The organism is Streptomyces sp. NPDC054849, assembly GCF_053610945.1.
On record NZ_JBSGZI010000014.1, the window covers coordinates 1 to 57,671 of the forward strand.

At 71.3% G+C, this 57,671-nt stretch carries 45 protein-coding genes and 1 pseudogene (1 of these 46 running past the window's edge); 13 read left to right on the plus strand and 33 right to left on the minus strand.

Going from position 1 to position 57,671, the window contains the following annotated elements; all coding sequences use genetic code 11:
• Positions 1–36 precede the first annotated feature (36 nt).
• The 10 genes from ACWGIF_RS09030 to acnA form a co-directional block, all read right to left on the minus strand.
• On the minus strand, positions 37–1,521 hold the full coding sequence (locus ACWGIF_RS09030) for an amino acid permease (RefSeq protein WP_453493259.1): 1,485 nt from the start codon (positions 1,519–1,521) through the stop codon (positions 37–39).
• Positions 1,522–1,685: 164 nt separating this feature from the next.
• A complete protein-coding gene (gene dxs, locus ACWGIF_RS09035; protein ID WP_453493262.1) occupies positions 1,686–3,602 on the minus strand; it encodes a 1-deoxy-D-xylulose-5-phosphate synthase in 1,917 nt (638 codons plus the stop codon).
• Between the two features lie 263 nt (positions 3,603–3,865).
• On the minus strand, positions 3,866–5,155 hold the full coding sequence (locus ACWGIF_RS09040) for a sugar ABC transporter permease (protein WP_453493510.1): 1,290 nt from the start codon (positions 5,153–5,155) through the stop codon (positions 3,866–3,868).
• A 26-nt stretch (positions 5,156–5,181) separates the two neighbouring features.
• Positions 5,182–5,970 carry an ATP-binding cassette domain-containing protein gene (locus ACWGIF_RS09045; RefSeq protein ID WP_453493265.1) on the minus strand — a complete coding sequence of 263 codons (789 nt, stop codon included), beginning with the start codon at positions 5,968–5,970 and terminating at the stop codon, positions 5,182–5,184.
• Between the two features lie 158 nt (positions 5,971–6,128).
• Positions 6,129–7,244, minus strand: a complete 1,116-nt coding sequence (locus tag ACWGIF_RS09050) for a sugar ABC transporter substrate-binding protein (protein WP_453493268.1) — start codon at positions 7,242–7,244, stop codon at positions 6,129–6,131.
• A gap of 117 nt (positions 7,245–7,361) precedes the next feature.
• Positions 7,362–8,576: an ROK family transcriptional regulator gene (locus tag ACWGIF_RS09055; protein WP_453493271.1), complete on the minus strand. Its 1,215-nt coding sequence runs from the start codon at positions 8,574–8,576 to the stop codon at positions 7,362–7,364.
• Between the two features lie 358 nt (positions 8,577–8,934).
• Positions 8,935–9,861 (minus strand): carbohydrate ABC transporter permease, encoded by a 927-nt coding sequence (locus ACWGIF_RS09060; protein ID WP_453493274.1) that lies wholly within the window; start codon positions 9,859–9,861, stop codon positions 8,935–8,937.
• 14 nt (positions 9,862–9,875) lie between these two features.
• Complete coding sequence (locus tag ACWGIF_RS09065) at positions 9,876–10,820, minus strand: carbohydrate ABC transporter permease (RefSeq protein ID WP_453493277.1); 945 nt, start codon at positions 10,818–10,820, stop codon at positions 9,876–9,878.
• Positions 10,821–10,861: 41 nt separating this feature from the next.
• Positions 10,862–12,292 carry an N-acetylglucosamine/diacetylchitobiose ABC transporter substrate-binding protein gene (gene ngcE, locus ACWGIF_RS09070; RefSeq protein ID WP_453493280.1) on the minus strand — a complete coding sequence of 477 codons (1,431 nt, stop codon included), beginning with the start codon at positions 12,290–12,292 and terminating at the stop codon, positions 10,862–10,864.
• A gap of 314 nt (positions 12,293–12,606) precedes the next feature.
• The gene (acnA, locus tag ACWGIF_RS09075; RefSeq protein WP_453493283.1) at positions 12,607–15,324 is read right to left on the minus strand and encodes an aconitate hydratase AcnA; all 2,718 of its coding nucleotides are present in this window, start codon (positions 15,322–15,324) and stop codon (positions 12,607–12,609) included.
• A 585-nt stretch (positions 15,325–15,909) separates the two neighbouring features.
• On the opposite strand from acnA, the gene ACWGIF_RS09080 reads away from it, so the two are divergent.
• From ACWGIF_RS09080 to ACWGIF_RS09095, 4 genes are all read left to right on the plus strand, one after another.
• Positions 15,910–16,392: a MarR family winged helix-turn-helix transcriptional regulator gene (locus tag ACWGIF_RS09080; protein WP_453493286.1), complete on the plus strand. Its 483-nt coding sequence runs from the start codon at positions 15,910–15,912 to the stop codon at positions 16,390–16,392.
• 84 nt (positions 16,393–16,476) lie between these two features.
• Positions 16,477–18,006, plus strand: a complete 1,530-nt coding sequence (locus tag ACWGIF_RS09085) for a helix-turn-helix domain-containing protein (RefSeq protein WP_453493289.1) — start codon at positions 16,477–16,479, stop codon at positions 18,004–18,006.
• 971 nt (positions 18,007–18,977) lie between these two features.
• Entirely contained in the window at positions 18,978–19,730 is a 753-nt protein-coding gene (locus tag ACWGIF_RS09090) for a hypothetical protein (protein ID WP_453493292.1), read from the plus strand.
• A gap of 257 nt (positions 19,731–19,987) precedes the next feature.
• Positions 19,988–21,373, plus strand: coding sequence for a cytochrome P450 (locus tag ACWGIF_RS09095; RefSeq protein ID WP_453493295.1), 1,386 nt, complete (start codon positions 19,988–19,990; stop codon positions 21,371–21,373).
• 50 nt (positions 21,374–21,423) lie between these two features.
• On the opposite strand, the gene ACWGIF_RS09100 is transcribed toward ACWGIF_RS09095, so the two are convergent.
• Entirely contained in the window at positions 21,424–22,884 is a 1,461-nt protein-coding gene (locus tag ACWGIF_RS09100) for an MFS transporter (protein WP_453493513.1), read from the minus strand.
• Positions 22,885–23,066: 182 nt separating this feature from the next.
• On the opposite strand from ACWGIF_RS09100, the gene ACWGIF_RS09105 reads away from it, so the two are divergent.
• Together ACWGIF_RS09105 and ACWGIF_RS09110 are read left to right on the plus strand one after the other, a co-directional pair.
• Complete coding sequence (locus ACWGIF_RS09105; protein WP_453493298.1) at positions 23,067–25,289, plus strand: prolyl oligopeptidase family serine peptidase; 2,223 nt, start codon at positions 23,067–23,069, stop codon at positions 25,287–25,289.
• A 194-nt stretch (positions 25,290–25,483) separates the two neighbouring features.
• Entirely contained in the window at positions 25,484–25,954 is a 471-nt protein-coding gene (locus ACWGIF_RS09110; RefSeq protein ID WP_453493301.1) for a hypothetical protein, read from the plus strand.
• 107 nt (positions 25,955–26,061) lie between these two features.
• Here the strand turns inward: ACWGIF_RS09110 and ACWGIF_RS09115 are convergent, their stop codons facing one another.
• From ACWGIF_RS09115 to ACWGIF_RS09185, 15 genes are all read right to left on the minus strand, one after another.
• A complete protein-coding gene (locus ACWGIF_RS09115) occupies positions 26,062–27,042 on the minus strand; it encodes an ABC transporter ATP-binding protein (protein WP_453493304.1) in 981 nt (326 codons plus the stop codon).
• Positions 27,039–28,043 (minus strand): ABC transporter ATP-binding protein, encoded by a 1,005-nt coding sequence (locus ACWGIF_RS09120; RefSeq protein ID WP_453493307.1) that lies wholly within the window; start codon positions 28,041–28,043, stop codon positions 27,039–27,041. Before ACWGIF_RS09120 ends, ACWGIF_RS09115 begins: the two co-directional genes overlap by 4 nt.
• Positions 28,043–29,029, minus strand: a complete 987-nt coding sequence (locus tag ACWGIF_RS09125; protein WP_453493310.1) for an ABC transporter permease — start codon at positions 29,027–29,029, stop codon at positions 28,043–28,045. Before ACWGIF_RS09125 ends, ACWGIF_RS09120 begins: the two co-directional genes overlap by 1 nt.
• Positions 29,026–30,093: an ABC transporter permease gene (locus tag ACWGIF_RS09130; protein ID WP_453493313.1), complete on the minus strand. Its 1,068-nt coding sequence runs from the start codon at positions 30,091–30,093 to the stop codon at positions 29,026–29,028. The genes ACWGIF_RS09125 and ACWGIF_RS09130 overlap by 4 nt, the downstream gene beginning before the upstream one ends.
• Positions 30,094–30,116: 23 nt before the next feature.
• Complete coding sequence (locus tag ACWGIF_RS09135; protein WP_453493316.1) at positions 30,117–31,859, minus strand: ABC transporter substrate-binding protein; 1,743 nt, start codon at positions 31,857–31,859, stop codon at positions 30,117–30,119.
• A gap of 164 nt (positions 31,860–32,023) precedes the next feature.
• On the minus strand, positions 32,024–32,452 hold the full coding sequence (locus tag ACWGIF_RS09140) for a ribosomal maturation YjgA family protein (RefSeq protein WP_453493319.1): 429 nt from the start codon (positions 32,450–32,452) through the stop codon (positions 32,024–32,026).
• Between the two features lie 52 nt (positions 32,453–32,504).
• Entirely contained in the window at positions 32,505–33,215 is a 711-nt protein-coding gene (locus tag ACWGIF_RS09145; protein WP_453493322.1) for a GntR family transcriptional regulator, read from the minus strand.
• Between the two features lie 70 nt (positions 33,216–33,285).
• Complete coding sequence (locus ACWGIF_RS09150; RefSeq protein WP_453493325.1) at positions 33,286–34,218, minus strand: ornithine cyclodeaminase family protein; 933 nt, start codon at positions 34,216–34,218, stop codon at positions 33,286–33,288.
• Between the two features lie 86 nt (positions 34,219–34,304).
• Entirely contained in the window at positions 34,305–35,339 is a 1,035-nt protein-coding gene (locus ACWGIF_RS09155; protein WP_453493328.1) for a proline racemase family protein, read from the minus strand.
• Positions 35,336–36,340 (minus strand): proline racemase family protein, encoded by a 1,005-nt coding sequence (locus ACWGIF_RS09160; RefSeq protein ID WP_453493331.1) that lies wholly within the window; start codon positions 36,338–36,340, stop codon positions 35,336–35,338. The genes ACWGIF_RS09155 and ACWGIF_RS09160 overlap by 4 nt, the downstream gene beginning before the upstream one ends.
• Before the next feature lie 20 nt (positions 36,341–36,360).
• Complete coding sequence (locus tag ACWGIF_RS09165; RefSeq protein ID WP_453493334.1) at positions 36,361–37,275, minus strand: dihydrodipicolinate synthase family protein; 915 nt, start codon at positions 37,273–37,275, stop codon at positions 36,361–36,363.
• Between the two features lie 76 nt (positions 37,276–37,351).
• Positions 37,352–38,980 (minus strand): FAD/NAD(P)-dependent oxidoreductase, encoded by a 1,629-nt coding sequence (locus ACWGIF_RS09170; protein WP_453493337.1) that lies wholly within the window; start codon positions 38,978–38,980, stop codon positions 37,352–37,354.
• On the minus strand, positions 38,961–39,272 hold the full coding sequence (locus ACWGIF_RS09175; RefSeq protein ID WP_453493339.1) for a (2Fe-2S)-binding protein: 312 nt from the start codon (positions 39,270–39,272) through the stop codon (positions 38,961–38,963). The genes ACWGIF_RS09170 and ACWGIF_RS09175 overlap by 20 nt, the downstream gene beginning before the upstream one ends.
• The gene (locus tag ACWGIF_RS09180; protein WP_453493341.1) at positions 39,272–40,447 is read right to left on the minus strand and encodes an NAD(P)/FAD-dependent oxidoreductase; all 1,176 of its coding nucleotides are present in this window, start codon (positions 40,445–40,447) and stop codon (positions 39,272–39,274) included. The genes ACWGIF_RS09175 and ACWGIF_RS09180 overlap by 1 nt, the downstream gene beginning before the upstream one ends.
• An 81-nt stretch (positions 40,448–40,528) precedes the next feature.
• On the minus strand, positions 40,529–42,916 hold the full coding sequence (locus ACWGIF_RS09185) for a collagenase (RefSeq protein ID WP_453493343.1): 2,388 nt from the start codon (positions 42,914–42,916) through the stop codon (positions 40,529–40,531).
• 173 nt (positions 42,917–43,089) lie between these two features.
• On the opposite strand from ACWGIF_RS09185, the gene ACWGIF_RS09190 reads away from it, so the two are divergent.
• A complete protein-coding gene (locus ACWGIF_RS09190) occupies positions 43,090–44,490 on the plus strand; it encodes an aminopeptidase P family protein (RefSeq protein WP_453493345.1) in 1,401 nt (466 codons plus the stop codon).
• A 115-nt stretch (positions 44,491–44,605) separates the two neighbouring features.
• On the opposite strand, the gene ACWGIF_RS09195 is transcribed toward ACWGIF_RS09190, so the two are convergent.
• Both ACWGIF_RS09195 and ACWGIF_RS09200 read right to left on the minus strand, forming a co-directional pair.
• Positions 44,606–45,172 carry a hypothetical protein gene (locus ACWGIF_RS09195; protein WP_453493347.1) on the minus strand — a complete coding sequence of 189 codons (567 nt, stop codon included), beginning with the start codon at positions 45,170–45,172 and terminating at the stop codon, positions 44,606–44,608.
• A gap of 99 nt (positions 45,173–45,271) precedes the next feature.
• Entirely contained in the window at positions 45,272–46,213 is a 942-nt protein-coding gene (locus ACWGIF_RS09200) for a LysR family transcriptional regulator (protein WP_453493349.1), read from the minus strand.
• Between the two features lie 112 nt (positions 46,214–46,325).
• Here ACWGIF_RS09200 and ACWGIF_RS09205 point away from each other — a divergent pair, with 112 nt between their 5' ends.
• The gene (locus tag ACWGIF_RS09205; RefSeq protein WP_453493351.1) at positions 46,326–47,093 is read left to right on the plus strand and encodes an SDR family NAD(P)-dependent oxidoreductase; all 768 of its coding nucleotides are present in this window, start codon (positions 46,326–46,328) and stop codon (positions 47,091–47,093) included.
• 82 nt (positions 47,094–47,175) lie between these two features.
• On the opposite strand, the gene ACWGIF_RS09210 is transcribed toward ACWGIF_RS09205, so the two are convergent.
• Positions 47,176–47,883, minus strand: a complete 708-nt coding sequence (locus ACWGIF_RS09210) for a hypothetical protein (protein WP_453493353.1) — start codon at positions 47,881–47,883, stop codon at positions 47,176–47,178.
• Positions 47,884–48,056: 173 nt separating this feature from the next.
• Here ACWGIF_RS09210 and ACWGIF_RS09215 point away from each other — a divergent pair.
• Positions 48,057–48,221 (plus strand): annotated as a pseudogene (locus ACWGIF_RS09215) (FAD-dependent oxidoreductase); the annotation flags it as partial.
• Between the two features lie 162 nt (positions 48,222–48,383).
• On the plus strand, positions 48,384–49,280 hold the full coding sequence (locus ACWGIF_RS09220; protein ID WP_453493355.1) for an RNA polymerase sigma-70 factor: 897 nt from the start codon (positions 48,384–48,386) through the stop codon (positions 49,278–49,280).
• Positions 49,281–49,462: 182 nt separating this feature from the next.
• Here the strand turns inward: ACWGIF_RS09220 and ACWGIF_RS09225 are convergent, their stop codons facing one another.
• Positions 49,463–49,861, minus strand: a complete 399-nt coding sequence (locus ACWGIF_RS09225) for a RidA family protein (protein WP_453493358.1) — start codon at positions 49,859–49,861, stop codon at positions 49,463–49,465.
• Positions 49,858–51,081, minus strand: a complete 1,224-nt coding sequence (locus ACWGIF_RS09230) for an acyl-CoA dehydrogenase family protein (protein ID WP_453493360.1) — start codon at positions 51,079–51,081, stop codon at positions 49,858–49,860. Before ACWGIF_RS09230 ends, ACWGIF_RS09225 begins: the two co-directional genes overlap by 4 nt.
• Before the next feature lie 118 nt (positions 51,082–51,199).
• Between ACWGIF_RS09230 and ACWGIF_RS09235 the strand changes: the two genes are divergently transcribed.
• The 3 genes from ACWGIF_RS09235 (at position 51,200) to ACWGIF_RS09245 (ending at position 54,614) form a co-directional block, all read left to right on the plus strand.
• The gene (locus ACWGIF_RS09235; protein ID WP_453493362.1) at positions 51,200–52,864 is read left to right on the plus strand and encodes an AMP-binding protein; all 1,665 of its coding nucleotides are present in this window, start codon (positions 51,200–51,202) and stop codon (positions 52,862–52,864) included.
• 9 nt (positions 52,865–52,873) lie between these two features.
• A complete protein-coding gene (locus ACWGIF_RS09240) occupies positions 52,874–53,671 on the plus strand; it encodes a PaaX family transcriptional regulator (RefSeq protein ID WP_453493364.1) in 798 nt (265 codons plus the stop codon).
• 103 nt (positions 53,672–53,774) lie between these two features.
• Positions 53,775–54,614 carry a GNAT family N-acetyltransferase gene (locus ACWGIF_RS09245; protein ID WP_453493366.1) on the plus strand — a complete coding sequence of 280 codons (840 nt, stop codon included), beginning with the start codon at positions 53,775–53,777 and terminating at the stop codon, positions 54,612–54,614.
• A 198-nt stretch (positions 54,615–54,812) separates the two neighbouring features.
• Here the strand turns inward: ACWGIF_RS09245 and ACWGIF_RS09250 are convergent, their stop codons facing one another.
• Positions 54,813–57,062, minus strand: a complete 2,250-nt coding sequence (locus ACWGIF_RS09250) for a bifunctional salicylyl-CoA 5-hydroxylase/oxidoreductase (protein WP_453493369.1) — start codon at positions 57,060–57,062, stop codon at positions 54,813–54,815.
• A gap of 4 nt (positions 57,063–57,066) precedes the next feature.
• Positions 57,067–57,671, minus strand: partial view of an enoyl-CoA hydratase family protein gene (locus tag ACWGIF_RS09255; protein ID WP_453493373.1) — the 3' portion only. Its footprint extends 223 nt past the window's final position; only the last 605 of its 828 coding nucleotides appear in the window; its start codon lies beyond the right edge, outside the window; the stop codon is at positions 57,067–57,069.

Consider the following 57,671-nt stretch of genomic DNA (forward strand, 5'->3'; position numbering starts at 1 on the left):
GTTCGGCCGGCTTCCGGCTTTTCACCCTGCGGAACGTCAGAACTTCGCGTCCGCGCCGACCTTGCCGAGGCGGCTGTTGCGGCGTCCGTAGATGAAGTAGACGACGATGCCGATCGCCATCCAGATCCCGAAGCGCGCCCAGGTCTCGGTCGGCAGGTTGAGCATCAGCCAGAGCGAGGCCGCGATCGACAGGATCGGGACGAAGGGCACCCAGGGGGTGCGGAAGGCACGGTGCAGGTCGGGGCGCGTCCGGCGCAGGATGATCACGCCGAGGGCGACCACCACGAAGGCGAACAGGGTGCCGATGTTCACCAGTTCCGCGAGCTTCTTGAGGCTGGTGAAGCCCGCGACGACGGCGATGACCCCACCGAGCAGGAGCGTCGCCCGGTAGGGGGTGCGGTACTTGGGGTGGGTGACGGAGAAGACGCGCGGCAGGAGGCCGTCACGGCTCATCGCGAAGAACACCCGGGTCTGGCCGAGCAGCAGGATCATGCACACGGTGATCAGCCCGACGGACGCACCGAGACTGATGGCGCCGGCGAAGAAGGGCTGGCCCACGGATTTGAAGGCTTCGGCGAGCGGGGCGCTCGGCGACATCTCCGAGTATTTCTGCATGCCGGTGACCACCAGCGTCACGGCGACGTAGAGCACCGTGCAGATCAGCAGCGAGCCGAGGATGCCGCGCGGCATGTCCCGCTGGGGGTTCTTGGTCTCCTCGGCCGCCGTGGCCACGACGTCGAAGCCGATGAAGGCGAAGAAGATGAGCGAGGCCGCGGTGAAGATGCCCATGACGCCGAAGTTGGTCGGCGCGTAGCCGAAGAGCACCTGGACCAGCGGCGCGTGCCACCCGCTGCCCGCGGGCTGCGGTTCGGCCGGAGGGATGAACGGGGAATAGTTGTCGGCCGTGATGAAGAACAGGCCCGCGATGATGACCAGCATCACCACGGTGACCTTGATGGCGACCACGATCGCGGTGATCCGCGCCGAGAGCTTCGTCCCGATGACCAGGACCGCGGTCAGCACCAGGATCAGCAGGAAGGCCAGCAGGTCGAAGGATCCGCCCGCGTCGGGCCCGGAGAGCGCGGCTGGCAGGTCCCAGCCGAGGTTGGTGTGCATGAGGCTGCGCACGTACCCGGACCAGCCGACCGCCACGACGGCGGTGCCGAGCGCGAACTCGAGCACGAGGTCCCACCCGATGATCCAGGCGGGCAGCTCGCCGATCGAGGCGTACGCGAAGGTGTACGCCGATCCGGCCACCGGCACGGTGGACGCGAACTCGGCGTAGCAGAGCGCCGCGAGGGCGCAGACGATGCCCGCTGCCACGAAGGCGAGGGCGGTGGCGGGTCCGGCGTTGTTCCGGGCAGCGATGCCCGTGAGCACGAAGATGCCGGTGCCGATGATGACACCCACACCGAACACCGTCAGGTCCCAGGCGGAGAGCGACTTCCGGAGCGCGTGTTCCGGCTCCTCCGTGTCACGGATGGACTGCTCCACCGTCTTGGTGCGGAAGGGGCTGTTCATATCCCTACTCACCAACGCACCTCCGAAAGGTGTCGACGCACGCGAACGGGCCGGGAGGCCCACTCCTCAAGAGTGATCTCCCGGCCCGTGACGTGCAACCGCGCGGCGATCTAGGGGCAGCCGCCAAGTGGCCGTACCGGCCATGGACGGGGGCGCCCAGGGTCCTAGTCGCAGGCGGCGGCCGGCTCGCTGTCGTAGCGGCCGTCGAGCTTGGCGACCAGGCCCGTGACCTGCCGGGCGATGTCCGGAGCGGTCAGCCCGATCTCGGCCATGACCTCCTTGCGGGAGGCGTGGTCGAGGAAGCGCTGCGGGATGCCGAAGTCGCGCAGCGGTACGTCGACCCCCGCGTCCCGCAGGGCCTGCGAGACGGCGGAGCCGACGCCGCCGGTCCGGCCGTTGTCCTCGACGGTGACGACCACGCGGTGGCGGTCGGCCAGCGGTGCCAGCGCCTCGTCCACGGGCTTGACCCAGCGCGGGTCGACCACGGTCGTGGTGATGCCCTGCCTGTCCAGCAGGTCGGCGATCTCCAGGCACATCGGGGCGAGCGCACCGACCGAGACGAGCAGTACGTCCGGACGGGTGACGTCGGCCCCGGGAGCGCGCAGCACGTCCATGCCTCCGATGCGGCCGACGGCCGGGACGGCCGGGCCGACGACGCCCTTCGAGTAGCGCACGACGGTCGGCGCGTCCTCGACCTGGACGGCCTCGCGCAGCTGGGCGCGCAGCTGCTCGGCGTCACGCGGGGCGGCCAGCCGCAGCCCTGGCACGACCTGCATGATCGACATGTCCCACATGCCGTTGTGGGAGGCGCCGTCCGTGCCGGTGACACCGGCGCGGTCCAGGACGAAGGTGACCCCGCACTTGTGCAGGGCGACGTCCATCAGGACCTGGTCGAAGGCCCGGTTGAGGAAGGTGGCGTACACCGCGAAGACCGGGTGGGCCCCGCCGGTCGCCAGGCCCGCCGCCGAAGTGGCGCCGTGCTGCTCGGCGATGCCGACGTCGTAGATGCGGTCCGGGAAGGCGTCCGCGAACTTCTTCAGACCGACCGGCTGGAGCATGGCCGCGGTGATCGCGACGATGTCCTTGCGCTCCTTGCCGAGCTTGACCATCTCGTCGGCGAAGACGGAGGTCCAGCTGGCGGCGTCGGTGGAGACCGGCAGGCCGGTGTCGGGGTGGATCGGGCCGATGCCGTGGAAACGGTCGGCCTCGTCCTGCTCCGCGTGGGTGTAGCCCCGGCCCTTCTGGGTGAGGCAGTGCACGATGACCGGGCCGCTGAAGCGCTTGGCGCGCTGCAGGGCGGACTCCAGGGCATCGATGTCGTGGCCGTCGATGGGCCCGATGTACTTCAGGCCCAGGTCCTCGAACATGCCCTGCGGGGCGATGAAGTCCTTGAGGCCCTTCTTGGCGCCGTGCAGGGTCTCGAAGAGCGGCTTCCCGACGACGGGGGTGCGCTCCAGGATCTCCTTGCCGCGTGCCAGGAAGCGCTCGTAGCCGTCCGTGGTGCGCAGGGTCGCCAGGTGGTTCGCGAGACCGCCGATGGTGGGGCCGTACGAGCGCTCGTTGTCGTTGACGACGATGACCAGCGGGCGGTCCTTGGCGGCGGCGATGTTGTTCAGCGCCTCCCAGGCCATGCCGCCGGTCAGCGCGCCGTCGCCGATGACGGCGGCGACGTGGTGGTCCTCGCGGCCCAGCACCTCGTTGGCCTTGGCCAGGCCGTCGGCCCAGCCCAGCACGGTGGAGGCGTGCGAGTTCTCGATCACGTCGTGGTCGGACTCGGCGCGCGAGGGATAGCCGGACAGGCCGCCCTTGGAGCGCAGGCCCGCGAAGTCCTGGCGGCCCGTGAGCAGCTTGTGGACGTAGGCCTGGTGGCCGGTGTCGAAGAGGACCTTGTCCTTGGGCGAGTCGAAGACCCGGTGCAGGGCGATCGTCAGTTCGACCACCCCGAGGTTGGGGCCGAGGTGCCCGCCGGTCTTGGAGACGGCGTCGACGAGGAAGGACCTGATCTCGGCGGCGAGCTGTTCGAGCTCCTCCTGGCTGAGCCGGTCCAGATCGCGCGGTCCCTTGATGCGGGTCAGCAGCACCCGTGCCTCCTTGCAGTTGCTTGCTGGTCTGTCGAGTCTAATGTTCCGCCCGCGGGCCCGGTCATCGGGCCGTCCCGGCGGAGTCACACCTTTGTCATACATGTACGCACGACTGTGCGGCCACACATCACAAACGGGCGTATACCCGCACAGGAGTACCCGCCACGCGTACGCACGGATGCCCGGCGCCACACGAAGTGGCACCGGGCACTGTGACCGTTCTTACCGCCGGACGTCGCTCCGGCGCGCAGTCGGACGCACCGTCAGGCGCGTCCGGCCGTCTTCTGGGTCTTGCGCGTGATCGAGTCGATCACCACGGTGGCCAGCAGCACCGCACCGGTGATCATGTACTGGATCGGCGTCGCGATGCCCTCCAGGGCCAGACCGTACTGGATCGAGACGATGACCATGACGCCGAGGAGGGCGTTCCAGGTCCGGCCCCGGCCGCCGAAGAGGCTGGTGCCGCCGATGACGGCCGCCGCGATCACGTTCATCAGCAGATCGCCGGCGCCGGCGCTCTGGTTGGCCGCCGCGATCTTCGAGGCCCAGAACAGACCGCCGATGGCGGCGAAGGTGCTGGAGATCGCGAAGACCGTGATCCGGATCCGGGTGACGTTGATGCCCGCGCGGCGGGAGGCCTCGACGCTGCCACCCAGCGCGAAAACGTTTCGCCCGAAGGTCGTGCGGCGCAGCACGAAGTCCGTGACGACCAGGGCCAGCAGGAAGACCACCACCGCGAGCGGCAGGCCCTTGTACTGGTTGAACAGCACGGCGGGACCGAAGGCGAACACCGCGAGCAGGCCGGTGCGCAGCAGGATCTCGGCGAGCGGCCGGGAGGGCATCCCGGCCGCCTCGCGGCGCCTCGCGTCGAGGAAGGCCGCGAGGAAGTAACCGGCCACCGCGAGCGTGGCCAGCGCGTACGCGACGGCCACGTCCGAGAAGAAGTACGTGGTCAGCTGGCCGACCACGCCGTCGGAGTCGATGTTGATCGTGCCGTTGCTGCCGAGGATCTGCAGCATCGCGCCCAGCCAGAAGAGCAGGCCCGACAGGGTGACGGCGAAGGCCGGGGCACCGATCCTGGCGAAGAAGAAGCCGTGGATGCAGCCGATCAGGGCGCCTCCGGCGATGGCCGCCAGGATCGCCAGCCACTCGTTCATACCGTGGGTGACGGCGAGGACGGCGACGATCGCGCCCGAGACGCCGCTGACCGAGCCGACCGAGAGGTCGATCTCGCCGAGCAGCAGCACGAAGATGATGCCGATGGCGATCATGCCGGTGCCGGTCATCGTGATCGCGATGTTGCTGAGGTTCTCCGGGGAGAGGAAGTTCTCGTTCAGCCCCTGGAAGATGGACCAGATGATGACCAGGCCGATGACGACCGGGATGGAACCCAGGTCGCCGGCCTTCATCTTGCGCTTGAACTCGCCCACGTATCCGGCGAGGCCCTGCTCCCTGACGAGCAGGCGGGGGTCCACGGCCGGGATCGCGTCGTGCGCGGCCGCGGGGTTGACCGGATCGATGTGCTCCTGCTTGTCGACGGGGCCCTTGCCCAGTGGACCGGTGGCAGGGTTCTGGGTGCTCACTTGCCGGCCTCCGAGGTGCGGGCCGCCCGGCGGGTCACGGCGTTGTCCGTGGCACCGGTGATGGCGGAGATGATCTCTTCCTGCGAGGTGTCGGCGACATTGAAGACACCGTTGTTGCGGCCCAGCCGCAGGACCGCCACCTTGTCGGCGACGGCCTTCACATCGGCCATGTTGTGGCTGATGAGGATGACGGCGTGGCCGCGCTCGCGCAGCCGCTCCACCAGGTCGAGGACCTGGGCCGTCTGCTCGACGCCGAGGGCGGCGGTGGGCTCGTCGAGGATGACGAGCTGGGGCTCGCCCAGCATGGAGCGGGCGATCGCCACGGTCTGGCGCTGACCGCCGGAGAGCGAGGCGATGGGGATACGGACACTGGGGATCCGGATGGACAGGGTGGTCAGGAGCTCGCGGGCGCGGCGCTCCATCTCCACCTCGTCGAGGACGCCGAACTTCTTGAGCTCCCGGCCGAGGAAGAGGTTGCCGACGACATCGATGTTGTCGCACAGCGCCAGGTCCTGGTAGACCGTCGCGATGCCCAGGTTCTGGGCGTCGTGGGGCTTGCCGATGGAGACCGGGCGGCCCTGCCACTCGATGACACCGTCATCGATGGGGTGCACGCCGGCGATCGTCTTGACCAGCGTGGACTTGCCGGCACCGTTGTCGCCGACCAGGGCGACCACTTCACCGGAGTGGATCTCGAGTTCTACGTCGGTCAGGGCCTGAACGGCGCCGAACCGCTTCGAGACCCCTCGCAACGCCAGCACGGGCGCAGCGGACACATGAACCATCTCCTTCGCCGCCTGACCGGCGGGGATGTCGTGCAAAAAGAGCAGGAGCGGGGCGAATGGGGGAACGTTTCTGCCCGGCGCCCCGCCGGTGGCGGGGATGAGTGGGCGGGGCGCCGGTCAGGCACGGGGGCCGCCTCACGGGGAGGCGACGGGGGCCGCTACTTCAGGCCGAGGGCGGCGCAGGCGGCCGCGTACTTGTCGGTGCAGATCTCTGCGACCGTGTAGACGCCGTCCTTGACGACGGTGTCGTTGATGTTGCCCTTGGTGAGCGAGACGACCGGGATCAGCACGGACGGAACGCCCTTGTTGGTCGGGCTGTCGACCGTGGAGGTGGTGACGCCTTCGAGCTTCTCGCCCTTGGCGAGGGCGACGGCCATCTTCGCGGCGGCCTCGGCCTCGGGGGCGTACGGCTTGTAGACGCTCATGAACTGCTCGCCCGCGACGATCCGCTGCACACCGGCGAGTTCGGCGTCCTGGCCGGTGACCGGCGGCAGGGGGGACACACCGGCGGCCTTGAGGGCGGTGATGATGCCGCCCGCCATGCCGTCGTTGGCCGAGTAGACGCCGACGACCTTGTCCTTGCCGAGCGCGGAGAGGGCGGCCGCCATGTTGGTGTTGGCGTTCTCCGGCTTCCACTCGACGGTGTCGTACTCCTTGCCGACGTTCACCTTGCCGTCGAGGACGGAGTGCGCGCCGGACTTGAAGAGCTTGGCGTTCGGGTCGGTGACCGAACCGTTCATCATGACGATCTGGCCGTCCTTGGCCTTGTCGCCCAGCGCCTCGATAAGCGCCTTGCCCTGGACCTTGCCGACCTCTTCGTTGTCGAAGGAGGTGTAGGCGTCGATCGGGCCCTCGGCCAGACGGTCGTAGGCGATGACCGGGATGCCGGCGTCCTTGGCCTTCTTGACCGAGCCCGCGATGGCCTTGGAGTCCACCGCGTCGATGATCAGGACGTCCACCTTGTTGGTGATCATCGTGTCGACCTGGGAGTTCTGGGTGGTCGCGTCCTGCTTGGCGTTGGCGTAGACGACCTCGCCCTTGCCGCCGGTGAGCTCCGCGACCTTCTTCTCGATCAGCGGCTTGTCGAACTTCTCGTAACGCGCGGTCTGGTTCTCCGGCAGGAGCAGACCGACCTTGATCGCGTCCCCCTTGGCAGCGCCGGAGGCTTCCTTCGTCTTGTCGCCGGCCTCCTTCGCACTGCCACAAGCGGCGAGCGAAACGGCCATGGCACCGGCGGCAACAGCTACGGCGGCTCTGCGCATACGCGTGTTCATTACTTGAACCTCCCTGACGAGGCCGCAGCACTGCGGCCGAGGTGGATGTGAGTCAACCCCGGCCGCGTTTTGCCGTCAAGGAGTGAATACTTAACGAGATGACAACGGTGCCATCCGTTATCTACCTGAAGGCAAGACGGCTGGAGCTCGCACTCCACTTCCATGGTCTGACAAAAGCGTCGAATCGCCCATCTCGCTGAGGACGAGCGCCAGTGCGCCCAGCACCTCGGCGCGCCCGCCCAAGGACCCCGTCAGCACCGACAACTGCCGGGCCGCACTGGGGATCGCATACCTCCCCACCGATTCGCGGATGGGGGCCAGGACGAGCTCCCCGGCCTCCGCCAGCGAGCCGCCCAACACCACCCGGCTCGGGTTCAGGAGGTTGCAGAGACTGGCCACGGCGCTGCCGATGTGGCGGCCCACGTCCGTGATCACCCGGCGGCAGCCCGGGTCCCCCTCGCGGGCCAGTTCGACCACCCGCTCCATCGTCAGATCACGCCCGTGCGTGCCCTGGAGCAGCGGCAGGACGTACCGGGCGGCGGCGAAGGTCTCCAGGCAGCCGCGGTTGCCGCAGCGGCAGACGGGGCCCGATTCGTCGAGCGTGATGTGCCCGATCTCGCCCGCGGTGCCGCCCGGTCCGCGGTAGATCTGGCCGTTGATCACCAGGCCGGCGCCGACGCCGCTGGCCACCTTGATGTAGGCCAGGTCCTTTACTCCCCGCCCGCTCCCCCAAACGAGTTCACCGAGGGCTCCGAGGTTCGCGTCGTTGTCCACGTACACGGGCACCCCGAGGCGCTGGGAGAGCTCCTGGCGGGGGTTGATTCCCGCCCAGCCCGGCAGGATCGCGGTCGAACCCAGGGTTCCGGACTCCACGTCGATCGGGCCGGGCACGCCGAGGCCGACGCCGATGACCTTCTCCAGGCCGACCCCGATGCCCGCGATCAGCCGCCCGACCAGGGCTTCCGCCCGGTCGAAGCCCTCCGCCCAGGAGGCGTCGACGTCCAGCGGTTCGGACTCCTCGGCCAGCACCTGGTGGGCCAGGTTGCCGACCGCCACCCGCAGGTGGGTGTGGCCGAAGTCGACGCCGATGACGATGCCCGCGTCACCGCTGAGCGAGACGCTGCGCGCCCGGCGGCCGCCGGCCGAGGTGTCGGTGACCTCGACGGTCCCGCCGTCCTTCAGTTCCCGGACGATGTTGGAGACCGTGGCCGCCGACAGTCCGGTGGCGCGGGCGATCTCCGCCTGGGTCAGCGATCCCGCGAGCCGCACCGCCCGCACGACCCGTTCGAGATTCGCGCGATGCAGCGACGACTGCGATCCCGGAGTCTGCACGACTCATCCACTCCTGCCCATAAGCGACGGCCAGCCGTCGCCCCCCGGCCGGGACACATCGCGGCTGCGCGCTCCGAGACCCCGGCGTCTCTCCAACTTGTGAACCTTAAGTCGAGCCTTTGCGCATCCACACGTCAAGAGGCTGACACGGCACGAAACGGTCACTAGCGGACGAAAGAGGGAGAGATCCGGCCCCTTGATCACGCTATGGTCCGCCGAGGCCGGTCCTCTGCGGCCCGGCCGGACCGGGCGCCGTAGGTGACCGCGCTGTGCAGGAAGGTGTTCGGGAGAGCGTCCCGATCGACGTCCTTGCAGCGCCCTCGCCGGCTGCCCCGTTGACGCGCGGGGGGATCACGGCCTACTTGAGGGTGGCGGAGGTCAGACCGGCCTGGATCTGCCGCTGGAAGGACAGGTAGACCACCAGCATCGGGAGCATTGCGATCGTCACACCGGCGAACAGCACCGGCAGGTCGGTCTCGTACCCCTGCTGCTGCTGGAGCTGGATCAGGCCCTGGGTGAGCAGGTAGCGCTCGGGGTCCGATCCCGTCTGGGGCTGCATCAGAACGGAGGGCAGGATGTACTGGTTCCACTGGCCCAGGATGTTGAATATCCCGACGCTGATCAGGCCGGGCTTGGCCATCGGCACCATCACCTGGAAGAAGATCCGGGTGTCCGAGGCCCCGTCGATCACCGCCGCCTCGTGCACCGCCGTCGGCAGCGTGCGGAAGAACGAGTGCATGAAGAAGACGGTGAACGGCATCGAGTAGGCGACGTACACCAGGATCAGGCCCTGGTACGTGTTCAGCATGTCGAACCGCTTGACCATGAAGAACAGCGGGACGAGCGCCAGGAAGACGGGGAACATCGCCCCGCTGACGAAGAAGTAGTAGAGGAACCGGTTCCCCGGGAAGGGGTAGCGGGCCAGCACGTACGCAGCCATCGAGCCGAGCAGCATCGTCAGCGGGACGGAGAACACCATCACGATCAGCGTGTTGGCGAAGTAGTCGCCGATGCCCTTGTCCCAGGCCCGGCCGAAGGCGTCGGCGTTCCAGTGGGCGGGCCAGCTGAGCGCCGAGCCGCCGATCTGCGCGTCGGTCTTGAAGGAGCCGAGCGCCAGCCAGATCAGGGGCAGGACGATCAGTATGGCCCAGACGGCGAGGAAGCCGTGGGAGAAGACGTTGAGGACCATGCCCTCGGAGCGTCCACCGCGCCGTTCCCCGCTCGGGCCGGCTCCGCCGGACCGTTCCGCTGCGGCCTCGCCCGGAGCTTTGACAACTGTGGTCATGGGGGGTCTCCCGCTCAGAACTCGATGCGCTCGCGGCGGGTGGCGCGCAGCGTGATGACGGAAAGGATCATGGTGAGGACGAGCATGACCACGCCCATGGCGCAGGCGTAGCCGCTCTTGCCGAAGTAGAGGAAGTTCCTCATCAGCACCGTCGCCATGACCTCGCTGTGGTGGTCGGGTCCGCCGCCGAACTGGCCCGAGGTCATGGTCGACACCAGGACGAACATGTCCATCGCGGCGATGCCCAGATAGACCGCGGAGGTCTGCACAGAATCCCACAGCAGCGGCAGGGTGACCTTGAAGAAGGTCTGGGCGCGCCCCGCCCCGTCGAGCAGGGCGGCCTCGTAGATGTCCTTGGGGACGGACTGCATGGCCGCCGAGAACAGCACGAGGTAGAAGCCGACGCCGTGCCAGACGACCACGAGGAGCAGGCACCAGAGGACGAGTCGCGGCTCGTTCAGCCACTCGATCGGGTGCAGCCGGTCGACCAGGCCGAGCCGGATGAGGACACCGTTGAGCAGACCGCCCTCGTCGGTGCGGTACACGGCACCGAAGAGCACCGCGAGGATGGCCAGGGAGAGGACCTGCGGGAAGAAGTAGACGATCTTGTAGAAGCCCGACCCCCGCACACCCTGCACGCCGCCGGCCCCGCCCCGCCCGCCCGCGTTCACCATGAAGGCGAAGAAGAGGGCGAGCAGGATGGTGACGACCGGGACGAACACCAGGAGCAGCAGGTTGTGCCACAGGGCGCCGCGGAAGACCTCGTCCTTCATCAGTGCCGCGTAGTTGTCCACTCCGACGAAGTCGAACGTCGGCGACTGGCCCGACCAGTTGGTGAAGGAATAGCCGAACGTCTGTACGTACGGCCAGATGACGAAGGTCAGGTACAGCGCGAGGGGTGCGAGGAGGAAGCCGGCGATGAAGCCGCCCCGCCCCCTGCCCTGGACTACTTGGCTCATGGTGTCCGTCCTGGTGTGCCGGTGACCGGTGGAGCGCGGAGTCAGCTGCGACGGTTGTTCTTGGCGTTCGGGTCCTGCGCCGCCTTGTTTACCGCAGCCTGGGCGCGCTTGATCCACTCCTTCGGCTGGATCCGCTTGGCCATCAGCTCATTGGACGCGTCCTGGATCGCCGTGTCCATCTCGCTGTACCAGTCGGGGTACAGGTAGTTGAACGTGTTCGTCCCGGCCGTCTTGAGGGCCGTCACCGCCGACTGGGTGCCCGGCCGCAGCTTCACGCCCGGGTCCACGCCGTCCTTGACCACGGTGAGCGAGTTGGCCTGCTGGGCGAACATGGTCGACCATTCGCGGGACAGCATCGAACGGATGAACTCCAGGCCGCCGGCCTTGTTGGCGGCCTTCTCCGGGACGATGAAGGGCTCGCCGGCGCCCGCCCGGATGGCCTCGAAGGGCAGCTTGCTGTCGGCCAGCAGCGGAACCGGCAGGAACTGCATGTCGAAGTCTTCGGGAGTCTGCTTGAGCTGCTCGTTCTCCAGCCAGGAGCCGGAGGGGATGAAGGCGGCCTTGTACTGGTTCCAGGCGGTCTGGGACTCCGTGTGGGTCAGGCCGTTGGTGCCGGGGAGCAGCAGGTCCTTCTCGACCACCTCGTAGACCGCCTCGACGGCGGCGAGGGCCGCCGCGCTGCCCTCGAAGGCGTTCGGCTCCAGGTTGTCGATCGCCTTCATGGCGTCCAGACCGCCCTTCTTGGCGATCAGGTCCATGATGACGACGTTGATGTAATACGGGTACTTCCCCTGGTGGGCGAGGCCGCCGATGCCGGCCTCCTTGGCCTTGGCGCAGACCGCGAGGAACTCGTCCCAGGTCTTGGGCGCCGTCCAGCCCTTCTCCTTGAAGAGCTTGCCGGAATACCAGAAGCCGAAGACGGTGTAGACGTAGTTCAGCGAGACGAACTTGCCGCCCTGCGTTCCCTGTTCGACGGTGCCCTCGATCAGCGTGTCCCGGACCTTCTTGCTCGGGTCGTCGAGCGAGGGCGCGTCGAGGACCGGGGTGAGGTCGGCGAGCTGGTTGCTCTTGAAGAGCACGTCCAGCTTGATCCTCTGGGCACCGGAGTTGTCGACGACGTCCGGCGGGTTGCCGCCGTTGAAGCGCGTCTGGAGCTTTCCGGTGATCTCCTGGGTGCCGAGGTGGGAGCTGGTGGTGCCCCACTTCTTGTCGAAGGCGGCCTCCCAGGCCTTGGCGTAGTCGTCGCCGAACCCGCCCTTGAAGACGACGACGTCCATCTTGCTGCCCTTCGCTACTCCGAAGGGGTTCTGCGTGCTGGTCGCGGCCTTGGACGGCCCGCTGGTGGGCTCGCTGCCGCCGGACGCGCAGGCGGACAGGAAGCCCATCGTCGGTACGGTGATCAGGCCGAGTGCGGCAGAGCGCTTGATCAGATCACGGCGGCCGAGGCCCTCACCGGTGGATGCCATGCTCATGTCCTCGCCTTCGTCAGAAGTGGGAAGGAGGCGGGAAATCACGGCAGTTGCCGTGCCTGCGGGCGACGCCGCAGATCCCCGCTGTCCCCCGGGTCCGGGGCCGCTCCTACGAAGCGACCTGGACGCGCACAGGTATAGTCCACTTCCGCTCGCCTCAGCAAGATCGTGCACAAGGTCGACCACCAGCTTTTCCGAGTTGAGACCTGCCCGTCACCTGGCACCGCCGTGACGCAATACGGAAGGGCCGTACCCCCGGAACGGGGATACGGCCCTATGGTGCCGATAAGCGGAGGACGGCTCCGCTTGGCGCGCCCTTAGCCTCGGATGAGGTTGCGGAGCACGTACTGCATGATGCCGCCGTTGCGGTAGTAGTCCGCCTCACCCGGCGTGTCGATGCGGACGACCGCGTCGAACTCCACACCGGTGTCGGTGGTCACCTTGACGGTGCGCGGGGTGGTGCCGTTGTTCAGCTCCTCCACACCGGTGAAGGCGAAGGTCTCCTCGCCGGTCAGGCCCAGGGTGGCGGCCGAGGCGCCCTCCGGGAACTGCAGCGGCAGGACGCCCATGCCGATCAGGTTGGAGCGGTGGATGCGCTCGTAGGACTCGGCGATGACGGCCTTGACGCCGAGCAGCGCGGTGCCCTTGGCGGCCCAGTCGCGGGAGGAGCCGGAGCCGTACTCCTTGCCCGCCAGGATGACCAGCGGGATGCCGGCGGCCTGGTAGTTCTGCGAGGCGTCGTAGATGAAGGAGACCGGCGCGCCCTCGACGGTGAAGTCGCGGGTGAAGCCGCCCTCGGTGCCCGGCGCGATCTGGTTGCGCAGGCGGATGTTGGCGAACGTACCGCGGATCATGACCTCGTGGTTGCCGCGGCGGGAACCGTACGAGTTGAAGTCGCGGCGCTCGACGCCGTGCTCCGTGAGGTACTTGCCGGCCGGGGTGTCGGCCTTGATCGCACCGGCCGGGGAGATGTGGTCGGTGGTGACCGAGTCGCCCAGCTTCGCCAGCACGCGGGCGCCGGCGATGTCGGAGACCGGGGTGGTCTCCATCGTCATGCCCTCGAAGTAAGGGGGCTTGCGGACGTAGGTGGACTGCGGGTCCCACTCGAACGTGTTGCCGGTCGGGATCGACAGCGCCTGCCACTGGGCGTCGCCCGCGAAGACGTCCTGGTAGGACTTGTTGAACATGTCCTCGCCGATGGCGTTCGCCACGACGTCGTTGACCTCGGCCTCGGAGGGCCAGATGTCCTTGAGGAAGACCGGGTTGCCCTCGGTGTCGATGCCGATGGCGTCCTTGGTGACGTCCACCTTCATGGAGCCCGCGATGGCGTACGCGACGACCAGCGGCGGGGAGGCCAGGTAGTTCATCTTGACGTCGGGGTTGATCCGGCCCTCGAAGTTGCGGTTGCCGGAGAGCACCGAGGTGACCGCGAGGTCGTGGTCGTTGATCGCCTTCGAGATCTCCTCGTCCAGCGGACCGGAGTTGCCGATGCAGGTGGTGCAGCCGTACCCGACGAGGTTGAAGCCCATCTTGTCGAGGTACGGGGTCAGGCCGGCCTTGTCGAAGTAGTCGGTGACGACCTTCGAGCCCGGGGCCAGGGTGGTCTTGACCCACGGCTTGCGGGTCAGGCCCTTCTCGACCGCCTTCTTGGCCACGAGCGCCGCGGCGACCATGACGTAGGGGTTCGAGGTGTTGGTGCAGGAGGTGATCGCGGCGACGGTGACGGCGCCGTGGTCGATCTCGAAGGACGAGCCGTCGGCCAGGGTGACCAGGGTCGGCTTCGACGGGGCGCCGTTCGGGTGGTTCGCCGGGGCGTCGGAGGCCGGGAAGGACTCCTTGCCCGCCTCGTCCACGTCGTCCACGTAGTTGCGCACGTCCTGGGCGAACTGCTGGGCGGCGTTGGCCAGGACGATGCGGTCCTGCGGGCGCTTCGGGCCGGCGATGGAGGGGACGACCGTGGAGAGGTCGAGCTCCAGCTTCTCGGAGAAGTCCGGCTCGGCGGCCGGGTCCAGCCACAGGCCCTGCTCCTTGGCGTACGCCTCGACGAGCGCGACCTGCTGGGCGTCGCGGCCGGTCAGGCGCAGGTACTTCAGCGTCTCGTCGTCGATCGGGAAGATCGCGGCGGTGGAGCCGAACTCCGGCGACATGTTGCCGATGGTGGCGCGGTTCGCGAGCGAGGTGGCGGAGACGCCCTCACCGTAGAACTCGACGAACTTGCCGACGACGCCGTGCTTGCGCAGCATCTCGGTGATGGTGAGCACGAGGTCCGTGGCGGTGGTGCCGGTCGGCAGCTCGCCGGTCAGCTTGAAGCCCACGACGCGCGGGATCAGCATGGACACCGGCTGGCCGAGCATCGCGGCCTCGGCCTCGATGCCGCCTACGCCCCAGCCCAGCACGCCCAGGCCGTTGACCATGGTGGTGTGCGAGTCGGTGCCGACGAGGGTGTCCGGGTACGCCTGGCCGTTACGGACCATGACGGTGCGGGCCAGGTGCTCGATGTTGACCTGGTGGACGATGCCGGTGCCCGGGGGGACGACCTTGAACTCGTCGAAGGCGGTCTGGCCCCAGCGCAGGAACTGGTAGCGCTCCTTGTTGCGGCCGTACTCCAGCTCCACGTTCTGGGCGAACGCGTCGTTGGTGCCGAACTTGTCGGCGATGACCGAGTGGTCGATGACCAGCTCGGCCGGGGCCAGCGGGTTGATCTTGGACGGGTCGCCGCCGAGGGCCTTCACGGCCTCGCGCATCGTGGCGAGGTCCACGACGCAGGGGACACCGGTGAAGTCCTGCATGATCACGCGAGCCGGCGTGAACTGGATCTCCTCGCTGGGCTGGGCCTGCGAGTCCCAGTTGCCGAGCGACCGGATGTGGTCGGCGGTGATGTTCGCGCCGTCCTCGGTACGAAGCAGGTTCTCCAGCAGGACCTTCAGGCTGTAGGGAAGGCGGGCGGAGCCCTCGACCTTGTCCAGCTTGAAGATCTCGTACGACTCGTCGCCCACCTGCAGCGTGCTGCGGGCGTCGAAGCTGTTCGCCGACACGACAGTCTCCTTCATGCATGAATTCGCGCGTATTACCGCAATCCTGCCGCCACGCCCCTTGGCCAATCCGCTAAGGTAGGGCTAAGTTAGGTAACCCTTACCAGCGGGGGCGGCTGCGGTACGCCTTCGGCAGATATCTCGATGTCGAGATAACTCTAGTACATGTCCGGGCGCGAGAACGAGGTGCACACCCGGGGGTCTGCTGCGACACACCCTCGATCAGGCCGGGACCGCGCTTCCGCCGGTCGTCTCGGCCTGCCCGGATTCAGCCGGCACGACCGACATGGGGGTCAATTCCGGTTGCAACGACCACCCGTTGGAGTGGACGGGGTCGTCGCCGGGAGTAGTCGCGTGAGAAATCGAGCACATTGCCGGTGACGGACGGCAGGCGGACGCGCCGGCCGGCCCGGGGGGTCGGGGCGATGAGGGCGTGTCGGGGCGCCCGGGCGAGCGACAGCACGGTCGCCTCCGTGCAGGCGACCCCGCGGACCCGCCCGTCGATCCGGGACGGGTCGCCCGCCAGAGCGGGAGAGGAACGAAAAGCCCTATCGTTGGTGACCCTAACGCCATGGGTAACATCGCCCCATGACCACGGAAGAGGACGGAGCCGTCCCCGCGCGGCTGCGAAAGGTGCCCAGCCGCCTGCTGGGGCAGGCCTCCACTCACGCGCAGCGACTGGTATCCGACGCTCTCAATCGGGCAGATGCCCGCAAATGGCACTATGCGGCCCTGGTTGCCCTGGAGGAGTCCGGGCCCGCGAGCCAGGCCACCCTGAGCACCCGCACCGGCATCCACCGCAGCGACCTGGTCGCCGTCATCAACGAACTCGCCGAGCGCGCACTGGTCGAGCGGACCCCCGACCCCGAGGACCGCAGGCGCAATGTCATCACCCTCACCCCGCTCGGCCGGCGGCGGCTGCACAAACTGGAGCACATCCTCGAAGCCGCCCAGGGCGAGTTGCTCGCCCCGCTGTCCCCTGCGGAGCGGGAGCAACTCACCCGTCTGCTGGGCCGGATCGTCGACCATCACGCCCACGGGTACCCCGTCATGGGACCTGACGCTCGATAACACCCGCCCCGACACGCCCGGCTGTACCACCCTTCTGCCACACCCGACACAGGTCGCATCTCATATCTGAGATACGGTGCACCCATGGCAGACGACTACCTCGTACGCATCGGCAAGCTCATCCGTGACGCCCGGCAGCACCGGGGCTGGACACAGAGTCAGCTGGCGGACGCGCTCGGCACCAGCCAGAGCGCAGTGAACCGGATCGAACGCGGCAATCAGAACATCAGCCTTGAGATGATCGCCCGAATCGGTGAAGCGCTCGACAGCGAGATCGTCTCCCTGGGCTATGCCGGCCCGATGCACCTGCGCGTGGTGGGCGGCCGCCGTCTGTCCGGCGCCATCGACGTCAAGACGAGCAAGAACGCGTGCGTCGCCCTGCTCTGCGCCTCACTGCTCAACAAGGGCCGTACGGTGCTGCGGCGGGTGGCCCGCATCGAGGAGGTCTACCGCCTCCTGGAGGTTTTGAACTCCATCGGCGTCCGCACTCGCTGGATCAACGACGGTGTGGACCTGGAGCTCATCCCGCCGGCCCGCCTCGACATGGAGGCCATGGACGCGGACGCGGCCCGCCGGACCCGGAGCATCATCATGTTCCTCGGCCCCCTGCTGCACCGTATGGAAACCTTCCGCCTGCCCTACGCCGGCGGCTGCGACCTCGGCACCCGCACCATCGAGCCGCACATGATCGCCCTGCGTCGCTTCGGCCTGGACATCACCGCGACCGAGGGCATCTACCACGCGAAGGTCGCGACCGCGGTCTCCCCCGACCGCCCGATCGTGCTGACCGAGCGCGGGGACACGGTCACCGAGAACGCGCTGCTGGCCGCCGCCCGGCACGACGGCGTCACCGTCATCCGCAACGCCTCCTCCAACTACATGGTCCAGGACCTGTGCTTCTTCCTGGAGGCGCTGGGCGTCCGGGTCGAGGGCGTCGGCACCACCACGCTCACCGTCCACGGCATCCCGAACATCGACGTGGACGTGGACTACTCCCCCTCCGAGGACCCGGTCGAGGCGATGAGCCTGCTCGCGGCCGCGGTGGTCACGGAGTCGGAGCTGACCATCCGACGGGTCCCGATCGAGTTCATGGAGATCGAGCTCGCGGTACTGGAGGAGATGGGCCTCGACCACGACCGCTCGGCGGAGTACAGCGCCGACAACGGGCGCACCCGCCTGGTCGACCTCACGGTCCGGCCCTCGAAACTCGAAGCCCCGATCGACAAGATCCACCCCATGCCCTTCCCCGGGCTGAACATCGACAACGTCCCCTTCTTCGCGGCCATCGCCGCCGTCGCCCAGGGCCAGACCCTGATCCACGACTGGGTGTACGACAACCGGGCCATCTACCTGACCGACCTGAACCGCCTCGGCGGCCGCCTCCAGCTGCTGGACCCCCACCGCGTCCTGGTCGAGGGCCCCACCCGCTGGCGCGCCGCGGAGATGATGTGCCCGCCGGCCCTGCGCCCGGCGGTGGTCGTCCTCCTCGCGATGATGGCGGCCGAGGGCACCTCGGTCCTGCGCAACGTCTACGTCATCAACCGCGGCTACGAGGAACTGGCCGAGCGCCTCAACTCGGTGGGCGCCCAGATCGAGATCTTCCGGGACATTTAACCCATCTCCGGGTCAGGACGCTCCTGTCCTTCCGGACCGTCTACGGGCCGTCGCCGGTGTCTCCGCCCCACGGAAGACCCCGCCGACGGCCCTCCGCGCTCGCGCCCGACCGTAGGGCATGAGGTGCGGGTAGCCGCAGGGTGAACCCCGGATCTCCGTGACCGAGGTGCTCCGAAAGCGTCTTGACGTTCTCCCGGAGGCCCGAACGGGCCTGGGTGGTGCCAGCACGCGATGACGAACCCGCGCGTCGGTTGCCTCCTGCCCCACCGCTATCCGGGCCAGGACGTAGGCAGTGATGTCCGGCCCGCCTCATCGACGACGAACCAGGGGCAGTCGAGGTCGTCCGTATCGAGTGGTCGGCCCCGGGAAGCCGGTCCACAGCTCGGGGTCGGCCGTTTACCAGGCCTGCTCGATGAGCGCCATGGTGCGGGTCAGGACATGCGGGTCGCAGCGTGCCAGGCAAGCTGGAGTACATGCTCCAGGGCATCGGGTAAAAGGCCCAGGGATACCAGGCCCGCGCAGCGGTGGATTGACAACAGCCAGGCCAGGCTTACGACCGAAACGGGTAAGCGGCGCGCCGAGGAGCTGCTCCGGCAGGGCGCGCTTGACTGGCTACGGGCGGCCGTCGGCGAGAAGGGCTGAGCCCGGACACGAAGGACGAGTTGGAATCCTGAGCGGTGAGGCACCAGGCCTCGTAGCCACAGCCACAACATTCGGGTGCGGTGGGGGGGTCCGCCCACCGCACCTCGGGATGACGGCAGCGGGTGACGGCAACGGCTCCTGTCCCCTCCGGTGCCTGCGCAGGGCGGCATCGGCGTTTCGTCTCGCTTTCTGCACTTCCCCGTAGAATCTTCAACTTTTTATGTATTCTCGCCACGCTAGCCCCGAGGGAAAATCTGCCTCCCCGTCATCGGCCGTGCTCCGCACAACCCTGGAGAGCCGTGTACTCGCCGTCTCACCCCTATCCGCCCATGCCCGCCGGCCGACGCTGGTGGCAGCACCCCGCGCTGATCATCTCCGCGTTGGTGGTCCTGCCGCCCGCCGGAATCGCGCTGGCCTGGACGAGCGGCTGGAGCAAGGGGAAGAAGGTGGTCGCCACAGTGCTGGCCGGCCTGTGGTTCTTCGCCCCTTTCATGGGCGACCCGCCGAAGAAGTCCGAGGCGGACGCCAAGCCTAAGACCGCGGTCGCCCAGACCTCCAGCGCTGCGCCGACGCCGACCGCCTCCGCCACGCCGTCCGCGAGCCCGACGCCGGCCGCCACGCCGACCGACCCGCTGATGCCTGCGGTAATCGGCAAGCCGTTCTCCGAGGCCGAGAAGGCGGTGGAGGACCTGATCGAACGCGAGTTGAGGGCCCTCAGCGCCTACAACGACGTCGAGCTTCCGGGCAGCTACGCGGACTGGGTCGTCTGCTTTCAGGGTCCGGCCGCAGGCACGAAGATCGTTGCGCAGTACGCAGACCCCAGTGTGCACTTGGTCGCACCGGGCACAGCCTGCCCGGCCACGACCTCGACCGACCTTCACGCGAAGCCTGAGCCTACGCAAGACGGCAATGACGACGACAGCTCCACTTCCTCCTCGGGTGGTTCCAGTACGGGTGGCGGAGGCGGCGGCACAGTCACTCCGGGCGCCTACTGCTCGACGCCCGGAGCCACCGGCACCGGCAAGACGAACGGCAAGCTCTACACCTGCAAGGGCCCGAGCCCGAACCGCTGGCGCCGCTGACCGGGAGCAGCCCGCTCCTATCGTCGTCGGCACCCTACGCTGCACGAAGCCCCTGTCCTCCGACCGATCGGAGAACGGGGGCTTCCGCCTTGCAAGCAGCCGCGGTCAGCGGGTGGCGGAAGCACTCTGTGGTGACCGGGCGGCTCCATAAGGACAGTGATCCTGCGTCGCTATTCGGCCTGTTGGGGCGTCGGTCTCGCCACGGGTGGCGGCGGACCGGCAGAATCAGGCCTTCGGTACGGGACGAGGGGGCGGCCATGGCAGTCGGGACGAACACAGGGGTCGATGCGGGTACGGAGGTTCCCGGTCTTGCCGGGGTGCCGCTGCTCGGGTCGCTCTTCGACCTCAAGTCGGACTCCCTCGGCACCTATCTGCGGGCCCGGCAGCAGCACGGTGACGTCGTGCGGATCACGGCCGGCCCGCCCGGATTGCGCGCCGAGTTGTACTGCGTCTTCTCCCCGGAGGGCGCGCAGCAGGTTCTCGCGTCCGAGGCGGCCAATTTCCGCAAGGAGAACCCCTTCTACCAGGAGATCCGGGAGTCCTTCGGCAACGGGCTGCTGACCAGCCAGGACGAGGACTACCTGCGTCAGCGCCGACTGGTCCAGCCGCTGTTCACCCGGCGCCGGGTGGACGGCTACGCCGGGGCGGTGGCCGCCGAGACCGAATCGGTCATCGCCGCCTGGGGAGAGGCCCTGGACGGCGTCGTCGACGTCTCCGACGAGATGATGCACCTCGCCCTGCGCGCCGTCGCCCGGATCCTCTTCGGCACCGACGTCGAGGCCACCGCCGATGTCGTGGCCCGGTGTTTTCCGGTCATCACCGACTACGTGCTGCGCCGCGGCTACTCCCCCGCCAACATCCCGCGCCACTGGCCCACGCCGGGCAACAGGCGGGCGGCCGCCGCGATGGACGAGCTCTACGGGGTGTGCGACAGGATCATCGCGGAGCGGCGCCGGGCCGGCGCCGACACCCCCGGCGAGGACCTGCTGACGCTGCTCGCGGCCGCCAAGAGCTCGGACGACGGGGAGTTCGACGCGGCCGAGCTGCGCGACCAGATCCTGATCTTCCTGCTGGCCGGGCACGAGACGACCGCCACCTCCCTCTGCTTCGCCCTGCACCTGCTGGCCCGCCATCCCGAGCAGCAGAGCCGGGCCCGCGAGGAGATCTCCCGCGTCCTGGGCGACCGTACGCCCGAGGCCGCCGACCTGGACCGGCTCCCGTACCTCACCCAGGTCCTCAAGGAGGCCATGCGGCTCTACCCGGCCGCGCCGGTCATCGGCCGCAAGGCCGTCGCCGCCACCCGGATCGGGGAGCACGCCATCCCCGCGGGCGCCGACGTGATACTGGCGCCGTGGGTGACGCACCGCCACCCGGCGCACTGGCCGGACCCGGACCGCTTCGACCCCGAGCGCTTCACCCCGGAGGCGGAGGCGGCGCGGCCGCGCTACGCGTGGTTCCCCTTCGGCGGCGGCCCGCGTGCCTGCATCGGGCAGCACTTCTCGATGCTGGAGTCGGTGATCGCGCTGGCGATGATCCTGCGGGCCTATGAGTTCGAGGCCGTGGACACCGAGATCCCGGTCGGCGCCGGGATCACCCTGCGGACGGACGGCCCGGCGCGCTGCCGGGTCAGCCGCCTGGCCTGATCGGCAGGACACCCGCCGGGGACTCCGACGCCACGACCTGACGACACGAACTAGGTACGGTCGCGGTCGGCCGTCGGCGTGTGGTTGCCCTGGAGGCGTTCGAGGTCCGAGGGGCGGACCTGGATGGCGAACAGGGCGATCACCGCTCCGACCAGGGTGAACAGGGAGGCCACGACGAAGGCCGCGCTGATGCCCGAGGTGAGCACCTGGTCGCTCCACGGCTTCGGGAACTGGCCGGTGCGCGCGAGGAAGGCCTTCTGTTCGGGGGTGGCCGTGCCCAGGAAGCCGGCGAGCTGGTCCTTGGCCTCGTTGCGGCTCGCCGTGCCGTAGACGGTCACCAGGATCGACAGGCCGAGCGACCCTCCGACCTGCTGGGTGGTGTTCAGCAGACCGGACGCGGCGCCCGACTCCCGGTCGGCGACGTTGGACAGGGCCATCAGGGTCAGCGAGACGAACTGCAGGCCCATGCCGAGGGCGAAGAGCAGCATCGGGCCCAGGATGCTGCCCAGGTACGTCGAGTGGATGTCGGTCTGCGTCAGCCAGCCGAGGCCCGCGGCCGAGGACAGCGCGCCGATGACCATGAACGGCTTGGGCCCGTACTTCGGCAGCAGTTGCGAGGTGATGCCGGCGCCGATCGCGATCACGACGCTGACCGGCAGGAAGGCGAGGCCGGCCTGGATCGGGCTGAAGCCCAGCACGATCTGCACGAAGAGGGTCAGGAAGAAGAACATGCCGAAGATCGCGCAGGCGAGCATGAGCATGATCCCGTAGGTCCCGGCCCGGTTGCGGTCGGCGAACATGTGCAGCGGGGTGATCGGTTGGGGCGAGTGCCGTTCGTTGAGGATGAACAGCGTCAGCAGGACCACGGCGGCGCCGAAGGAGCCGAGTGTCACCGGGTCGCGCCAGCCTTCCTGGGAGGCGCGGATGAAGCCGTAGACGAGCGCGACCATGCCCACGGTGGACAGCAGCGCGCCCGCGAAGTCGAAGTGCCCGGGATGGCGTTCGGACTCGCGGATGACCTTCGAGGCGAGCAGTGCGATCACGATGGCGATGGGGACGTTGACGAAGAGCACCCAGCGCCAGTTGAGCCATTCGACGAGCACGCCGCCCGCGAGGAGGCCGATCGCGCCGCCGGCGGCCGAGACGCCGGCGAACACGCCGAACGCCCGGTTGCGGGCGGGGCCTTCGCGGAAAGTGGTGGTGATCAGTGCGAGGGAGGTCGGTGAGGCGATGGCTCCGCCGACGCCCTGGAGGGCGCGGGCGGCCATCAACTGGCCCTCGTTCTGGGCGAAGCCGCCGAGGAGCGAGGCCAGACCGAAGAGCAGGACACCGAAGATGAAGACGCGTTTGCGGCCGAGGATGTCGCCGGTGCGCCCGCCGAGGAGCAACAGACCGCCGAAGGCGAGGGTATAGGCGTTGACGACCCAGGACAGGCTTTCGGTGGAGAAGTCGAGGGCGGTCTGGATGTGCGGCAGCGCGATGTTCACGATCGTGATGTCGAGCACCACCATCAGCTGGCAGGAGGCGATGACGAACAGGGCGAGTCCGTTTCCGCTTCCTCGGACCTTGCCGTCGGTCCCGTGGCTGCTCGGCGATGCGTTCGGGTCCACCTTTTCGACGCTAAGCCCGCGCCCCGGGGGCCACCACTCGAACAGCCTAGTGTAGGTGACATTTCACATGTCACACTACGATCATGGATGACTTCCTCAGGCTCTCCGCGGACACGGCCCGCTTCACCTACGGCGCCCCGCGCGCGTTCACTTTCGGGGACGACGGCCGGCTCCTCTGGTTCCTCCGCTCGACCGGCCCCACCGACCCCTTCGACAGCCTCTGGGTGCTCGACACCGCCACCGGAGCCGAGACCCGGCTTGCCGATCCCCGCGAGCTGTGCCCCGAGCCGGGCCCCCTCCCCGAGGCCGAGCGACGGCTGCGCGAGCGGATCCGGCTCGTCGCCTCCGGCATCGGCTCGTACGCCCTCTCCGGCGACGGCCTGCGTGCCGTCTTCGCGCTGTACGGGCGGCTCTTCGAGGTCGCGGCCGACGGCGGAGCGCCCAAGGAGATCCCGGCCGCCGGACCCGCGCTGGACCCGCGGCCGAACGCCGACGGCTCGCGCACCGCGTACGTCACCGACGACGTCCTGTACGTCGCGCCGGGCGGCCGGGTCAGCCCCGACGACGGGGCCCGCTGGGGCGTCGCCGAATTCGCCGCCGCCGAGGAACTGGACCGCGCCCGGGGCCACTGGTGGTCCCCGGACGGAGTCACCCTGCTGGCCGCCCGTGTCGACGAATCCGCCCTCCAGCGGCGGTACTTCACCGACCCGGCGCACCCCGAGCTCCCGGCCGAGGACTTCGCCTACCCCGAGGCGGGCGGACCCAACGCCGACGTCCAGCTCTGGGTCCTCGGCGAAGGCGAGGGCAGGGTCGGGGACCCGGGCGAGGGCAGGGTCGGGGACCCGGGCGAGGGCAGGGTCGGGGACCCGGGCGAGGGCAGGGTCGGGGACCCGGGCGAGGGCAGGGTCGGGGGCCCGGGCGAGGGCGGGGTCGGGGGACCAGGCGTGGGCAACGGCGAGGGCGGGGCAGGGACCCGGATTCGGCTCGACTGGGACGCCGAGGCCTACCCCTACGTCTCCGACGCCGGCTGGGAGTCGGCCGAGGAGATCCTGCTGACCGTCCAGGACCGCCTCCAGCAGACCGTGCTGCTGCTCTCCGCCGACCCGGCCACCGGCCGCACCCGGGAGCTGTCCCGCACCACGCACCCGCAGTGGGTGGACCCGCTGGTCCCCGGCACCCCGGCCCGCCTCGCCGACGGGCGGATGCTGACCGCCGCCGACACCCCCGGCGGCGCCGCCCGCGCGCTGGCGGTGGACGGCGAGCTGCTCACCGGCGACGGCCTCCAGGTCCGCCGCGTGGCCGGGGTCCACCAGGACCGGCTGCTGATCGAGGCCGCCCTGCGCGACCCCTCCGAGCAGCAGGTCCTGCTGCTGGACCCGGCCACCGGAGAACTGACCCCGGTCGCCTACGGCCCCGGGGTGCACACCGCGTCCGCCTCGGCCGGGACCCTGCTGCTGACCACCGCCGACGCCGACGGCGTACGGCGCCTGGTACGCACCGCCGACGGGCGGGAGTGGATCCCCGCCGACCTGTCGGAGCCGATGCCCTACCGGGTGGTCCCGATCCTGGAGCGGGTCACCGAGCACGGCATCCCCACGGCCCTCGTCCTGCCCCGCGACCACGTCCCCGGCCGGCGGCTGCCCGTGCTCATGGACAGCTACGGCGGCCCCTGCGCGCAGGACGTCAGCGCCGAACCGCGTCGCTGGCAGGCCCGCCAGTGGTGGGCCGACCAGGGCTTCGCCGTGGTGACCGTCGACAACCGCGGAACCGCGTACGTCTCCCCCTCCCACACGCACGCCATGTACCGCGGCTTCTCCGACGTCACCCTCGACGACCAGGTCGCGGCGCTCCACGCGCTCGCCGCCCGCCACGGCGACCTCGACCTCGGCCGGGTCGGCGTGCGCGGCTGGTCCTACGGCGGGTACCTCTCGGCCATGGCGGTGCTGCGCCGACCCGACGTCTTCCACGCGGCGGCGGCCGGGGCCGCGCCGACCGACTTCCGGCACTACGACACGGCGTACACCGAGCGGTACCTGGGACTCCCCCAGGACCATCCCGAGGTCTACGAGCGGGACTCCCTCATCGCGGACGCCCCCCACCTGACCCGGCCGCTGCTGCTGATCACGGGCCTGGCCGACGACAACGTCCACCCGTCGCACACCCTGCGCCTGTCACAGGCCCTGACCGACGCGGGCCGCCCGCACCAGCTGCTGGCCCTGCCGGGCATTACCCACATGCTCCCGGGAGGGAACCGGGAGAAGCTGATGGCGCTGGAGCTGGAGTTCTTCCGCCGCGAACTGGCCTGAGTTCGGGGCCGCTTCCCAGGCCGCGCCGCGGGCCGAGTACACCTGAGTACGGCTCGATACGGCGACGGCTCCGTACGGCTCCGTACGGACGCACGCGGCCCGCAGGGAAGGGCCCCGGAGACGACCTCGTCTCCGGGGCCCTCGCCGGCGGAACGGAAGAGGAGCGGCTGCCGTGTGAACGGCACAATGGTGGCGTGGGCGCCCCGATCAAGATCTTCAGACTCTTCAGCTACCGGCCCTGCGGGCACGACCTGCTGGTGCGTGTGGTCCGGCCCGCTGCCCCGAACGCCGATCAAGGGGCGCTGGACGCCTCCGACGACGTCGCCGACTCTGCGACGGAACAGCTTCGCACCTGGTGGGAGCAGTGGCACCTGCGGCCCGCATGCCCACACCGCCACACGGCCGCCCTGGTCGGTGAGCTGCAGGAGGAACCGGTCGGGGAAGACCTCTTCGGCTCGGGTCCCCGCCGGCTCGGGGTATGGGTGGCGAGCACGAAGTACGGCGCCCCGTGGGTGGTCCTCGGAACCGCACCGACCGAAGAGCAGTTCTGGCATCAGGTCCGAGCCGACTCCGGCCTCCACGGCCTCGGCCCCCTGGCGCCCGCCGAACTGCGCCACGTCTCCTTCCTCACGGACGAGGACGTCCCGTCGAGCCGGCGGTCTTGACGGAAAGCCGGTTCAGCCGTCTGCCGGGCCGAGCAGGCCGAGGGAGAGCGGAGGGCCCCGGAGACGCCGTTGTCTCCGGGGCCCTTCCTCTTTCCCCAGGACCCCCGTCAGTCACCGGGGAAGTGACAGGCCACCTCGCGGGAGGCGGCGGGCCGCAGGAGTGGCCGGTCGGTGCGGCAGATCTCCTGCGCCTTGGGGCAGCGCGGGTGGAAGGTGCAGCCCGGGGGTGGAGCGGCCGGGCTCGGCGGGTCGCCGAGCAGCACGATCCGCTCCCGCCGCCGCTCCGCCGCCGGGTCGGGCAGCGGCACGGCGGACAACAGCGCCCGGGTGTACGGGTGCTGCGGGTTCTCGTAGAGGGACTTCTTGTCCCCGATCTCGACGATCCGGCCGAGGTACATGACGGCGACCCGGTCGCTGACCCGTTTGACCACCGACAGGTCGTGCGCGATGAACACGTAGGCCAGGCCGAGTTCCGCCCGCAGCCGCTCCATCAGGTTGACGATCTGGGCCTGTACGGAGACGTCGAGTGCGGAGACCGGTTCGTCGGCGACGATCAGCCGGGGGCCGGTGGACAGCGAGCGGGCGATGCCGATGCGCTGGGCCTGACCTCCGGAGAACTCGTGCGGGTAGCGGTCGATGTGTTCGGGGATCAGCCCGACGAGCTCCATCAGCTCGGAGGCCCGCCGACGGGCGTCACCCGCGCTCCAGCCCTGCACCAGCAGCGGGTCGGAGATGATCCGGGCCACGGTCTGGCGGGGGTTGAGGGAGGAGTGCGGGTCCTGGAAGACCATCTGGATGTTCTTGCGCAACGGGCGCATGGCGCCCTGGGACAGTCGGCTGATGTCCTTGCCCTCGAAGGCGACCCGGCCCGAGGTGGGCTCCAGCAGCCGCACCAGCATCCGTCCGGTGGTGGACTTTCCGCAGCCCGACTCCCCGACCAGGCCGAGGGTCTGCCCGGGCGCCAGGTCGAAGGAGACCCCGTCGACGGCGCGCACGGGCGCCCCCCGGCGCCCGGTCACGGATCGTTTTCCGGGGAAGGTCATGGTCAGATCCTGTACCGACAGCAGCGGAGTGGCGGTCTCGGTCATCGGGCCGCCTCCTCGGCGGTACGGGCCGGTGCCCCGGCGAAGTGGCAGGCCACCGTCCGCGCCGGTCCGTCCCCGTACGCCTCCGGCTCCGGCCGTACGTCGGTGCAGCGCGCGGCGGCCCCGGGGCAGCGCGGGGCGAAGGCGCAGCCGGGGGCCGGTGCGAGCAGGGACGGCGGGGAGCCGGGGATGAAGGGCAGCGGCTGGTCGTCGGCGGTGTCGAGGCGGGGCAGCGAGTCGAGCAGGCCCCGCGTGTAGGGGTGGGCGGGGTCGGCGAACAGTTCGTCGGCGGGGGCCTGTTCGGCGGCCCGTCCGCCGTACATGACCAGCACCTCGTGGGCGACGCGGGCGACGACCCCCAGGTCGTGGGTGATCATCACGACGCCGAGTCCGCGCTCCTCCTGGAGCCGGGCGATCAGTTCCAGGATCTGCGCCTGCACGGTGACGTCCAGTGCAGTGGTCGGCTCGTCGGCGATCAGCAGGTCGGGCTCGCAGGCCAGAGCCATGGCGATCATCGCGCGCTGGCGCATGCCCCCGGAGAACTGGTGCGGGTACTCCCCCGCGCGGCGGGCCGGTTCCGGGATGCCGACCTCGCCGAGCATGTCGACGGCCCGTTTGCGGGCGGCGGCCCGCCCGGCCTTGAAGTGCACCCGGAAGTGCTCGGCGATCTGCTCGCCGACCGTGTAGTAGGGGTGCAGGCTGGAGAGCGGGTCCTGGAAGATCATGGCCATCCGGCGGCCGCGGAGCCGGGAGAGCTCCCGCTCGGACAGGGTGGTCAGTTCCTGTCCGGCGAGGGCGACGGAGCCGCTGACCTCGACGGCGCCCCGGTGCAGGCCCATGACGGCGAGCGACGTGACCGACTTGCCGGAGCCGGACTCTCCGACGATGCCGAGGGTGCGTCCGGCCTCGACGGAGAAGCCGATGGAGTCGACGGCTCGTACGGTGCCCCGCCCGGTGGTGAACGTAACGCGCAGATCGCGCACTTCGAGCAGCGGAGGGGTCATCAGTACCTCACTCTCGGGTCGATGACGGCGTACAGGAGGTCGACGAGGAGGTTGGCCATGACGATGAAGAAGGCGGCCAGCAGGGTCACTCCGAGGACCACGGGCTGGTCGGAGGTGACCAGGGCGCCGTAGAACAGCCGTCCGACGCCCGGGAGTCCGAAGATGGACTCGGTGATGACGGCCCCGGCGAGCAGGCCGCCGAGGTCCATGCCGAAGATGGTGACGATGGGGGTCATCCCGGAGCGCAGCCCGTGTTTGACGACGACCGTCCGCTCGGGCATGCCCTTGGCGCGGGCGGTGCGGATGTACGGTTCGGCCATCGCCTCGATCATCGAACCGCGGCTCTGGCGTGCGTACATGGCGGCGTACAGCAGCGCGAGCGCGGTCCAGGGCAGGAGCAGGTTCGAGGCCCAGCCGAACGGATTGTCGGTGAAGGCCTGATAGGTGGGGTACGGCAGCAGGCCGGCGACGCGTATGACCCCGTAGATGAGCATCACCGAGGTGAAGTACACGGGCAGCGAGGCGGCGGCGACCGCCCCGACCATCAGGGCCTTGTCGGTGGCGGTGTCCTTGCGCAGGGCGGCGGTCACCCCGGCGCCCAGACCCAGGACCAGCCACAGCACGGCGGCGCCGAGGGCGAGGGAGGCGGAGACCGGGAGCCGGTCCATCAGCAGGTCCCATACGGGCAGGGAGTTCTCGTACGAGTAGCCCAGGCACGGGAAGTCGCAGACGACGGCGTACTGGCCGGTGCCGAGGGTGCGGCCGGTGAAGATGCCGGTGAGGAAATCGGCGAACTGCCGCCACAGGGGCTGGTCGAGGCCCAGGTGGGCCCGTACGTCGGCCAGGCGTTCGGCGCTGCAGGTCTTGCCGCAGGCGGCCGCGGCCGGGTCGGAGGGCACGACGTAGAAGATGAGGAAGGTGACGGCGGCGATGGCGAGGAGCACTCCGGCGAGGGCCAGCAGCCGGCGGGCGAGGTAGACGATCACGTGCGGCCGCCCCTCGGGTCGAGGATGTCGCGCAGCGCGTCGCCGAGCAGGGTGAAGGCGAGCACGGCGAGGAAGAGGAAGACGCTGGGGATGACGAAGTACATGGGGTCGGTCTCGTAGTAGGCGACGGACTCGGCGATCATCTGGCCCCAGGAGGGCGTGGGCGGGCGGACTCCGACGCCGAGGTAGCTGAGGGCGGCCTCGGTGCTGATCATCCCGGGGATGAGCAGGGTGGTGTAGGCGATGACCGGGCCCGAGACGCCCGGGAGGATGTCGCGGGTCAGGATCCGCCAGGGGCCGGAACCGCCCACGCGGGCGGCGTCGACGTACTCGCGGTGCTTGAGGGAGAGGGCCTGGCCGCGGACCACGCGGGCGACGCCGGGCCAGCCGAACACTCCGATGACGGTGGTCATCAGGACGATCCGGTTGACGTCCTTGGCCACGGACAGCATCGCGATCATGAAGATCAGAGACGGGAAGGACATGGTCAGGTCCATCAGCCGGGACAGGACCGCGTCGGTGCGGCCGCCGAAGTAGCCGGCGGCGATCCCGGCCGCGGTGCCGGCGAGGACCACGATGGCGGTGGCGGCGAAGGCGATCAGGAGGGAGACCTGCGCGCCGTGGACCACGCGGGCGAACAGGTCGCGGCCGGTGACGGGTTCGACGCCGAGCCAGTGCTCGGCGCTGATCCCGCCGAGGGAGCCGAGCGGCTGGCCCCCGAGGTAGGGGTCGATGGCGGACTTGTCGAACTCGTGCGGCGACCAGCCGCCGAGCGCGCCCAGCCAGGGGGCGGTCACGGCCATGAGGACGAAGAGTAGGACGACGCAGAGGCTGACGCGGACGGCAGGGCGGCGGCGGAGTTCCCGCCGGGCGAGCTGCCAGGGGCTGCTGCCGGGCGCTGCCGCGGGCCGGACTGCGGCGGCTTCAGGGGCTTCAGCGGCTTCAGGGGACGAGGCGGGGCCAGGGGCCGGTGCGCCCCCAGTGGCCCGTGCGGCACCAGGGGCCGGGGTGCCGTCGGGGCCGACGGGTGCCCGGTCGTCCGGGACCGGTGCGGTGGTGGTCATGGGGTCGCAGGCCTCCGGCTTCCTCAGCCCTGGCTCTTCGAGGGGTCCTTGAGGCCGACGGTCCCGTAGTCGACGGTGCCGGTCCACACGGGGTGGCCGAAGGCGCCCGCGATGTTGGTGCCGATGAGGAGGGGCTTGCGCTCCAGCAGGATCGGGACGTTCGGGGACTTGGCCATCAGGGCCGCGTCGAGGTCGATCCACGCCTGGTTGGCCTCCTTGGCGTCGGCCATGGCGTTGATCTCGTCGATCCGCTTCATGGTCGCCTCGTCGCGGAACTGGCTGTAGTTGCCCTGGTTGCCCTTGTCCTTGATGGTGCGTCCGTCGAAGACGAAGGGGATCCACGTGGAGCCGGAGGGGTAGTCGGGGCACCAGCCGGTGAGCGTCATGTCGGGGGTGGTGGACAGGTCGCCGATGACGTCGTAGTAGGCGCCCGGGTCGACGGTGTCGACGACGACCTCGATGCCGGCGCGGGACAGGCCCTGCTGGATGGCCTCGGCCTTGCCCTTGTCGCCGGTGGAGACGGAGAGGGAGACCTTCAGGCTCTCCTTGCCGGCGGCCTTGAGGAGTTCCTTGGCCTTGGCCGGGTCGCCGGACGGGGCGATCTTCAGGATGTCGGCCTGCTTGCCGCCCGAGAGGGCGGGGGGCAGGTAGGCGGTGGCGACCTCGTTGAGGGCCGGGCCGCCTCCGGCGGTGACGACGGCCTCCTTGTCGACGGCGTACTGCATGGCCTCGCGGACCTTCGGGTCGTTGAAGGGGGCACGGGAGTTGTTCAGGTGGAGCATCTCCGTGCAGCCCTGCGATTCGGCGAGCAGCCGGGCCTTGACGTCGGGCTTGGGCAGTACCTTGGGGGCGCTCTCGGGGCGCATGTCGGAGTACTGCACGGTGGAGGCGTCGGCGCCCTCGCCGGCGATGATGCGGTCATCGATCTGGCCGCCCTTGAGGCCCATGACCACCACGAACTTGTCCGGGTAGGCCTTGCGGACGGTGTCGGTCTTGGGGTCCCAGTGTTCGTTGCGGACCAGGACCAGCTTCTTGTCGCGGTCGTACGACTCGATCTTGTAAGGGCCGGAGGAGAACGGGCGGGCGTCGTACTGGGTGCCCTTCTCCTGGGACTGCGGAACGGGGGCGAAGGTCGGCAGGGTGGCGGTTGCGGAGAACTCGGCGACCGGGCGCTTGAGTTCGAAGACGATCGTGCGGTCGTCGGGGGTCTTGACGGAGTCCAGGTGCCGGCCCTGGAGCGGTCCCTTGTAGCCCTCGGTGCCGGCCAGGTACTGCGCCGCGTAGTCGGGGCCGCCGGTGAGGTCGGGGGCGAAGGAGCGCTCGACGTTGTACTTGACGTCCTGGGCCCTCACCGGCGAGCCGTCCTCGTATTTCACGCCCTCCTTGAGGGTGAAGGTCCAGGTGCGGCCGCCGTTGGAGGGGGTGCCGAGGTCGGTGGCGAGGTCGGGGACCAGTTCGCTGCCGGCCTTGCCGGGCTCGGCCTTGAAGGTGACGAGCGTGCGGTAGAGCAGCCGGGTGCCGAAGTCCATGGTCGGCATGACCCAGTTGCGGGCGGGGTCCAGGTGGGCGAAGTCCTGATTGGACAGGACGGTGAGGGTGCCGCCCTTGACCGGGGTGCCGCCGAGGATCTTGCCGTCGTTCGCCGCGGCGGGGTTGGAGGCCCCTGCGCCCGCCGAACCCTTCTTGGTGCCGGAGCAGCCCGAGGCGCCGAGTGCGAGAGCTGCCACCAGGGCGGTGGCGAGGGCGAGTTGGGTGCGCTTGGTCATGGGTCACTCCAGTGAAGGGCCGCGCTCTAGGGTGTGACCGGTAACATAGTAATGTGAAATTGCACTGACAAGGGGTTGGCGTCGCCGTTATCCAGCCGTGTCCAAGTACCGCTCGCGCGCATGGGGTTGAGGGCTGGGCGGGCGACCGGGCCGGCGCCGCCGGGTCAGGGACCAGTCGGGTGGAGGCCGCCTCGCCGCACGGCGCTGTGGACGAGCCATCCCGCTGCCGCGCCGACGGCGTACCAGAACAGGTCGGGCGCGTTGAAGGTGGAGCCGAGCACGAGCCGGGCGAAGGTGCTGCGTGTGGAGAGCGCGGCCGGCACCGGGCTGAGCTGGAGGAACTCGACGGCCCAACTGGCGGCCAGCGCGCACGCGGCGGCCTTCGAGGGCGTCACCCTCGGGGCGACCAGCACGACGAGGGAGAGCAGCAGGACCGTGTACAACGCGTCCCCGCCGTACTTGGCGAGGCTCCCCGTCGTCACGGCCCTGAGCGCCAGCGCGGCGCCGACGGTCAGCACCGCAGCCCCGGCCGCCGCGGCACGGATCCGTACGTCGGCGGCCGCGCGGGCGGAGGTTCCAGGGGCGAAGGGCACGGCTCATCCTGCCGGACTCCGGGAGGACCGACCCGGCTTCTGGAGGGACGTACTAGACGCCCGAGCCGAGGCCCGTCTGCGGGCGGCCCACCGGCTCGTCGCGGCCCTGGGCCCAGAGGGAGCGGACGTGGCCGAGGTGACGGACCATGCAGGCCTCGGCCGCCGCGGCGTCGCCGCTGATCATCAGGTCGAGGAGCTCGATGTGCTCCTGAGCCGAGGAGACGAGCTTGCCCGCCTCGTCCAGGCCGGTCAGGCCGTACAGCCGGGAGCGCTTGCGCAGGTCGCCGACCGTCTCGACGAGCCGGTCGTTGCCCGCGAGCCCGAGCAGCGTGAGGTGGAAGCGGCGGTCCGCCTCCAGGTAGCCGATGAGGTTGTGCTCGCGGGCGCTGGTGACGATCTCCTCCGCGATGGGCCGCAGCGCCTCCAGCTGCTCGACCGTCGCGATCTTGGTGATCCGGCCGATGGTCGGCACCTCGATCATCGTCCGCAGTTCGGTGAACTGGTCCAGGTCGCGCTCGCTGACCTCGGTGATCCGGAAGCCCTTGTTGCGGACCGGCTCGACCAGCCCTTCCCGGGCGAGATCGAGCATGGCCTCGCGCACGGGTGTGGCCGAGACGCCGAGTTCCGCGGCGAGGCCCGGCGCGGAGTAGACGCTCCCGGGGCGCAGCTCACCCGCTATCAGCGCGGCTCGCAGAGCGTGGCCGACCTGGTCGCGGAGTCGTTCCTGGGCCTTGATGAGACTGTGCTGCTTCAGGTCACCCATTGCATTTCCTCCGAGACCCCCGACACCACCGACGAGCAGAGGACCAGCGTACAATGTCACGTTGCGCTGCTCACACTCCGGCGGCCTCGTACAACGCGACCGCCACAGCGAGATCTTCCCAGGCCATGCCCACACTCTTGAAGAGCTGTGGACAACTCTGCGGCCCGCCCGCCGGCATCCGAGCGCCCACCAGGTCGGCGAGGGTGCCGGTGATGTGACCGGGCCCGATGGCCCCCTCCGCCTCCGGCACCAGCAGGTCCCCCGCCTCGCGCAGGGCCGCCGCACGCGACTCGACGTATACGGCCGCTCGTCGCACGAGGGCCGTGTCCGTCTCCCGCGCCGTCGGCTCGTGCGAGCCGACGGCGACGACGGTCGTGCCCGGCCCCACCAGCCGCCCGTCGAAGAGCGGTTCCCGGGCGGTGGTGCAGCAGATGACCAGATCGGCGCCTGCCACCTCCTCGGGGGTGCCGGTCCGGGCACCGGGGCCCAGGGAGCGGGCGTACGCGGCGAGCCGCTGCGCACCCCCGGGGTCGCGGGCGACCACCACCACCTCGGCCAACTCCCTTATGGCGAGGGTCGCTTCGAGATGCCCGAGGGCCTGTGGTCCGGACCCGAAGAGCACCAGCCGCAGCGGGCGCCCGGCCGGGGCCAGGTGGCGCAGCGCGAGCGCGGAGACCGCAGGCGTGCGCAGGGTGGTCAGGGCCGCGCCGTCCAGCAGCGCCAGCGGCCGCAGGGTGGGCCCGTCCAGCAGCAGGTACGAGCCGGTGATCCGGGGCAGCCCGCGGGCCGCGTTCCCGGGCGCGACCCCGGCGATCTTCACCCCGGCGTACGCGCCGGACGCGGCCGGCATCAGCAGCAGTTCGCCTCCGCCGGGCACGGCGACAGCGGAACGCGGCGGGCAGCTCTCCGGGTCGAGGCCGCCGAGCAGAGCGGCGGCCAGGGCGTCGGCCGCCCCGGCCGGGGTGATCAGTGCGGCCATCACCTCGGCGCTCAGCTGCGGCATCCCCGGCACGGAAGGCACGGAAGGCACAGGAGACAGGAAAGGTGTGGGAGCTACAGGAGGCACAGGAGGCACAGGAGGCATCGATGTCACAGGAGGAACCCGGTCCCGAGTACGTCGTACGGGTCCACCGTGAAGGCGTGTTGACCCGTGCGGTAGGCCGTGCCTCCGACCTCGGTGACACCGCCGTCCAGCATCCGGCCGGTGAACACCGTGCCCGTGACCGACTCGTGCAGCAGGTCCTCGCCCGGGCCGAGCCGCCCGTCCTGCGCGAGCAGCGCGAGCCGCGCCGAGGTGCCGGAGCCGCAGGGCGAGCGGTCGATCTGCCCGTCGGCGAAGACGGTGACGTTGCGCTGATGCGGCCCGAAGGGGGTGTCGGGCAGCTCCTCGTACAGGATCACCCCGTAGACGCCGGACAGCAGCGGACCGTCGGGGTGCCAGGTGGCGGGATGGGTGGCCAGCGCGGTCCGGATCTCCTGCCCGGCCCGCACCAGGGCGGGCAGTGCGGCCCGGGAGACGTCCAGGCCCAGGTCGCGGGAACGGACCGAGGCGTAACAGGCGCCGGCGTGCGCGATGTCCACCTCGGCGAGCCCGAGCGAGGTGGCGACGGGGACCTTGCGGGCGCCCAGCCGGGCCGGGACGTTGCGGAAGGTGACCCCGGTCGTCCGGCCCCCCTCCCGGTGGACGATGGCGGTGACCCGCCCGGAGGGCACGTCGATGCGCACCTGCGCGTCTCCGTCGTCCGGGGCGGCGACCCGGCCGGTTTCCACGGCCCAGACGCCGAGGGCCATGGTGCCGTGGCCGCAGGCGGTGGAGTAGCCGTCCTTGTGCCAGAACAGCACGCCGAAGTGGGCCCCGTCGTCGTCGGCCGGGACCACGAAGCCCCCGTACATGCCGGCGTGTCCGCGCGGCTCCTGCACGAGCAGGCGACGTACGTCGTCCAGCGCACCCCGGCGCGGAGCGGTGCCCGATCCCCCGGGGCCGATGGCGGTGGCGCAGCGCTCGGCGACGGTGTCGCCCGGGACGGGCGGCAGGCCGGTCCCGGCGCCGGCGCCGGCGGCGCAGTCGACGATACGGAAGGGCTCTCCGGCGGTGTGGTAGTCCACCGTGCGGACGGTGATCACAGGAGGAAACCTCCCGGGAAGGGGTCGGTGGGGTCGAGGAAGTACTGGGCGGTGCCGGTGATCCAGGCCCGGCCGGTGATGGTGGGGATCACCGCCGGGAGCCCGCCGACGGTGGTCTCGCCGACCAGCCGGCCGGTGAACTCGGTCCCGATGAAGGACTCGTTGACGAAGTCCGAGTCCAGCCCCAGCAGGCCGCGGGCGTGTAGCTGGGCCATGCGTGCGCTGGTCCCCGTACCGCAGGGCGAGCGGTCGAACCAGCCGGGGTGGATGGCCATGGCGTGCCGGGAACGGTGGGCGTCGGAGCCGGGAGCGGCGAGGTAGACGTGCTTGACCCCGGCGATGGAGGGGTTCTCCGGGTGGACGGGCCGGTCGCCGGAGGAGTTGATCGCGTCCATGACCGCGAGTCCGGCGGCGAGCAGCTCCTCCTTGCGGGCGCGGTCGAAGGGCAGGCCGAGGGCGTCCAGTTCGACGAAGGCGTAGAAGTTGCCGCCGTAGGCGAGGTCGTAGGTGACCGTGCCGAAGCCGGGGACCTCGGCCTTGAGGTCGAGGCCGACGCTGAAGGAGGGGACGTTGGTGAGGGTGACGGCGGTCGCCGCTCCGTCCTCGACCCGGACGTCGGCGCTCACCAGCCCGGCCGGGGTGTCGAGCCGGACCGTGGTGACCGGCTCGACGACGGGCACCATGCCGGTCTCGACGAGGACGGTGGCCACGCCGATGGTGCCGTGCCCGCACATGGGGAGCAGACCCGACACTTCGATGTAGAGGACGCCGAAGTCGGCGTCGGGGCGGGTGGGGGGCTGCAGGATGGCGCCGCTCATCGCGGAGTGCCCGCGCGGCTCGTACATGAGCAGGGTGCGGACGTGGTCCGTGTGCTCGATGAAGTGGAGCCGCTTCTCGGCCATGGTGGCACCGGGGATGACCCCGACTCCCCCGGTGACGACCCGGGTCGGCATGCCCTCGGTGTGCGAGTCCACCGCGTGGTAGACGTGGCGCGTACGCATCAGGCGTCCCCTCCAGCTGGTTAGTTGAGGCCTTCGGCGAGGGCCTTCTCGGTGGCGGCGCGTACGGCGGCCTCGGTTTCGCCGGTGAGCGGGAAGCGCGGAGGCCGGGTGGCGCCGCCGGGGCGTCCCGCCAGGTCCATGGAGAGCTTGATGGCCTGGACGAACTCGGTCTTGGAGTCCCAGCGCAGCAGGGAGTGCAGGGACTTGTAGAGAGGCAGGGCGGTGGCGAGGTCGCCCGCGACGGCGGCCCGGTAGAGGGTGGCGCAGGACTGCGGCAGGGCGTTGGGGTAGCCGGCGATCCATCCGACGGCGCCCGCCAGGGCGAGTTCGAGCAGGACGTCGTCGGCGCCGATGAGCAGATCGAGACCGGGGGCGAGCTCGGCGATCTCGTAGGCGCGGCGCACGTCCCCGCTGAACTCCTTCACGGCGACGATGGAGTTGTCGGCGTGCAGACGTGCGAGCAGCGCCGGGGTCAGGTCCACCTTGGTGTCGATGGGGTTGTTGTACGCGACGACCGGCAGCCCGGCGCCGGCGACCTCGGTGTAGTGGGCGCGTACGGCGTCCTCGTCGGCCCGGAAGGCGTTGGGGGGCAGGAGGAGCACGGAGCCGGCGCCGGCCTCGGCGGCCTGCTCGGCCCAGCGGCGGGCCTCGGCGCTGCCGTAGGCGGCGACGCCGGGCATGACGCGGTCGCCGTCGCCGGCGGCCTCGACGGCGGTACGGACGACGCGCGCCCGCTCCTCGTCGGTGAGGGTCTGGTACTCCCCGAGGGAGCCGTTGGGGACCACGCCGTCGCAGCCGTTGGCGATCAGCCAGGCCACGTGCTCGGCGTAGGCGTCGTAGTCGACGCTGAGGTCCTCGCGCAGGGGGAGCGCGGTGGCGACCATGATGCCGTGCCAGGGACGGGTGCGGGGCGCGGGGGTGTGCGCGTGGGTCATGAGAGAGCTCCCTAGTGTGGTGTGTGACATTTTACTAGTGGGTGCAGGGCGCCCACAAGAGGCCGGGGCGCCCCGATCAGCAGTCGGCGGGCGGAAGTTCGGCGAGGTGGCGCAGCGGTACAGGGCAGGACAACGGCCGGCGGTCGGCAGCCGGCTCCTCCCCCGCGAGGGCGGCGACGGCGGGGCCGCACATCCGCCCCTGGCACCAGCCCATGCCGGCCCGGGTCAGGAGTTTGACGCTGCGGGCGTCCCGCGCGCCGAGGTCCCGGGCGGCCTCGCGGATCCGGCCGGCCGGGACCTCCTCGCAGCGGCACACGAGTGCGTCGTCCCGGAGCCAGCCGGTCCAGCCCTCGCCGGGGCGGTGCGCGGCGGCCATCGCGCCGGCGAAGGCCCGCAGCCGGGCACGGCCGCGGGCCAGCCGGAGGACGCGCCTGCCGCGCGGGTCCTCCTCACCGGATCCGGCGAGGGCTCCGGGCACCGGCCGCGCGGCCCCGCGCAACGCACCCGCGATGGAATGCGCGGCCAGTTCGCCCTCGATCAAGGCCAGTCGGGCGCCTCCGATGCCACCGGTCTCGCCCGCCGACCAGACGCCGGGGACGGAGGTCCGCTGCTCGGCGTCGAGGACGAGGGCGACGGTGCCGTCGGGGCTGGGCCGGGTGGCGCAGCCCAGGCCGGTGGCGAGTTCGAGCTGGGGCACGAGGCCGTGGCCTACGGCGAGGGCGTCGCAGGGGATGCGGCGGGCGGTGCCGGGCAGCGGGCGCCAGTCCCGGTCGAGCCGGGTCACGGTGACGGCTTCGACGCGGTCGGTGCCGTGGGCCTCGGTGACGGCGTGCCGGGTGAGGAGCCGGACGTGATGCCTGGCCAGCGCCCCTCCGTGGACGGCGGCCTCGACGAGCTTGCCGGGGTTGCGCAGCAGGACGGGGAGCCGGCCCGCGTACGCGGTGTACGCGGCGGCCTCCACCACGGCGGGCACGGTGGCTCCGGCGGCGGCGAGGGACCCGGCCACGGCGAGGAGCAGCGGCCCGCTCCCGGCGACGACCACCCGCTTGCCCGGCAGGACCAGCCCGCCCTTGAGCATGGCCTGCGCCCCGCCGGCCCCGACCACGCCGGGCAGGGTCCAGCCGGGGAAGGGCAGTTGCCGCTCGTAGGAGCCGGTGGCGAGCAGCACGGCCCGGGCCGTGACGCGTACGGCCTGCTCCTCGGGGGCGTGGCCGGCGACGGCGTGCAGGATCCACTCCGTGGGGGGCGCGGCAGGCGCGGAGCCCGACCCCGCCTCCCTGCCGGGGACCACCGTCCACACGTGGTGGCGCGGGAGGTGGGTGACACGGCCGGCCGACTCGTGGGCGCGCAGGGCGGCTTCGCGGGTCGCGAACGCGGCCCAGCCGTGGTGGAGGGCCTCTGGGCGGGCCACACCCAAGTCCGGCGCGGGGTGCCGGTAGAACTGGCCACCGGGACGGTCGCCGGCGTCGAGGACGATGACGTGCAGGCCGAGACCGGCGGCGGTGACGGCGGCCGCGAGGCCGGCCGGGCCGGCACCGACGATCGCGAGGTCGGCACGGGCAGGCCCGGCCACGACCACGGGCCCGGGCGCCTCAGGGCCGGCCACGGCCTCAGGGCTCGGCGCAGGTGCGGCCGCGGGACCCGGGAGACCTGCGGGATCCGCGCGGCCCGCGCGACCGGTGGGCTCAGACGGCGAGGTCGGCATGGCCGGTTCCCTCCTGGGTGGTGACGGTGTCCCCCGGCCGGGCCGGGACCAGGCAGGCGCGTTGGTTCGGGCTGCCGTTGACGGTGACGAGGCAGTCGTAACAGCTGCCGATCCCGCAGAAGGCGCCACGCGGCGCGCCGCCCTCGCGGGTGGTGCGCCAGGCGAGGATGCCGGCGGCCCAGAGCACGGCGGCGACGCTCTGGCCGGGCAGGGCGGGCAGGTCCCGCCCGTCGAAGGTGATCTCGTACGCGGCCGCCGGGGTGCCTCCGACCAGCGAGCGGGGGCTGCGCATCAGTGGTGCTCCTCGGGGGTGTCGGCGGGGGCCGGGCCCGTACCGAAGCGGTCCGGGCGGTATGGGTGTACGGGGAGCGGAGGTTCGGCCCCCGTCAGGGCGGCGGCGATCAGCAGTCCGGTGGCCGGGGCCAGGCCGATGCCCGCGCCCTCGTGGCCGCAGGCGTGCAGCAGTCCGGGGCGCCGCAGGTCCGGGCCGATCGCCGGAAGGTGGTCGGGGAGGTAGGGGCGAAAGCCGTGGTAGGTGCGCATGACCCGTACGCCGGCCAGGACGGGGAAGAGCGCTGCGGCCTGCGCGGCGAGGCGGCGCAGGGCCTCCGTCGAGAGACTGCGGTCGAAGCCGACCCGCTCCCGGGTGGCCCCGATCAGGACCGGGCCCGACGGGGTGCCCTCGACCACCGCAGAGGACTGCAGCGCGGCGGATCCGCTGGCGACGTCGGCGATGTAGTCGGCGGCGTAGACCTTGTGCCGGACCACCCTCGGCAGCGGCTCGGTCACCAGGACGAAGCCGCGGCGCGGGAGGACCGGCAGGGTGACCCCGGCCAGCGAGGCGACGCGGCCGCCCCAGGTGCCGGCCGCGTTCACCACGGCCGGGGCCAGGAGCTCGCGGCGCGGGGTGCTGACCCCTCGTACGGCACCCCGGTCCAGGAGCACGCCGGTCACCTCCTCCCCGAGGTACACCTCAGCGCCCGAGGCGGCGAGCAGCCGGGCCGCCGCCTGGGCCGGCTGGACCTGGGCGTCCTGTGGGTAGTGGAAACCGCCCGCGAGGCCGGGGGCCAGATGGGGCTCCAGGTCGTGCAGGGCGTCCGCCGCCACCTCGACCGCGTCGACCCCGGCCGCGCGCTGGCCCTCCGCGAAGGCCCGCAGGGCCTTCACGGTGGCGTCGTCGGGGGCGACGACGAGCCCGCCCTTGGGCTCGTACTCGATCTCGCGCGGGAGGACCGCGGCGAGTTCGGTCCAGAGCCGGGTGGACAGCAGAGCGAGGTCGAGTTCGGGGCCGGCCTCCTTGTCGGAGACGAGCAGGTTGCCCTCGCCGGCGCCGGTCGTGCCGCCCGCCACGGGGCCCCGGTCGACGACGGCCACGGAGAGTCCGGCGCGGGTCGCGTAGTACGCGCAGGCCGCCCCGACGACGCCGGCGCCGATGATCACGGCGTCCAGGGAGTGTCTCTTGAGCACGACAGTAATATGTCACATTCTTTAGCGCCTGCCCAGACCGGTCCTGCGCCCTCCTCAGGCGCAGGACCGGTCCGGTGTCCGTCAGCCGCGGAGCGGACCCTCGCAGCTGTAACCCGACGTCGCCGCCTTGTTGTTGCTCCAGATCTCCAGCGGACCGAAGGAGCAGTTCATGTCGGCGAGGTTGTTGGAGGCCACGCCCGCCCGGTCGAGGATGAAGTAGTCGACCGTCTCCGACATGTCCTTGAAGTTCTGGTCGTCGCTGCGCCAGTTCTTCAGGTTCGCGGTGATCCGGCCGGTACAGGTGAAGCGGCGCTTGCCGGGCTCGCCGTTCTCCACGCAGTCCGGGGTGTTGTAGGTGGCCGTCGCAAAGGTCGACTTCACCGACGCGAGGGCGGAGTCGCGCAGCCGGTCGTTCGGGGTGAAGGTGGTGTTCGGCACGAAGAGCTGGTCGACCTTGGCGATCTGCGCGTCCAGGAAGCGGTCGTAGTCGCGCTGGAGGTAGGTGTCCGCTCCCAGACGGTGGCGCCAGGCGTCGTACGCCTGCACGTCGTTCGCCCGCAGGTGCGTGTACATCTCGCGCAGCAGCGAGGGCTTCTCGGTCCACAGGAACTCGAAGAACGTGCCGGCGTAGCTGTAGAAGCGGAAGCCGTCGCCGTCGTAGGTGGCGTTCAGCAACTGCTCGACGCTCATGCGCGGGCCGCCGCCGGCCGTGTCGTTGATGATGCTCTTGACGAGGGACTTGCGGACGGCGATGCCGTTGTCGCGGGTGGCGCCGTCGAAGAACTCGGCCGTTCCCTCGTCCATGGCGGTGGTGCGGTCGCCCTCGTACCAGGGGCCCTGACCGAAGAAACCGGGAACCGCGAAACGGCCGTTGAGGTAGTGCGTGTACTCGTGGCGGAAGAGCTCCTCGAGGGTGAGGGAGGAGTCCTGCGGCACGCGGCGCTGGTAGGTGTAGAAGGTGGCGCCGTTCTCGATGTAGATGCCGCCGTTGTTGGTGTCGTACCCGGTCAGGATCGGGTGGTAGTTCACGTAGTCGGCGCGGGACCCGTAGAGCACGATGTTCAGCGTGGAGTTGGGGTCGCCCGCGAGGGGCTGGTCGGTGCCGAGCACCCGGTGGTACTGGGCCTTGACCTGCTTGCTCGCGTAGTAGAGCTGGTCGACGGTGGCCCGGTCCAGGCCGGTGCGGACCTTGATGGCGCCGTTGTCGTAGGTGTAGGTGTAGGGGAAGATCTGCTTCTCGATGTCCTCCTTGCACACCCCGTACGGCTTGCACGCCTCGTAGACGTTGAGCCAGGAGACGACCTTGGCCCACGGCTCGCTGCCGTCGCCGAAGGCGGCCTTGACGGGTCCGAGCATCGCCCCGAGGTCGGCGACGACCGGGTCCCGCAGGCCCTCCACCTGGCCGAATCGGGCGTACTCGCTGAGCGCGTCGCGCACCACCCACGCGTTGGCCGTGTCCTTGAGGTGCGTGTACGTGGCGAAGGACTTGAAGGCCGCGCGATAGGAGGGATCGGCGACGACGGCGGAGTGGAAGGCGGTGTCCTGGTTGCCCGGGTAGACGCCGAGGTAGCTGGTGGAGAGGGCGGCGAGCGCGGCGCCCGCCCAGCCGGCGTCGTGGTGGGTGGCCGGGTGGGCCGGGTCCATGGTGGCCAGGACCTTCTTGATGAGGCCGAGCTGGTGCTGGCGCAGGCCGGGGCCGGCGGCGTAGAGGGCCTCGCGCAGGGTGCGGGCGTTGGAGGGGGTGACGTCGAAGGTCCGCGCGGCGTTGCCGAAGTCGTCGATGGCCTTGCGCATCACGGCGACGGTCGGGGCGTCGGTGACGTCGATCTCGTCGCGTGAGAAGTCGTGGTAGGCGACCGCGTGGAGGTACGTGAACATCTCCTCCAGATGGGAGGAGTTACGGCCGTCGTGGGCGGCGGCCAGGCTGGATATCCGGCGGGAGACGGCCTGGACGTGCGCGTCCGACATGACCGGGGTCAGGCGGGCGTCCCAGGTCCAGATCAGGCCGCGCAGGCAGCCGTCGGCGAGGACGGCCTGGTCGGCGAGGAAGTCGGCGAACTGCTCCGGGCCGAGGTTCGTGATCCCGTCGAGGGTGCAGGGGACGCCTGCGGCGACGCTCTTCGCGGTGGGGGCCGCCTTGGCCGCCGTGCCGCGTTTCTCGAGGTCCTGGTCGGGTGCCGCCTCGGCCGTCGCCGCGCCGGGGACCTGGCCGGCGAGGGCCTGTCCGCCGGGGGCCGGGGCGGGCGCCGGGGTGTTGTCCTTGGCGTCGGCGAAGCGCTCGACCTCGTCGAACGGGTTCCCCGTCGGGCCGTGGGCGGCGGTGGCAGGGGCGGCGGCCGGGGCCCCGGTGAAGGCGGCCGGCGCCGCGGATTCGGCGGCCTGGGTGGTGGCCTGTCCCGCGGTGGCGAGGAGGGTGACGGCCACGGCGGAGGCAAGAAGGGAAGAGCGCACAGCTCTGTGCTTGAGCACCGATGACTCCTGGTGTGGAGGGTGAGGTGGGGGGTGGTGCGTGAACTGCCCTGCGTCACGCGGCATTTGACGGGGGTTAACGTGCCGCGGTGTGAGCTGTAACATAGTAATGTGAAATTGCACTGACAAGACCTGTGCGCCCATCAGTTCGCATCTTTCTTGAAGGAGCCCTCGTGACAGATGCCCCCGCCCGCCTCAACACGGGCAGTCACGACCGCCCGGTGTCACCGGAGTTGTCCCGCTTCATGGCGGGCGACTGGGCCGCGTCCCCACTCCCCGACACCGCACGCGTGCCCGCCCACGCGGTGACCCCGGCCCGGCGGGCGCGGCTCTCGGCCCGCTTCCCGGGCGAGCGGCTGATCGTCCCGGCAGGCGAGCTGAAGGTCCGCTCCAACGACTGCGACCACCGCTTCCGCCCGCACAGTGCGTACGCCTGGCTGACCGGCCTGACGGGCGAGGACCAGGCCGGCCACGTCCTGGTCATGGAGCCGTCGGGCCCGCACGCCCACGAGGCGGTGCTCTACCTGCGGCCGCGCTCACCACGGGCGCAGGGCGACGGGGAGTTCTACCGCGACCGGCGGTACGGGGAGTTCTGGGTGGGCCGTCGGCCGGACCTGGCGGAGGCGGAGCGCCTCACCGGCATCCGCTGCGCGCATCTGGACGGGCTCGGCCCGGACAGGCTCGGGCCGGACGGGCTCGGGTCACCGGCGGGCCGCAATGCCGCCTCCGACTCCGAACTCGCGTCGGTGCTGTCGGAGTTGCGCCTGGTGAAGGACGTCTGGGAGGTCGAGCAGCTCCAGCTGGCCGTCGACCACACGACGGCAGGCTTCGAGGACGTCGTACGGGCCCTGCCGCGCGCCCTGGCGCACCCGCGCGGCGAGCGGTGGATCGAGGGCGTTTTCGGCCTGCGCGCCCGCGCCGAGGGCAACGGCACCGGCTACGAGACGATCGCGGCGTCGGGGGCCCACGCGTGCACCCTGCACTGGATCCGCAACGACGGCCGGCTGAACGGGGACGAGCTGCTCCTGCTGGACGCGGGCGTGGAGACGGACACCCTCTACACGGCGGACATCACCCGCACCCTCCCGCTGTCGGGCCGCTTCTCCCCCGTCCAGCGGCAGGTCTACGAGCTGGTGCTCGCCGCCCAGGAGGCGGGCATCGCGGCGCTGCGCCCGGGGGCGAGCTTCGGGGACTTCCACCGGGCCGGGATGCGCGTGATCGCGGAGGGCCTGGCTCAGTGGGGCGTCCTGAAGAACGCGGAGGGCGACCTGCACCGTCGCTACACGCTGTGCAGCAGCGGGCACATGCTCGGGCTGGACGTGCACGACTGCGCGAAGGCTCGGGCGCAGACGTACCTGGACGGCGTCCTGGAGGAGGGCCAGGTCCTGACGGTGGAACCGGGCCTGTACCTCCAGCCCGACGACGAGACCCTCCCGGCGGAGCTGCGGGGCATCGGCGTCCGCATCGAGGACGACCTGGTCATCACCGCGGACGGCGCCCGTTTGATGTCGGGCGCGCTGCCGCGCACGGTCGCCGGGATCGAGGAGTGGATGGGCCGCCTGCTGGAGGGCTGAGGGCGCAGGACCGGCCGGCCTCGTGGATCCCCGGCATTCCAGCAGGACACCGGGCACGATCCGAAAGACCCGCCTTAGGCCACTCGGGGCGACGCCGACCGGCCGGCCCCGTCCGTCACAGCGATTCGTCGGCGGCCCTGTCCATGAAAGTCTGCAGCGCCGCCAGTTGCCGCCGTACCGCCGTATCGAATGCGGCGCCGGTCTTCTTCAGGTCGACGCCTTCGGGACCCTTGACGTACCCGGTCGCCATCGCCCCCACCTGAGCGGAGCGGGCGTCGATCTCCTCCAGGTCGCGCCTGCCCTCCGGCGTCGTCACGAGGCGCACCGTCGTGAGAGCCCGCGCGAGGTCGGTGTTGGCCGGTGCGTACCTGTCCTCGAACTGCCGTTGCCGCTGCTCCGCGCTCTTGGCGGGGTCGAGGCTCACGCTCAGCAGTTGGGTGGACTGCTGCACGTACTTGTTCGTGCTCGCAGCAAGTTCGACGTAGGCGGCCCGCCGGATGTCCGCCCGCCGTGCGTGGGCCTCCTCGCGATGCGTGTCCTTGGCTTCGAAGTAGGCGAGCGTGCTTCCCGTGAGACCGGCCAGGGCGCCGATCAGTGCTCCGGCGAGCGCGGCGAAGGTGGTGCTCCGCTGTCTGGGCCGCTCGCCGGCCGCGTCGCCCGCCTTGTCCTTCTTCTGCGTCATGCAGTACCCGTACCGCAGCCGGGAGGCTCCGGCACCTGCAGCCCCTGGAGCCACCTGGAGTCACCGCAGGCTCGGGCGACAAGATCCGAAAGGGACGCCCTAGACGGAGCGGGCGGCCGTTCGGATGAACTGCTCCGCGGCGGCGGGGGCCTTGAGCCGGGACGTGAGCTCCTCGACGAACACCTCCAGATGGGGCGGGCGGGGGCCGGTCCGGGTGGCGCAGAACCAGGTGCGGGTCAGCGCCCGTGCGCCGATGCGGACGAGGGCGAGGTCGTGCGAGGCGGTGTACGGGGCGGCCACCCAGTGGGGCAGCACCGTCACGCCCTGGCCGCCCGCCACCATCTCGACCACCAGGTCGGTCACCACCGGCATGGTGGTGATCCGGGCCGGCCGGGCCCCGGCGGGGATCGGCAGCGGCATCGACGGGATGCGCTTCTGGTCGTAGAAGTCGTAGAGGACCAGGTCGGCGCCATCGAAGTCGCGGGCGGTCAGGTGGGCGCGCGAGGCCCACGGGTGTCCGGCGGGCACCACGGCCATCATCTCGTCCTCGAACAGCCTGGTCAGCGACACCCGGTCCATCTGCAGGTCCGGCTTGGTGACCAGGGCGACATCGACCAGGTCGGCGAGCAGCGCCGGGATCGGCGCGTCGTCGGGGACGGTCTCGATGCGTACGTCGATGTCCGGCTCGCGCTCGCGGAAGGCCCGGAGCACCGGGGGCAGCCAGGGGAAGGTCGTGCTGCACTGCGCGGTGAAGCGGACCCGCCGGTCGCGCCCGTCGCGCAGCTCCCGCAGGTCCCGGGAGGCCGACGCCAGTTCGCCGAGGACGTGGCGGGCCGCGACCAGCAGCCGGCGGCCCGCGGCGTTGGGGACCAGGCGGCGGCCCTTGCGGTCGAAGAGGGGCATGCCCAGGCGGGCCTCCAGCCGGGTGAGCCGCTGACTGAGCGCCGGCTGGCTCACGTAGAGGCGCTCGGCGGCCGCGGTCAACGAGCCCGCTTCGGCGGTGGCGTCCAGGAGCTCCAGGTCACGCAGATCCACATCCATAATGCTGGATTATGACATGCTCCAATTTTCGTCGTGGTGTTATGGGTTGAGGGTTCGTAGGTTCCTGGTGTCAGCAGAACGAACCGAAGCCGCCACGAAAGGCACACGCATCATGACCGACACCGCCACCACCACCAGTGCCGTCGCCACCCCCCTCACCGCTCTCGTCACCGGCTCCTCCAGCGGAATCGGCCTCGACATCGCCCGCGCCTTCCTGGCGGGCGGCGCCAACGTGGTCCTGAACGGCCGGGACGCCGACCGCCTCGCCAAGGCGGCGGCCGGCCTCGGTCACCCGGAGCGGACCGCGTGGGTCGCGGGCGCCATCGCCGAGCCGGCGACCGGCGAAGCCCTCGTCCGCACCGCGCTCGACCGCTTCGGCGGCATCGACGTCCTCGTCAACAACGCGGGAACCTTCGCCCCCAAGCCCTTCACCGAGGTCACCGAGGACGAGCTCGACGGCTTCCTGACCGGCAACCTCAAGGGCACCTACCTGACCACCCAGGCGGTGGTACGGGCGCTGCGCGCACAGGGCCGGGGCGGCAGCATCGTCAACATCGGCACGGTTCTGGTGGACCACGCACTGGCGGGCTTCCCCTCCTCCGCGCCCGTCGTCAGCAAGGCCGGCGTGCACGCGCTGACGACCAGCCTGGCCGCGGAGCTCGCCGCAGACGGCATCCGCGTCAACCTCGTGTCCCCCGGCATCATCCGCACCCCGCTGCACGCGGGCTCCGACGTGGACTCCTTCAGCGGGCTCGCCCTGCTGAACCGGGTCGGCGAGGTGTCGGAGATCTCCGAGGCGGTGCTCTACCTCGCGGGCGCCACGTTCGTCACGGGCCACGCCCTGCGCGTGGACGGCGGCCACGTCACCGGCCGCGCCTGAGCCCCTCCCCGCCCCTCCACCGGCAGGACATCCCGCAACCGTAACCGCAACCGCGGCCGGGGTCCGGCCGGCCGCGGGTGGGTCACGACGCCGCGGCCGCGTAGTGGTCGAGGTACTCCTGCAGGTGGGGGGCCAACGCGGTCGCGGGGCGGGTGGTGTTCAGGTGCATCCAGAGCTCGTTCTCCACCACGAAGCGGTAGGCGAACTCCTCGAACGCCGGGGCGCACCGCACCAGCGACTCCGCCGCCGCGGCACGGAACCCGGCTGCCTGCGCCTCGTTCAGCTCCTGCTCCATGTACTCCAGTTCGAGGTGCGAGCAGACCACGAACGCCTCCCCCGAGGGACGCAGGTACAGGTACCAGATGACGCAGTCCTGCTGGTCCCGCAGGAACCGTATGAGGCGGGCGCCGTCTTCGGCGGGGCTGCGCAGCGGTCGTGACAGGTCGCTCCAACAGGCCGTCACGGACACGTCGTCGAACGCGCGGCAGAGCCGGCCGCTGCCGTAGAAGGTGCGGAAGTCCGCGGGCAGCTGCAGACCGAGGGGCGCCAGGTGTTCCTCCAGGGCGGTGAGGTGCTCGCCGTGATCCGACGGCGGCTCGTCCGGCGCGCCCGGTCCGCCCAGCCACCCGAAGCCGCCGTCGAGGCCGACGGCGTCCAGCGGGGGCAGGCCCTCCCAGGAGTAGACCTCGTAGGTGAACTCGCACGGCCGGTACGAGCCCAGGTCGGTGGCGCACCATCCGGTCGGGAAGGGGAGGGACGCGGGGTCGGTGGCGGGTGTGGGTGCGGACATGGGAGTTTCCTTGGATGTCGCCGGTTCAGCAGTGCGGTCACATCCTCGTACCCGCCACTGACAACGGGGTTGCGCACACCCCCGGGCCGCCGCAGTGACCCGCCTCACAAGCAGTCACAACGCCGGCGGGTGCGGTGTCTTGAGGCCGAACCCCTCGAAGCGAAGGAGACACCATGACCGGGAACACCGCTGTGGTCGTGATCGGCGGCGGATACGCCGGCGTCATGGCGGCCAATCGCCTGACGCAGCGCGGCGACGTGACGGTGACTCTGATCAACCCGCGCCCGGCCTTCGTCGAGCGGATCCGCCTGCACCAGCTGGTGGGCGGCTCCGACGAGCGCCACGGGGCGCCGGTCACCGTACCCGCCCATCGGTGATCATGTGAGCAACGGAACAGGCGGGCCGGACCGAACACCCGCCGGGGGAAAGGACCTTGCCGTGGAGGCACGCCTCAAGACCGCCGGCGATCAGGGCCGGCCGCACAGGACGGGGACCGGGATATGAGCGAGCACGCCGGCGGCCCGGCGACCGAGACGTTCGTCGCCCACCGCAATCTCCTCTTCACCGTCGCCTACGAGATGCTCGGGTCCGCGGCCGACGCCGAAGACGTACTCCAGGAGACCTGGCTGCGCTGGGTCGAGGTCGACCTGGAGCAGGTGCGCGACCAGCGCGCCTACCTGGTCCGGATCACGACCCGGCAGTCGCTCAACCGGTTGCGTGCGATGAGCCGCCGCAAGGAGGCGTACGTCGGCCCCTGGCTGCCCGAACCGCTGCTCACCACGCCCGACGTGGCCGAGGACGCCCTGCTCGCCGAGAGTGTGTCGATGGCGCTGATGCTCGTCCTCGAAACGCTGTCGCCGACCGAGCGCGCCGTCTTCGTCCTGCGCGAGGTCTTCGACGTCGACTACGACGAGATCGCGGCCGCCGTCGGCAAGAGCCCCGCGGCCGTCCGCCAGATCGCGCACCGCGCCCGCAAGCACGTCGACGCCCGCCGCCCTCGCCAGACGGTCTCCGCCCGCCAGACCCGGGCGGCTCTGGAGTCGTTCCGGCGCGTCATCGAGACCGGGGACCCGCAGGGCCTCCTCGACGTGCTCGCCCCGGAGGTCGTGTTGATGAGCGACGGCGGCGGCATCAAGCAGGCGGCGGCGCGGCCGATCATCGGGGCCGACAAGGTGGCCCGGTTCATGATCGGCGGCCTGGGCAAGAACAAGGCCCCGGTCACGTGCGCCCCCGCCGTGGTCAACGGCAGCCCGGCACTCGTCGTCCACCTGGACGGGGAGATCGACGGCATCATGGCGGTCCGCGTCGAGGACGCCCGCATCATCGGCCTCTACTACGTCCGCAACCCGGAGAAGCTGTCCCGCCTCACGTCCCAGACGGCGCTCACCCTGCGGTGACCGGTGCCCCGCCCCCGGATGACCGGCACCTCGGCCGCCACGGGGCGGACGGCGCCGGCCGGCCCCGGCCTCGGCAATCGGTGCCGGGGCGCAGGCCGCAGGCGCAGGCCGCAGGCAAGGCCCCGGCGCCTGGCCGGGCCGACACAGAACCGGACAGAACCATGCCGCAGCGCACCGCACCGCTACGGCAGCACGGCGACCCCGTCGAGTTCCACCATGGCCTGCTCGTCCCAGAGGCGGACCACGCCGATCACGGCCATCGCCGGATAGTCCCGTCCCGCCAGCCTCCGCCAGATCCGGCCCAGTTCGCCCGCGCACTCCCGGTACGCCGCCACGTCCACCGCGTACACGGTGACCCGGGCCAGGTCCGCCGGGGCGCCGCCCGCCGCGGCGAGGGCCGCCAGGAGGTTGGCCAGGGCCGCCTCGAACTGCTCCGGCAGGCCCTCCCCCACCACCTTGCCCGCGCCGTCGAGCGCGGTCTGGCCGGCCAGGAACACCAGCCGGGATCCGGTCGCCGCGACCGCGTGCGAGAAGCCGGTCGCGGGCGACAGCTCCGCCGGGTTGATCCGGTCGAGACTCATCGCGCGGCCGCCTCCCCGGACAGTGCCCCCGGCTCCAGCGCCCCGGGCAGCGCGCCCGGCTCCAGCGCCCCCGGCAGCGCGCCGTCCGGCGACCCGGCCAAGGCCCCGTACAGCTCCTTCGCGATGATCGTCCGCTGCACCTCGCTCGCCCCCTCGTAGATCCGCGGCGCCCGCACCTCCCGGTAGAGGTGTTCGAGCAGGTGACCCCGCTGGAGGGCGACCGCCCCGTGCAGTTGGACCGCGTGGTCCACCACGTACTGAGCCGTCTCGGTGGCCAGCAGCTTCGCCATCGCCGCGTGCCTCGGGACGTCCGCCGATCCCCGGTCGTAGGCCCCGGCCGCCGCGTACACCAGCAGCCGGGCCGCCTCCGTGCGGGTGGCCATCTCGGCCACCCGGTGCCCCACCGCCTGGAGGTCGCTCAGCGTCCCGCCGAACGCCGCCCGGCCCGCCGTGTAGGCGAGCGTCGCGTCCAGCGCGGCCCGGGCCATGCCCACCGCGAACGCGCCGACGCTCGGCCGGAAGAGGTTCAGGGTGTCCATCGCGACGCGGAAGCCGCGCCCGGGTTCGCCGAGCAGGTCCCGCGGGCCGACGGGTACCCCGTCGAAGGTCAGGGAGCCGATGGGGTGCGGGGAGAGCATGTCCAGCGGTTCGCCGGAGAGTCCGGGACGGTCCGCCGGGACCAGGAAGGCCGACACCCCCTTGGCTCCGGGACCTTCACCCGTTCGGGCGAACACCGTGTAGAAGTCCGCCTCCGGTGCGTTGGAGATCCAGCGTTTCTCGCCGCTGAGCCGCCACCCGCCCCGGGCGGCCGGGTCGGCTTCGGCCGCCAGCGCCAGCGCGGCCGCGTCCGAGCCCGCCCCCGGCTCGCTCAGCGCGAAGGCCGCCACCGCCCGCCCGGCGCGCACCTGCGGGAGCCAGCGTTCCCGCTGCGCCTCGCTCCCCGCCCGCAGGACCGGGTACGCCCCCAGCCCCTGGAGGGCGAGGGCCGTCTCGGCCTCCGTGCAGCCGTAGGCGAGGGACTCCCGCAGCAGGCACAGTTCCAGCGCGCCCGAGGCGAACACCCGCTGCAGCAGGCCCAGCTCGCCCAGCGCCGCCAGCAGCGGCCGGTTCACCTTCCCCGGTTCGCCCTTCTCGGCCAGCGGCCTGAGCCGATCGACCGCCAGTGCGCGCAACTGCCCGCACCACTCCTCCTGGTCCACCCCGAGCGCGAATCCGGTCATCCGAACATCCCCGCATCTATCGCGTCCTGTTGACTGCCGTCACCATCACGATACGCTCATGTGGCAACAGCACGGCCGGCTCCACCCCATTCCGGACCGCTGCAGGGGGCGACCCGCCTTGGACCTCAAGCCTTCCGCTCACATCGACACCTTCGCCCGTGACCATCTGCCACCCGCGGACACCTGGCCGGAACTTGTCTTCGATCTGCCCGAACTGGCCTACCCGGACCGGCTGAACTGCGGGGCCGAGCTCCTCGACGCCACCATCGCCCGGTTCGGCCGCGCAGGCGCCGACCGCCCGGCGATCCGCAGCGGCACGGGCGAGGTGTGGACGTACGGCGGGCTCCGCGAGCGCGTGGACCGCCTCGCCCACGTGCTCACCGCCGACCTCGGCGTCGTCCCCGGCAACCGTGTGCTCCTGCGCGGTCCCACGGGCCCCTGGCTCGCCGCCTGCTGGCTCGCGGTGATGAAGGCGGGCGCGGTGGCGGTCACCGTCCTGCCCCAGCAGCGTGCGCAGGAACTGGCCACGGTGTGCGCGATGGCCCGCGTGGGGCACGCCCTGTGCCATGCGGACGTACTGGACGACCTGGTCAAGGCGGAGGTGCCGGGGCTGCGGATCACCCCGTACGGCGGCGGGGCCCCGGACGATCTGCTCCGGCTGGCCGAGAGACACCGCGAGCCCTTCCCGGCCGCCCCGACCTCCGCGGACGACGTCGCGCTGATCGCCTTCACCTCCGGGACCACCGGGCGACCCAAGGGCTGCATGCACTTCCACCGCGACCTGCTCGCCGTCGCCGACACCTTCTCCCGGACCGTGCTGCGCCCCCGCCCGGACGACGTCTTCGCGGGCAGTCCGCCGCTCGGGTTCACCTTCGGCCTCGGCGGGCTGGTCGTCTTCCCGCTGCGGGCGGGCGCGTCCGCGCTGCTGCTGGAGGACGCGGTGCCGCGCCGGCTGCTGCCCGCGCTCGCGGAGCACCGGGTGACGGTGCTGTTCACCGCGCCCACCGCGTACCGGACGATGCTGGACGCGCTGGGCCCGTACGACGTGGGTGCGTACGACCTCTCCTCGCTGCGCCGCTGCGTCTCGGCCGGGGAGAACCTGCCCGCCGCCACCTGGCAGGCCTGGTACGAGCGCACCGGTCTGCGGATCATCAACGGCATCGGGGCGACCGAACTGCTGCACATCTTCATCTCCGCCGCCGACCAGGACATCCGGCCCGGTACGACCGGCCGGGTCGTACCAGGTTGGCAGGCCCGGGTGGTGGACCCGTCCGGGCGGCCGGTCGCGGACGGCGAGCCGGGGCTGCTGGCCGTGCGCGGCCCGGTGGGCTGCCGCTACCTGGCCGACCCCAGGCAGCGGGAGTACGTCCAGAACGGCTGGAATCTGACCGGCGACACCTACGTGCGCGATCGGGAGGGCTACTTCCGCTACGTCGCCCGAGCCGACGACATGATCGTCTCGGCGGGGTACAACATCGCGGGCCCGGAGGTGGAGGAGGCCCTGCTGCGCCACCCGGACGTGGTGGAGGCGGCCGTGGTGGGCCGCCCGGACGAGCGACGCGGGCAGATCGTGGTGGCGTACACCGTCGGGCGGGAGGGCGCGGTGCTGACGGAGGAGGTCCTGCGCACCTTCATGCGGGCGGAGCTGGCCCCGCACAAGTGCCCGCGCTCCTTCGTCTTCCTGCCCGCCCTCCCCCGCACCGCGACGGGCAAGCTGCAACGCTTCCGCCTGCGGGAACCCGGGGCGCCGCAGGATCGGACGTCACGCGATGACACGCCCTAGAGTGAATCCGTGGCCGAGCACACCCCGCGATCCCTGATCGTCACGTTCTACGGCGCCTACGGGCGGGCCTTCGAGGGCCCGGTCCCGGTGTCCGCGCTGATCCGCCTGCTGGGCGCGGTCGGCGTGGACGCCCCGTCGGTCCGCTCGTCGGTGTCCCGGCTGAAGCGGCGCGGCTTCCTGCTGCCCGGCCGGGCGGCGGACGGCTCGGCGGCGTACGGGCTCTCCGAGGAGGCCCGGCAGCTGCTGGACGACGGCGACCGCCGCATCTACGGCAGCCCGCAGCCGTCGGACGAGTGGCTGGTGGCGGTGTTCTCCGTCCCGGAGCAGGAACGGCACAAGCGGCACCTGCTGCGCTCCCGGCTGGCCCGGCTCGGTTTCGGCGCGGTGGCACCGGGCGTGTGGATCGCCCCGGCCCGGTTGTACGAGGAGACCGCGCACACGCTGGAGCGCCTGCACCTGACGCCGTACGTGGAACTCTTCCGCGGCGCCCACCTCGGCTTCGCCCCGACCGTCGAGGCGGTGGCCCGCTGGTGGGACCTGGCGTCCCTGGCCAAGCAGCACGAGGAGTTCCTCGACCTGCACGAACCGGCCCTGCGCGCCCTCCAGCCGGGCCCGGAGCCGACGCCGGAGGACGCCTACCGCGGCTACCTCCTCGCCTTGGACTCCTGGCGCCGCCTGCCGTACGCCGACCCGGGCCTGCCGCGCGAGCTGCTGCCCGCGGACTGGCCGGGCGACCGGGCGGCGGCCGTCTTCGCCGAACTGCACGCGCGGCTGTGGGAACCCGGCGCCCGGTTCGCGCAACGGTGAGTGGAGCAGTGCGGCCCGGGCAACGTGCCGCCGCGACGGCCCCACTGGCTGCCGCCTGAGAAATCCGGATGCGCAGGGCCTGCGCACCGCGCCAGGATGGGCCATGACCTGGACCTTCACCTCGGACCTCGCCGCCTATCGGGCCGCCGCGGGCCCAGCCGTGGCCGCGCAGCCCGTCTCCAACACCCTGCTGCTGACCGTGACCGACGGGCTGGAGCGGCGCGGAGCCGCCGCCTACGGCCCGGACGCTCCCGTCTTCGGCTGGTGGACCGGGGCCGACGGGGCCGTCGCCGGCGGACTGCTGTGTACGCCGCCCTTCCCGATGCTGCTCGGTGTCCTGCCCGGGGAGGCGGTCCGGGCGTTGGGGGACGCGCTCGCCACCGAGCCGCTGCTCGCCGGGATCCCGGGATTCAACGCCCGCCGACCGGACGCCGAGGCACTGGTCGGCGCCTGGGGGCGGCCCAGCCGGGTCGCCGAGGAGATCCGGCTGTACCGGCTGGCCGGCCTGGTCGCCCCGGATCCCGCCCCGGCCGGGCGGGCCCGGCCCGCCACCGAGGCGGACCTCCCCCTGATGCTGGAGTGGATCAAAGCCTTCCATGTGGAGGCGAACATTCCAGGGGCCGCCTCCGAGACCATGCTGCGCGACCGGATCTCCTACGGCGGGGTCCTGCTGTGGGAGCACGCCGGGACGCCCGTCTCGCTGGCGTCCCTCTCCCGCCCGATCGGCTCGGCCGCCCGCGTCGGACCGGTCTACACACCGCCCGAGGTCCGCGGCCGCGGCTACGCCGCCGGGGTCACGCACGCGGCGAGCGAAGCGGCGTACGCGGCCGGCGCCTCGGAGGTCCTCCTGTTCACGGACCTGGCCAACCCCACCAGCAACGGCGTCTATCTGCGTCTGGGGTACACCCCGGTCGAGGACCGCGCCGAGGTCGTCCCCGCATGACCGGGGCAGGGGCCGGGCCGCTGGAACGACGGGGACCGAACCCGCCCGACCCGCCCGTCCCGCCCGAACCCGTCCGCCCCCTGCCCGACCCCACCCGGAACGATCGCCGCGGACGTGGTGCCACGGCGAGGCGGGCCGGGGCCGGTGCCCGGGGGCCGAGCGCCGCGAGTGCCTCGCGCACGGCCGCCGGACCGGGCCTCAGCCGCGGCCCGTCGGGGGCTTGCGGCTGCCCGCGCGGTAGGGCGCGGGCCAGGGGGCTCCAGGGCCCTCGTAGGACTGGTCGGCGGCCGCGTGCAGCGTCCAGTGGGGGTCGTAGAGGTGGGGACGGCCGAGGGCGCAGAGGTCGGCGCGGCCGGCCAGCAGCAGGGAGTTCACGTCGTCCCAGGAGGAGATGGCGCCGACCGCGATGACGGGGACGCCGAGCGCGTTGCGGATCCGGTCGGCGAACGGGGTCTGGTACGAGCGCCCGTACTCCGGGATCTCGTCCGCGACCACCTGGCCGGTCGAGACGTCGATGGCGTCCGCGCCGTGGGCGGCGAAGGCCGCCGCGATCTCCACGGCCTCCTCGGGCGAGGTCCCGCCGGGCGCCCAGTCGGTGGCGGAGAGGCGGACCGTCATCGGGCGGTCCCCGGGCCAGACGCCGCGGACCGCGTCGAAGACCTCCAGCGGGAAGCGCAGGCGGTTCTCCAGCGGGCCGCCATAGGCGTCGTCACGGTGGTTGGTCAGCGGTGAGAGGAACCCGGAGAGCAGGTAGCCGTGGGCGCAGTGCAGTTCGAGGAGGTCGAATCCGCAGTCGGCGGCCCGGACGGCGGCGGCCGCGAACTCGGAGCGCAGCGCCGTCATGCCGGCGCGGGTGAGAGCGCGCGGGGGCGCCGAGACGCCCGGCCGGTAGGGCAGCCCGGAGGCGGCCACCAGCGGCCAGTTGCCTTCCGGGAGTGGGTCGTCCATGCCCTCCCACATCACCCGCGTCGAGCCCTTGCGGCCCGCGTGCCCCAGCTGGACGCCGAGCGCGGTGCCGGGGGCGGAGGTGTGCACGAAGTCGGCGATCCGTTTCCAGGCGGCCGCCTGTTCCCGGGTGTAGAGGCCGGTGCAGCCGGGGGTGATCCGGCCTTCGTCGCTGATGCAGACCATCTCCGTCATCACCAGGCCGGCGCCGCCGAGGGCCCGTGCGCCCAGGTGGACGAGGTGGAAGTCCCCCGGCACGCCCTCCTCGGCCGAGTACACGTCCATCGGTGAGACGACGACCCGGTTGCGCAGGCTCAGGCCCCGCAGGGTGAGGGGGGTGAACATGGGCGGGGTGGCGTCGTCCGGGCAGCCGAAGTCCCTTTCCACGGCCCGTGTGAAGCGTTCGTCGCGCAGCCGCAGGTTGTCATGGGTGACGCGGCGGCTGCGGGTGAGCAGGTTGAAGGCGAACTGCCGGGCGGGCTGCTCCACATAGCCGGCGATGTCCTCGAACCACCGCATGCTGGCGGCCGCCGCCCGCTGGGTGCTGGCGACCGCCGGCCGCCGCGCCGTCTCGTACGCGGCGAGGGCCTGCGGTACGCCGTCCTCCGCGTCCAGCGCCGCTGCCAGGGCGAGGGCGTCCTCCACCGCCAGTTTGGTGCCGGAGCCGATGGAGAAGTGCGCGGTGTGGGCCGCGTCGCCGAGCAGTACCACGTTGCCGTGGGACCAGCGCTCGTTGACGACGGTGCGGAACTGCGTCCATGCCGAGCGGTTGCCCTGGAGGGGGCGCCCGCGAAGGGCCTCGCCGAAGATCTTGGCGCAGCGGGCCGCGGACTCGGTCTCGTCGCACAGATCGAAGCCGCCCTCCCGCCACACCTCCTCCCGCATCTCCACGATCACGGTGGAGGCGTCGGCCGCGAACGGGTAGGCGTGCAGCTGCATCACGCCGTGCTCGGTCTGCGCGATCTCGAAGCGGAAGGCGTCGAAGGCGAAGTCGGCGGCGAGCCAGATGTAGCGGCAGCGGCCGCCCGTGACGGTCGGCCGGAAGTGGGCGGCGCCCGCCTCCCGGGTCGCGCTGTGCACCCCGTCCGCCGCGACCACCAGGTCGTACGAGGCTGCGAGGGTCTCGGCGGCCACCGGGCCGGTGCGGAAGCGGAGCCGAACGCCGAGCCCGGCGCAGCGCTCGTGCAGGATCTCCAGCAGCCGGCGCCGCCCGACGGCCGCGAAGCCGTGGCCGCCGGAGGTCAGCAGCCGCCCCCGGTGCACCACGTCCACGTCGTCCCAGCGCACGAACTCGGCGCTCAGCGCGGCGTGGACCACGGTGTCGCCGCGCTCGATGCCGCCGAGGGTCTCGTCGGAGAGGACCACGCCGAAGCCGAAGGTCTCGTCCGGCGCGCCCCGTTCCCACACCTCGACGGTGTGGCCCTGGCGGGCCAGCAGAGCGGCGGCGTAGAGCCCGCCCGGTCCCCCGCCGATGACGGCTACCCGCATGGAACCCGCGGACATGTGGCTACCTGCCCTTCCACTCCGGCGGGCGCTTCCCGGTGAAGGCCGCGTGGAACTCCGCGTAGTCCTGGCCGTTCATCAGCAGGGCCTGGGTGGCGGCGTCCAGCTCCACGGACGCCGCCAGCGGCATGTCGAGCTCGGCGGTGAGCAGCGCCTTGGTCTGCGCGTAGGCGAGGGCGGGGCCGGCGGCCAGGTGCGCGGCGAGTTCGGCGGCCCGTACGTGGGCCTTGCCCTCCTCGGTCAGCTCGCTGAGCAGGCCGATCCGCTCGGCCTCGGGGGCACGTACGGGCTCTCCGAGCATCAGCAGCCGGGTGGCGTGGCCGAGGCCGACGACCCGGGGCAGCAGGTAGGCGGCGCCCATGTCCCCGCCGGACAGGCCGACGCGGGTGAAGAGGAAGGCGAAGCGGGCGGTGGGGTCGGCGATCCGGAAGTCGGCGGCGAGCGCGAGGACGGCGCCGGCGCCGGCCGCCACCCCGTGCACGGCGGCGATCACCGGGAAGGGGCATTCCCGGATGGCGCGCACCACCTGGCCGGTCATCCGGTTGAAGTCGAGGAGCTGGGCGGTGTCCATGGCGAGGGTGGCGCCGATGATCTCGTCCACGTCTCCGC

What these genes read in the sequence shown, in the direction of transcription:
- ACWGIF_RS09115 (WP_453493304.1), bottom strand. Translation starts at nt 27,042, where the DNA reads ATGACCGAGACCGCCACTCCGCTGCTGTCGGTACAGGATCTGACCATG.
- ACWGIF_RS09100 (WP_453493513.1), bottom strand. Translation starts at nt 22,884, where the DNA reads ATGGTGGTGCTCGACATCACGATCGTGAACATCGCGCTGCCGCACATC.
- ACWGIF_RS09175 (WP_453493339.1), bottom strand. Translation starts at nt 39,272, where the DNA reads ATGCGCAGCCCCCGCTCGCTGGTCGGAGGCACCCCGGCGGCCGCGTAC.
- ACWGIF_RS09225 (WP_453493358.1), bottom strand. Translation starts at nt 49,861, where the DNA reads ATGAGTCTCGACCGGATCAACCCGGCGGAGCTGTCGCCCGCGACCGGC.
- ACWGIF_RS09165 (WP_453493334.1), bottom strand. Translation starts at nt 37,275, where the DNA reads ATGACCCACGCGCACACCCCCGCGCCCCGCACCCGTCCCTGGCACGGC.
- ACWGIF_RS09145 (WP_453493322.1), bottom strand. Translation starts at nt 33,215, where the DNA reads ATGGGTGACCTGAAGCAGCACAGTCTCATCAAGGCCCAGGAACGACTC.
- ACWGIF_RS09095 (WP_453493295.1), top strand. Translation starts at nt 19,988, where the DNA reads ATGGCAGTCGGGACGAACACAGGGGTCGATGCGGGTACGGAGGTTCCC.
- ACWGIF_RS09045 (WP_453493265.1), bottom strand. Translation starts at nt 5,970, where the DNA reads ATGGTTCATGTGTCCGCTGCGCCCGTGCTGGCGTTGCGAGGGGTCTCG.
- ACWGIF_RS09135 (WP_453493316.1), bottom strand. Translation starts at nt 31,859, where the DNA reads ATGACCAAGCGCACCCAACTCGCCCTCGCCACCGCCCTGGTGGCAGCT.
- ACWGIF_RS09195 (WP_453493347.1), bottom strand. Translation starts at nt 45,172, where the DNA reads ATGACGCAGAAGAAGGACAAGGCGGGCGACGCGGCCGGCGAGCGGCCC.
- ngcE (WP_453493280.1), bottom strand. Translation starts at nt 12,292, where the DNA reads ATGAGCATGGCATCCACCGGTGAGGGCCTCGGCCGCCGTGATCTGATC.
- ACWGIF_RS09205 (WP_453493351.1), top strand. Translation starts at nt 46,326, where the DNA reads ATGACCGACACCGCCACCACCACCAGTGCCGTCGCCACCCCCCTCACC.
- ACWGIF_RS09160 (WP_453493331.1), bottom strand. Translation starts at nt 36,340, where the DNA reads ATGCGTACGCGCCACGTCTACCACGCGGTGGACTCGCACACCGAGGGC.
- ACWGIF_RS09245 (WP_453493366.1), top strand. Translation starts at nt 53,775, where the DNA reads ATGACCTGGACCTTCACCTCGGACCTCGCCGCCTATCGGGCCGCCGCG.
- ACWGIF_RS09210 (WP_453493353.1), bottom strand. Translation starts at nt 47,883, where the DNA reads ATGTCCGCACCCACACCCGCCACCGACCCCGCGTCCCTCCCCTTCCCG.
- ACWGIF_RS09120 (WP_453493307.1), bottom strand. Translation starts at nt 28,043, where the DNA reads ATGACCCCTCCGCTGCTCGAAGTGCGCGATCTGCGCGTTACGTTCACC.
- ACWGIF_RS09060 (WP_453493274.1), bottom strand. Translation starts at nt 9,861, where the DNA reads ATGACCACAGTTGTCAAAGCTCCGGGCGAGGCCGCAGCGGAACGGTCC.
- ACWGIF_RS09220 (WP_453493355.1), top strand. Translation starts at nt 48,384, where the DNA reads ATGAGCGAGCACGCCGGCGGCCCGGCGACCGAGACGTTCGTCGCCCAC.
- ACWGIF_RS09105 (WP_453493298.1), top strand. Translation starts at nt 23,067, where the DNA reads ATGGATGACTTCCTCAGGCTCTCCGCGGACACGGCCCGCTTCACCTAC.
- ACWGIF_RS09230 (WP_453493360.1), bottom strand. Translation starts at nt 51,081, where the DNA reads ATGACCGGATTCGCGCTCGGGGTGGACCAGGAGGAGTGGTGCGGGCAG.
- ACWGIF_RS09150 (WP_453493325.1), bottom strand. Translation starts at nt 34,218, where the DNA reads ATGCCGCAGCTGAGCGCCGAGGTGATGGCCGCACTGATCACCCCGGCC.
- ACWGIF_RS09085 (WP_453493289.1), top strand. Translation starts at nt 16,477, where the DNA reads ATGGCAGACGACTACCTCGTACGCATCGGCAAGCTCATCCGTGACGCC.
- ACWGIF_RS09170 (WP_453493337.1), bottom strand. Translation starts at nt 38,980, where the DNA reads ATGCCGACCTCGCCGTCTGAGCCCACCGGTCGCGCGGGCCGCGCGGAT.
- ACWGIF_RS09200 (WP_453493349.1), bottom strand. Translation starts at nt 46,213, where the DNA reads ATGGATGTGGATCTGCGTGACCTGGAGCTCCTGGACGCCACCGCCGAA.
- ACWGIF_RS09030 (WP_453493259.1), bottom strand. Translation starts at nt 1,521, where the DNA reads ATGAACAGCCCCTTCCGCACCAAGACGGTGGAGCAGTCCATCCGTGAC.
- ACWGIF_RS09130 (WP_453493313.1), bottom strand. Translation starts at nt 30,093, where the DNA reads ATGACCACCACCGCACCGGTCCCGGACGACCGGGCACCCGTCGGCCCC.
- ACWGIF_RS09065 (WP_453493277.1), bottom strand. Translation starts at nt 10,820, where the DNA reads ATGAGCCAAGTAGTCCAGGGCAGGGGGCGGGGCGGCTTCATCGCCGGC.
- ACWGIF_RS09080 (WP_453493286.1), top strand. Translation starts at nt 15,910, where the DNA reads ATGACCACGGAAGAGGACGGAGCCGTCCCCGCGCGGCTGCGAAAGGTG.
- ACWGIF_RS09250 (WP_453493369.1), bottom strand. Translation starts at nt 57,062, where the DNA reads ATGTCCGCGGGTTCCATGCGGGTAGCCGTCATCGGCGGGGGACCGGGC.
- ACWGIF_RS09090 (WP_453493292.1), top strand. Translation starts at nt 18,978, where the DNA reads ATGCCCGCCGGCCGACGCTGGTGGCAGCACCCCGCGCTGATCATCTCC.
- ACWGIF_RS09050 (WP_453493268.1), bottom strand. Translation starts at nt 7,244, where the DNA reads ATGAACACGCGTATGCGCAGAGCCGCCGTAGCTGTTGCCGCCGGTGCC.